This is a genomic window from Streptomyces sp. NPDC051907 (assembly GCF_040681075.1).
Classification (GTDB): Bacteria; Actinomycetota; Actinomycetes; order Streptomycetales; family Streptomycetaceae; genus Streptomyces.
In genome coordinates, this window is sequence record NZ_JBFAYB010000068.1 from 1 (window position 1) to 48,884 (window position 48,884).

Below are 48,884 nucleotides of genomic sequence, written 5' to 3' on the forward strand. Positions count from 1 at the left end.
ACCTTGCCGCCGATCAGCACATCGGTCGCCCGGTTGATCCCGTCCACCAGCGAGTGCCGGCAGCCGTACTTGTTGTCGAACTTCGACTTCGTCACGGCGTCGTTCACATTGATCGCCGGGAACAGCAGCGTCCCCTCACGCTGCATCTCGTACAGACGGTGCACACCCGTCGTCGTCTCCTCGGTCACACCGCGGATCTCGGACGCCAGCTGGGTCCACTTCTGCGGGCTCTCGCCGAGGGTGCGGTTGAGCAGGCGCAGGATGTAGCCGTACTCCTCGCTGTCCGCGGTCTCGGGGTCCGGGGCGGCGCCGGCCTTCTCGAACTCCACGCCCTTGTGGACGAGGAGGGTGGCGTCGCCACCGTCGTCGAGGATCATGTTCGGGCCGCCGGTGGGGGTGTTCGGCCAGGTCAGCGCCTGCTCCGTGCACCACCAGTACTCCTCCAGCGTCTCGCCCTTCCAGGCGAAGACCGGGATGCCCTGGGGGTTGTCCGGCGTGCCGTTCGGGCCGACCGCGATGGCGGCGGCCGCGTGGTCCTGGGTGGAGAAGATGTTGCAGGACGCCCAGCGGACCTCGGCGCCGAGGGCGGCGAGCGTCTCGATCAGGACGGCGGTCTGCACGGTCATGTGCAGCGAGCCGGTGATACGCGCGCCGGCCAGCGGCTGGGCCTCGGCGTACTCCTTGCGGATCGACATCAGGCCGGGCATCTCGTGCTCGGCGAGGGTGATCTCCTTGCGCCCGAAGGCGGCGAGGGAGAGGTCGGCGACCTTGAAGTCCTGACCGGTGGCGACAGTCGACATGCGAACTGCTCCTCGTGGTGTGGGTCGAGGGTGGTTACGGCTGACTCTGCGGCGGTCGAGGGCATACGAATGCCCGGGCGTTCGCAGTGCAGTCCGTCGGAGGCCCTCTCTCCCTCGGTCGGTCCACAGGCGCGGACCGCCCGACCGCCATCAGCAGCGACGTCTGGCTCTGGTCACGAATCTACACCGATCGGCGCAGTGGACCCCAGCCCGTCTGCGGCCCGGTTCCGGCCGAAAGCCGGGTTGGGAGGTATGGAACGGTCTGCCTCCTGGGGCTTTTGGCGTCGTCGAGGCGTGATGCACGATGCTGCTGGATCGCGAACATGTGCACGGCGATCTGCGCCACGAAGCGTTAGGAGAACCACGTGACCAGTCCGGGAACTGGGCAGCGGAAGTTGAGGCTGCTCGCGGTGACGGCTTGTCCGACCGGCATCGCCCACACCTATATGGCGGCGGAGAAGCTGGCGCAGGCGGCAGAGGCGCTCGGCGTCGAGATCAAGGTGGAGACTCAAGGCTCCATAGGCGCCGAGAACGTACTCTCTGACAACGATGTCAATGACGCGGACGGCGTCATCATCGCCGCCGACAAGGACGTCGACCGCAGTCGGTTCGTCGGGAAGAGGGTGCTGGTCGCCGGTGTCGCCGAGGGCGTGCACCAACCGGAGCGGCTGATCGAGCTGGTGCAGAGCGCGCCGGTGCAGGAGGCGGGCGGCGCGGGCGGTTCGGCGGGCGGCCTCGGCGCGAGCGGCGGCGGAGGCGGAGGCGGGGCCGGAGCAGGCGGCGGGGGCGGAGCAGGCGGCAAGGAGCGCAGCGTCGCGTACAAGGCGCTGATGAACGGGGTCTCGTACATGATTCCGTTCGTCGTGGTCGGCGGGCTGCTGATCGCGATATCGCTGGCGCTCGGCGGCCACACCACGCCCGAGGGGCTGGTCATCCCGAAGGACTCCTTCTGGATGGACGTCAACAACATCGGCGTCATCGGCTTCACGCTGATGGTGCCGATCCTCTCCGGCTATATCGCCTACGCGATCGGCGACCGGCCCGCGCTGGTGCCCGGCATGATCGGCGGCTGGATCGCCAACACCGGAGCGCTGTACGACTCCGAGGCGGGCGCGGGCTTCATCGGGGCGATCGTGACCGGGTTCCTCGCCGGGTATCTGGTGCTGTGGATCAAGAGGGTCAAGGTCCCGAAGTTCGTACAGCCGATCATGCCGATCATCGTGATCCCGATCGTCGCGACGACGGCTCTGGGGCTCTTCTTCATCTACGTCATCGGCAAGCCGATCGCCTGGGTCTTCACGCACCTCACCGACTGGCTCGGCGGGATGACCGGGACCAGCGCGATTCTGTTGGGCGCAATTCTGGGGCTGATGATCGCGTTCGACATGGGCGGGCCGGTGAACAAGACGGCGTTCCTGTTCGGCGCGGGGCTCATCGCGACCGGGAACCTGACCGTCATGGGCATGTGCGCCGCCGCGATTCCCGTCATGCCGCTCGGGCAGGGGCTCGCGACGCTGATCCGGCGACGGCTCTACTCGGAGCAGGAGCGGGAGACCGGCATGGCCTCGCTGTTCATGGGGATGTTCGGGATCTCGGAGGGCGCGATTCCGTTCGCGGCGGCCCGGCCCGCGCAGGTCATTCCGGCGAACATGCTCGGCGGCGCGGTCGCCGGCGCCGTAGCGGGCATGGCGGGCGTCGAGGACGCGGTGCCGCACGGCGGGCCGATCGTGGCGGTGCTCGGCGCGGTCGGCGGTGTGCCGATGTTCTTCCTGGCGGTCGCGATCGGCACGGTCGTCACCGCGGTCGCCACCAACGCACTCATCGACCTCAAGGAGCGGAAGAACCGGGGAGCGGCGGCTCCGGGCGGCGGCGCCGGGGTCGGCGCGTTGACGCCGGCACCGGTGCTCGCGGGGGTCGGGGCGGGGGCCGGGGGCGTTCCCGTTCAGGCCGGGGAGAGGGCGCAGGCGGCGCCGGAGAGGACGCAGGCGGTCGTGAGCGAGGCCGTGGCCGCTTCCGCGCCGACGGCTGCCGAGGCGAACGCGGAACCAGAGGCGGCAGCGGAGGCGGAGGCCGCGCCAGCAGCGACGGCGACAGCGACAGCCACGGTGGAAACGGAGGCCGAAGCCGACGGCGAGGTGCTGTCCGGGTATCTGACCGCGCAGACCGTCAAGGTCCAGCTCGCCGCCGACGACAAGGACGCCGCCATCCGCGAGATGGCCTCGATGCTCGCCGCCACCGGCAAGGTCGCCGATCCGGAGGGGCTCGTGGCGGCCGCGTTCGCCCGCGAGGAGCAGGGGACCACCGGGCTCGGCGAGGAGATCGCCGTACCGCACGCCAAGACCGATGCGGTGACCTCGCCGATCGTCGGGTTCGCGCGGTCGGCGGAGGGCGTGGAGTGGGGGTCGCTGGACGGTACGAAGGCCAGGCTGATCTTCATGATCACGGTGCCGGAGGCGGCCGCGGGCGACGAGCATCTGCGGATTCTGGCGCTCCTGTCCCGCAAGCTCATGGACGCCGGCTTCCGGGAGCGGCTGTCGGCCGCGCCCGACGAGAGCGCGATCCTCGAGGCGCTCCGCGAGATCCGCTGACCGGAGGCCGGAAGCCCGAAGCCGCTCAGCAGCACCCGGCACCCGGCAGTAAGCGAGCATGCGGAAGGCCCCCCGCCCAGCGGCGGGGGGCCTTCCGCATCACGTCCACGTCGTACGCGACGTAGTGCTCGACGACGTACTACGCGACGACGACGTACGACCCGTCAGTGAGCCGGGGTCGGGGTCGGGCCGCCGGGCGACTTGGCCGGGTTCACGCCCGACTCCGCCGCCGCCTCGCTGTAGATGTCCGGCTCCAGGTAGATCACACGCGCGATCGGGACGGCCGCGCGGATGCGGTCCTCGGCGGCGTTGATCGCGTTGGCGACCTCGGTCGCCGTCTCGTCGTGCTGGACCGCGATCTTGGCGGCCACCAGCAGCTCCTCCGGGCCGAGGTGGAGCGTGCGCATGTGGATGACGCGGGTGACCGTCTCGCCGTCCACCATCGCAGCCTTGATCTTCTCGACGTCCTCCGTGCCCGCCGCCTCGCCGAGGAGCAGGGACTTCGTCTCGGCCGCGAGCACCACGGCGATCAGGATGAGCAGCACGCCGATGCAGAGGGTGCCGATGCCGTCCCAGACGCCGTTGCCGGTGGCCAGCGCCAGACCAACGCCGCCGAGCGCCAGGAACAGACCGACCAGGGCGCCGAGGTCCTCCAGGAGGACGACCGGGAGCTCGGGGGCCTTGGCGCGGCGGACGAACTGCGTCCAGGTGAGGTTGCCGCGGATCTCGTTCGACTCCTTGATCGCGGTACGGAAGGAGAAGGTCTCGGCGATGATCGCGAAGACGAGGACGCCGATCGGCCAGTACCAGGCCTCGATCTCGTGCGGGTCCTTGATCTTCTCGTAGCCCTCGTAGACGGCGAACATGCCGCCGACCGAGAAGAGCACGATGGAGACGAGGAAGGCGTAGATATAGCGCTCGCGCCCGTAGCCGAAGGGGTGCTGCGGGGTCGCCTCGCGCTGGGCCTTCTTGCCGCCGAGGAGCAGCAGGCCCTGGTTGCCCGAGTCCGCCAGCGAGTGGACGCTCTCGGCGAGCATCGACGACGAGCCGCTGAACAGGAACGCGACGAACTTCGCCACCGCGATTGCGAGGTTGGCGGCGAGTGCCGCCACGATCGCCTTGGTTCCGCCTGACGCGCTCATGTGTGCCGGGTGTCCCTTCGTACGGACGGTGCTGTCGGTCGCCGCCGGGCTTTGCCCGGTCTTTGCGGTGCGCCATTGTTGCAGCACCCGCAGGGGGCTCTGCGTCAGACCACCACAGTGGCGCGGAAGAGCGTTCCGGAACCTCCGTCGGCGCCCGAGATCTCCGCCTTGTCGCCTGCCGGGACGAACGCCGACTCCCCCGGAGCCAGGGTCAGATCGCCGACCGCGACGCCGCCCGCCGTGCAGAGCAGGATCTGCGGGGTGGCGGCGGTGAGGTCGCGCGGCGCGGCGCCCGGGGCCAGGACATGGCGGGAGAGCCGGAATTCGTCGATGGGGGTGTCGTAGACCTCCTCGCCCGAGGGCGACGCCTCGGGGCGCAGCACGCCCGGGTCGGTCGCCTCGAAGCGGACGACGCGCAGGAGTTCGGGGACGTCGACGTGCTTGGGGGTGAGTCCGCAGCGCAGCACGTTGTCGGAGTTGGCCATGATCTCGACGGCGAGGCCGTTGAGATACGCGTGCGGGACGCCGGCGCCGAGGAACAGGGCTTCGCCGGGCTGCAGTTGGACGTAGTTGAGCAGCATCGCGGCGATGACGCCCGGGTCGCCGGGGAAGTGGTGGGCGATCGAGGCGTACGGGGCGTACGCGCCGCCCAGATGCTCGGCGGCGGCCGCGGTCTCGGCGACGGTGGCCGCCATCTCCTCGGGGTCCGCGCTGAGCACCGCGGTCAGGACCTCGCGCAGCGCGGCCTCTTCGGGGTGCGCGTGCAGCAGGTCGACGTACGGCTTGAGCGAGTCGACGTTCAGGCCGGCGATGAAGTCGGCCGCCTCGACGGGCGGGCGGAAGCCGCACAGGCCGTCGAAGGGCGTGAGCGCGCAGACCAGTTCGGGCTTGTGGTTGGCGTCCTTGTAGTTGCGGTGCGGGGCGTCGATCGGGACGCCCGCGCTCTCCTCGGCCGCGAAGCCCTCCTTCGCCTGCGCGAGGTCCGGGTGGACCTGGAGGGAGAGGGGCGCGCCGGCGGCGAGCAGCTTGAGGAGGAAGGGCAGGCGCGGGCCGAACTTCTCGGCTGCGGCGGCGCCCAGCTCCCGTACGGGATCGGCGTCGATGACGCGGTTGAGCGGGCCGCGCCCGGTGACCGAGGGGGCTCCGGGGTGGGCGCCCATCCACATCTCCGCCTGCGGCTCGCCGGACGGGGCGACGCCCAGCAGCTCCGGGATGGCGGTCGTGGAGCCCCAGGCGTAGGGGCGCACGGTGTTGGCGAGGCGATCCATGGTGTCGTTCCTTGCGAGCGGGGGCACTGGCTTCGGGCGAGTGCGGAGTGCGGTGTGTGACGTGCGGACGGCTCAGCCAAGTGCGGTCGGGTGACGAGCGGGAGGCTTCCGGGTTACGGGTGAGGGGCGTCCGAGCCCGCCAGCGCCAGGTACACGGCCGCGAAGTCGGTGACGGCGAGCAGCTCGGCGATCGACTCCAGATCGCCGCCCTCCGCCGGTTCGAGCTCGCTGATGGGGGTGTCGTGGCTCAGCGCCAGCTCGCGCGCGGCGGGCGCGGCGGTCAGGCCGCCGGCCGGGCGGTCGCGTAGCAGGACGACACGGGCGCGCAGCGCCTGCTGCTCCTCGACCCGGTCGCGGAAGAAGTCCTCGGGGTCGGCTCCGGCCGCGAAGTCGCCCACCAGGAGCACGCCGTGCGCGGGCAGCGCCTCGGGGAGCTCGGCGGCCAGGGCGGGGCGGCCGGCCAGCTCGGCGAGCACGGCGGCGAAGCGACGGCCGACCGGGCCGGCGCCCGCGCCCTCCGTCCAGATCAGCGGGAGGCTGTCGGCGAGCTCGGCGGCGAGCGTCTTGGCCGGGTTGCTGTACGTGGCGATGGCCGGGCCGCAGCGCTCGGCGGTGGCGTCGAGGCGGTCGGCGACCTGGGCGAGGGTCTCCGGCGGGGCCTCGAGCAGGCCGACCCGGTCCAGGAGGGCGACGAGCGGCGTGAACAGCGCCCATAGCGCGCCGGGGCTGGCGGCCTGCGTCTCCTCCTCGTACGTCTCGTGCGGGGCGGCGGCCATCGGGACGACCATGCCGTGGGCGCCGTCGACGGCCTCGGAGAGCGGGGAGCGCTGCGGGGCCACGGCGACGACGGTGCAGCCCCGGCGGTACGCCTGCTCGGCGAGGAGGGCGAGGCCGGGCTCGGTGCCGTCGGTGGTGGCGATGAGCAGGAGGTCCACGGAGCCCGCCCAGCCGGGCAGCGCCCAGCGCAGGGCGCCTGCGGCGGGGGCGACTCCGGTGGGATGCAGTCGGGTGACCGGGGCGGCGGCGCCGGCGAGCGCGGTGATCAAGTCGGCGACCCCGGTCGCGGCATGGCCCGGTCCGGCGACGAGGACGGCGCGGGGGCGGCCCTCGGGCTTGAGCTCGGCGATGCCCGCCTCGGAGGCGTGTCGAGCCGCGGTGCGTACGCGCGCCCCTGCCTCTGCGGCGCCTCGGAGGAGTCCTCGCCGATCGGCACGGGCCAAGGCGTCCGGATCGTCGAGGAGCGACTCGTCCAGCATGGGGGTGGGCCTCCGATCGCCGTACGCGTGCGGGTGCGTGGTGCCTGATGCCTGATGCCTGGTGCCGGTGTTCGGTTGTGAGGTGGTGCGGGTGGTGCGGGTGCGGGTGGTGCGTGTGCGGGTGGTGCGCGGTTCTCGTTCCCGTTTCCGTTCCGGGTCTCGTTCCCGTTCCCGTACGGCTTAGGCGGGGCGGCGTGCCTCGTCGACGAGCAGGACGGGAATCGAGTCCCGTACCGGGTAGGCCAGGCCGCAGTCCTCGCCGGTGCAGATCAGCTCGGGGGTCTCGGCTGCCGTGCGGTCCTCGAGCGGTGCGCGGCAGGCGGGGCAGGCGAGGATCTGCAGAAGGCCGGCTTCGAGCGGCATATGGGAACGTCCCTTCAAACACGTGCGGTATAGAGCCACGTCAGCCTACCGCCGAGGGATGGTGTGCGGCTCGTTCTGGGCGGGGTGCGAGGGCGGGTGTACGGGTGGCGTGTGGGCTGGGAGGCGTCTATGGGAGACGCGCACCCCAGCCCCACCCCCTCAGGGCGCCTCAGGGCGCCTCAGAACGACGGCAGGTACGCCGTCAGGACGCGCGCACCAGCGTCAGCACCTCGTCGCGGACCTTGGCCATCGTCGCCTCGTCCCGCGCCTCCACGTTCAGGCGCAGCAGCGGCTCGGTGTTCGAGGCGCGCAGGTTGAACCACCAGTCGGCCGCCGTCACCGTCAGGCCGTCCAGCTCGTCGACGGCGAGGTCGTCGTGGGAGCCGTACGCCGCCTTCACCGCAGCCATGCGGGCCGTCTGGTCGTCGACGGTGGAGTTGATCTCGCCGGAGCCGGCGTACCGGTCGTACTGCGCGACCAGCTCGGACAGCGGCCCGTCCTGGCCGCCGAGCGCGGCGAGGACGTGCAGGGCGGCCAGCATGCCCGTGTCGGCGTTCCAGAAGTCGCGGAAGTAGTAGTGCGCGGAGTGCTCGCCGCCGAAGATCGCTCCGGTGGTGGCCATCTCCTCCTTGATGAAGGAGTGCCCGACGCGGGTGCGGACCGCCGTGCCGCCGTTCTCGCGCACGACCTCCGGCACCGACCAGGAGGTGATCAGGTTGTGGATCACCGTGCCGCCGGGGTGCTTGGCCAGCTCGCGGGCGGCGACCAGCGCGGTGATCGCCGACGGCGAGATGCCCTGGCCGCGCTCGTCGACGACGAAGCAGCGGTCGGCGTCGCCGTCGAAGGCGAGGCCGAGGTCGGCCCCCTCGGCGCGGACGCGCTCCTGGAGGTCGACGATGTTCGCCGGGTCCAGCGGGTTCGCCTCGTGATTGGGGAAGGTGCCGTCGAGCTCGAAGTACATCGGCACGAGGGTGACCGGCAGGGATGCGAAGACGGTGGGGACCGTGTGGCCTCCCATGCCGTTGCCGGCGTCCACGACGACCTTCAGCGGACGCAGCGCGGAGAGGTCGACCAGCGACAGCAGATGCGCGGCGTACTCCTCCAGGGTGTCCCGCTCGCTGATCGTGCCGGGCGTGGCGGCCGGCGCCGGCGCGCCGGAGGCCGACCACTGCTCGACGAGCGCGCGGATGTCGGACAGGCCCGTGTCCTGGCCGACCGGCGCGGCGCCCGCGCGGCACATCTTGATGCCGTTGTACTGGGCCGGGTTGTGCGAGGCGGTGAACATCGCGCCCGGCAGCCCCAGGCTCCCCGAGGCGAAGTACAGCTGGTCCGTCGAGCAGAGCCCGATGAGCGTGACGTCGGCGCCGCGGGCCGCCGCGCCGCGCGCGAACGCCCCGGACAGTCCGGGCGACGAAGGCCGCATGTCATGGCCGACGACGATCGCCGAAGCATCCGTCACCTGGACGAAGGCGGCGCCGAACAGCTCCGCCAGCGCCTCGTCCCACTGATCCGGCACTACCCCGCGTACGTCGTACGCCTTCACGATCTGCGACAGATCAGCAGCCACGGCCCATCCCTCCGAAGTCTCCACAAGGCTCTGCAAGCCTCTGCGGTCACCTCAAACTACCCGCCGACGCCAGAGCGGCATCCAGCCCACTCGCGCGGTGCTCTGTGGCGTCGTGGCCGCTTCGGGCCGCGGAGGTCACGGGATCGGTCAACGCGGGGGCAGAGGTGGAGAGTTGGGCGGGCGCGCGGTCAGCCGCGGGGGCGGGGCGGCTCGGGGGCGTGTGTCGGGGGTCTGACGTCGGGCGTCGGACTCGGGCGTCGAGGGTGACGTCGGGCGTTGGGACGTTTTCAGGAGTCCGGTGAGCGCAGGACCCGCAGATGGCCGCGGCGCGCGACCTCCATGGGGTCCGCCGTCCGGCGGCTGCCCGGCGCCCCGGCCTCGGCCGTACGACCCTGGGGCCGTGCGGCCTCGCGCACCGCGTTGGCGAGCGCTTCGAGATCGTCGCCGCTGGGGCGGGCGGGGGCGGAGCCGTCGGTCAGCCGCACGACCTCCCAGCCGCGTGGCGCGGTCAGGCGCTCGCTGTGCTCGGCGCACAGGTCGTAGCAGTGGGGCTCGGCGTAGGTGGCGAGCGGGCCGAGGACCGCAGTCGAGTCGGCATAGACGTACGTCAGTGTCGCGACGGCAGGGCGGCCGCACGCGGTGCGCGAACAGCGACGTACAGGGCTCACGACGTTGGACGGTACCGCACTCTTGAGCGGGCTGCGACGACTCTCCACCAGGTCACTCCCCCGTGTCGTGGTGTGACGTCCGACATAGGGGCTCTTGGAGCAACTGCCCTGACCTGCACGGGAAGAGAAGCGCGCTGGTGGCGACCTCCCGTGATCCGGTCATGACTTGGGGTAAATAAGGTCAATCGCTATGAGATCGGCGATCACAGGGGGTTGCCCAATCGGGCCGAACCTTGGCTGGAATGTTCAACTAACGACAGCCGTGGCGCCCTGTGCGCGCACCGGATCGTCGTGCGCCGGGGAGGGTCCCGGGAGAGTTACGCTGCGTCAGTGATGGACAGTCCTGTACCGCCGCGCCCGTCCGAGCCGCGGCCCCGCCGACGCGACCGCCACGGCCGCGGCATGCGGGGGCCGGTCGCCCCGCCTCAGGTTCCGCTGGCCGCCAGCCGCGCCGAGTCCTTCCGCGACCTGGTGCAGGACTCCGTGGAGCGGCTGGAACGGCGCTGGCCGCAGCTGGCGGAGGTCGACTTCCTCGTACTGGACGTGCCGGGCTCGCCGGACGAGTCGGTGCCACTGGGCAGCTCGGCGCCGGCCAGCAAGGAGCGGCCCGCGCGGATCGTCATCTATAGGCGCCCCGTCGAGATCCGGACGAAGAATCGCGACGAGCGGGCACTGCTGGTGCACGAGGTCGTCGTGGAACAGGTCGCGGAGCTGCTGGGGCTCTCGCCGGAGTCGGTGGACCCGCGGTACGGGCAGGATTGATCGACAGATTCTGAAATCTGTCGTCTGCGGGTCGATGGGTGACTGGTGAGGGGTGGGGGATGACAGGGAGCGATCGGGCGCCTGGTGGGGTGCGGGTGCTTGCGGGGCTCCGCCCCGGGCCCCGCGCCTCAATCGCCGGCGGGGCTGAAATTAAGGCCCTCCATCCTCGAGGAGGAGGGGCGGGGGCGTGGCGGCCGTGAGGGTGCGGAGGGTGCGGGAGCCTGCGGGGCGCTGCCCCGGACCGCGCGCCTCAATCGCCGGCGGGGCTGAAATTGGCCCGCGCCTCAAACTCCCCCAGACTCCGTCCGGGGGGGGACCCCCACGAGGCTGAAGATGGGCCCCGCGCCTCGCACGTCGGCAGGGCTGAAGTAGGCCCGCGCCTCAAGCGCCCGCGAGGCTGTTCTTGCTAGAGGTCGCTCAGGTTGCGCGTGTAGGTCGTGCCGGGCTGGTCGTCCAGCGTTGCCTCGCCGGTTGGGGCGAAACCCGTGCGTGCCAGCACCCCGCGCGAGCCCGCGTTGGACAGTGCGGCCGACGCGCGGAGGGTCGTCAGGCCGTATTCGGTGGCGGCGAGCTTGAGGGCCTCTCGGACCGCGGCCGTGGCGAGGCCCTTGCCGGTTGCCTTCTCGGCGATGCGGAAGCCGATCTCCGCGGCGCTGTCCGCCACGTCGACCAGGTTGACGCGGCCCAGCACCTCGCCGTCGTCGCCCACCAGCAGGTGGAAGAAGCACGTCCCGGCGGCCTGCTCCTCTAGCAGGGCGCTGTGCCGGGCGTCGAAGTCGGCGAAGTAGGCGTCGCCCCGGTCGGGGACCGACGCGGCGAAGTAGGCCCGGTTCTCCTGCTCGAAGGCGAGCAGGGCCGGGGCGTGGTCGGGGCGCAGGAGCTGGAGTCCAGGCATGGACGAACCCTATGCACCCCTTCAGAGGCCCGTTCGGGTGCCCTGGCGGGCTCTCGCGGCGGTCAGTCGTCGAGCACGGACAGGTCCTGCTCGGCCTGAGGCACCGCGACCGTTCCCCGGTCGTCCGGCAGCGTCTGGACCGTGAACATCGGAATGCCGTCCTCCGGCAGCTCCAGGGTCCGCGAGGCGTGCACCGGGCCGCCCGACTCGGTCTCGACGGTGAGGGCGTACGAGCCCTTCAGCCCGTCCGGCACGGGCGGGGGGACCGCCAGCGTCGTGCCCGCCTTGACCGTGAACGTCTTGACGGTCTGCGCGCCGCCTTCCGTGCCCGCCGACGCGGTGACCTTGACCTGGGCGGCGGCGCCCGGCGCGGTCAGCGAGAGGACCGAGCCCTTGGCGCGGTTGTCGGCGGCGGTGGCGCGCGCCCCCACCGGCGCGGTCGCCGGGATGAACGCGACCTCCTTGTCGTCGCCCTTGCCGCGCACCACGCGCAGCCCCGCCACGACCGGGGTCGCGCGGCCCGCCTGAGACGGGCTGAGGATCAGGGACCCGGCCTCGCCCTTGGTGACGTCCGCGAGGTCGACGCTCGCGGTCATGCCGGACTTGACGTGCAGCGTCTCGTGCCCGGCAGGGGTGATCCGGCCGCCCGGGCCCGCGAGTTGGATCTTCAGGTCGGCGTCGGCCTCGCCGGGCGCGAAGGCGACCAGCTGCACCGATGTGGCGTCCGCCGGGATGCCGGGGAGCACGGCGGTGCCCGCGGGGTCGGCGGAGGCGGCGATCCAGTCGCTGCCGACGGCGTCGTCGGCGGCGCGGACGACCGCGCCCACGCGGCCGGAGCGGGTGGTGACGTGCACGGTGACGTCGGCGGCGCGCTCGGAGGTCAGCGTGGAGAGCAGGACGGGGACGCTCGATCCGGCGGGCACCGGGATGCCGTCGTTGAGCGTGGTCTTGAGGGCGCCGTCCTTGCCGTACAGCTCGATGTCGGCGACGGCCGCGGTGTCGTCCGGGTTGGTGAGGTGGACGTAGTCCTGGCGCTCCTTGGCCAGGGACGCGCCGGGGAACCAGAAGTCCGTGCCGGGCGCGGTGCAGCTGACGCCGAGCAGCCCGCGTGCGCCGCCCGCGGTGACCTTGGTGGTCTGCTGGGCGGTCCAGCCGGGCGCGAGCCGGCCGGTGGCGGCGCCGACGAGGGCGGGGGCGTCCGCGCCGGACTCCTTGGCCGCGACGGGCTTGCCGGGCTCCTTGAGGGCGAGCAGCGGCTTGCCCGGGTCCGGCTTCTTGGCGGTCTTGGAGGTCTTCGTGTCGGTCTTCTTGCCGTCGGTCTTCTTCGGGTCGGCCAAGGCGGCGGCGGACGCCGTCAGTTCGGCGCTCCCCTCCTTGGCCTCGCCCGCGGCGCCCGCTGGGGTGAAGGAGGTGTAGTCGGTCTCGGCGAGCTCGGAGCTGCTGGGCGCGGGGCAGACCAGGCTTGAGCGTTCGACGGGCATCCGCTCCGGGGCCTTGGCCTCGGTCTTCGTCGGTGCCTCGGGCGCGGTGACGGAGGCGACCCCGGTGACCGCCGCGAGGGCGGCGGCGACCGCGATCAGGGAGATGGTCGTGCGCTTCACTCTGACTCGCCTCGCGTCGTGTCGCCGGGGTGGTTCGGCCGCTGGTGGGGCTGCTGCGGTTGCTGCGACTGCTGCTGCTCGGTCTCGCCGCCGTAGCCGTAGCCGTAGGGGTCGTACTGCCCCTCCTGGTACTGGCCCTCCTGGTACTGACCCTCCGCGTAGGGCGCGGCCTGGTACTGGTCGGCCTGGTACCGGTCCGCCTGATACGGGTCCGCCTGGTACGGATCGGCCTGGTAGGGCTGCTGCTGGTACTGGTCGCCGCCGCCGTACTGCTGCCCGCCCTGGTACTGCTCGCCCTGGTACTGCTCGCTGCCGTACGCGGCCGGCGCCGTGTACCCCGCGTCCGCGTACGCCTGCGCGTCCCACTCGCCGTACTGCTGCTGCTGGGGCACGGAGGCGTACGACGACGGCTGCTGCTGGTCGGCGGGGGGCTGGGCGTACGGATCGGGGTAGCCCGCGGCCGCCTGGGCCGTCGGCTCGCCCTCGGCGGGCGTCTCGGCCTCCGCCTCCGCCTCCGCCTGGGCGCGGAGCCGGCGGGCCCTGCGGCCCTCGCCCTCGACCGGCTGGGCCGGGACGGGGGCCTCCTCCTCGGGCAGGTCGTCGTCGATCTCGCGCCTGCGGCCCGGGAGCGCGAGGACGAGCAGGACGAGCGCGAGCACGCCCTGCGTCCAGACCCAGGCGGTGTGCGTGGCCGGGTCCTCGAAGACGAGGTCCAGCCTGCCGCCCTCGGCGGGGAGCTCGAAGCCCTGGGCCCAGCCGTCGACGGTGGTCTTCTTCAGCTCCCGGCCGTCGAGCGTGGCCCGCCAGCCCTCGTCGGCGCGGTCGGCGATGCGCAGCACGCGTCCGGCCTCGCCGGCCGGGATCTTGGCGTGCGCCTCGACGGCTTCGGCCGCGACCGGCAGCGGGTCGCCCTTGCCGGTGACGATGGTCGCCCGAGCGACCTGGCGGTCGACGCTCCACAGCGCGCTGCCGTCGAGCTGGCTGAGCCGGCTCAGACCGGGGGTGGCGTCCAGGACGCGGCTGGTCTGGCGGGGCGCTCCGTCGCGTACGAGGACGTAGCGGATGGCGAAGCCGCTGAGCTGGCTGGTCTGGTCGGCGCCGGAGCCCGCGACCAGATTCGCGACGATCTTGTCGAGGCGGGGGTCGGCGCCGCCCGCCTCGGAGAGCTCGGCGTCGCCGAGGCGGCTGCCGGAGCCGCGGACGAGGGTGTACGACACCTTGGCGGCGGACGTGCCCCCGAGGACGAGGGTGCGCGGCTGGTCGCGGGTGTCGCTCTCCTCGGCGACGAAGGCCGGCACCTGGACGGGGTCGCGTCGCTTGAGCGGGTCGGCCGCGCCGCTGATCATCCAGTTGGCCGCGGCGAGCACGGGGGCCAGGCCGGCGGCGAGGGCGATGAGGACGGCGAGGGGCTGCCGCCAGCCGAAGTTCTGGGCGGCGACGCGGGTGCGGCCGCCTTCCGCGCCGAGGACCGCGGCGGCGAGGAGGGCGATGCCGTAGACGAGGGTGGCGGGGCCGGCCCAGCCGGAGCCGTTGGCCAGGACCGCGAAGACCAGCCCGACGAGGGCGACGGACCAGGCGGTGCGGACGGCGAACTGCCGCTCTTCGCGCAGCAGGGCCGCGAGCGCGGCGAGCACGACGCCGATGAGCAGGATCCCGCCGGCGGCCTTGGGGCCGCCGGGGCTCATGCCGAGCAGGTCGAGGGCGGACGCGGTGCCGTTGCCGTAGTCGAGTCCCGCCTCCCGGAAGAAGGCGGACGGGCTGCTCAGCAGCGACAGCGACCAGGGGGCGAGCACCAGCAGCGGGGTGCCGACGGCGGCGAGGAAGCGCAGCGCGTAGGCCGTGATGTCGTCGCGCCGCAACGCGAGGACGCCGATGCCGAGGACGACCGCGATGGGCCACACGATGGGCGTGAAGGCCATGGCGAGGGTGAGCAGCAGCGCGTACGCCCAGGTGCCGCGCCAGCTCCCGCGGCCGCCGCCGCGCAGGCCGTGGGCGGCGACGGCCGCGCGGGCGATGAGGGGCAGCAGGACGGCGAGCACGGCGGTGCCGAGCCGGCCGGCCGCCAGTGCGCCGGTGGCCGCGGGCAGGAAGGCGTACGCGACGCTCGCCCACGCCCGCAGCAGCCGGGACTCGACGATGGGGCGGGAGGCGAAGTACGCGGTGAGTCCGGCCAGCGGCACCGAGCAGACCAGCAGCACGGTGAGCGCGAAGCCGGTGGAGCCGAGGAACAGGGCGGACAGAGCCGCCAGGACGGCCAGGTAGGGCGGCGCGGTCTGGGTGCCGCCGACGCCGAGGGGGTGCCAGCTGTCGGCGTAGCGCGACCAGAGGTCGGAGACGTCGGCGGGGGCGGGCAGCAGGGCGCCGCCGGCCAGGGCGCCGCCGCCGAAGAGGCTGCGGCAGGCGACGACGGAGACGAGGAGCAGTACGGCGAAGAGCACGGGCGCCGGCTTGCGGGCGATCTTCTTCAGCCGGGCGAACTGCTCGATCTCGAGGAAGTCGGCGTCGTCTCCGCCGGGTCCCGACTCGACCGCGCCGTGCCGTGAGCCGCCGGTGTCGGCTTCGGCGCCGCTGCCGAGGCTGGCCGCGATCTGCTCGGCGGTGGCCCGGACGGTGGCGCCGGGGGGCGGGAAGAGCGGGCGCAGCTCGCTCGCCTCGACCGCCCGCTGGGATCTTCTGCGGCGGCCGGCGAAGATCCGCTCGGGCCGCAGGAGGGTGCCGAAGAGTCCCATGACCTCGTCGACGGCCTGGCCGGGCGCCTTGCCGAGGAGGTAGGCGAGGGTGCGCAGCAGGGTGCCGAGGACGATGCGCGCGAAGACGTACGGGAGGGCGACGCCGCGTGCGTTGACGAGCAGCGTGTAGACGGCGCCGGCCTTGTCGACGCGGTGCGGGTTGGCGACGGAGCGGCCGGCGCAGTCGACGGTGCGGCGCTCGCGGGCGGCGGCCTCGGCGTGCCGCAGGACGGCGTCGGGGGCGACGACGACGCGGTGGCCGGCGGCGTGGGCGCGCCAGCACAGGTCGACGTCGTCGCGCATCAGGGGCAGCCGGCGGTCGAAGCCGCCGAGCTGGTCGAAGACGTCGCGGCGGACGAGCATGCCGGCGGAGGAGACGGACAGGACGGTGCGGGTCTGGTCGTGCTGGCCCTGGTCCTGCTCGCGGCGGTCGAGCCCGGTCCAGCGGCGGCCGCTGTTGGCGATGGAGACGCCGACCTCGAGGAGCTGCTTGCGGTCGTACCAGCCGCGCAGCTTGGGGCCGATGATCGCCGCGTGCTCGTCGGAGTCGGCGACGCGCAGCAGCTCGGCGAGGGCGCCGGGCTCGGGCGCGCTGTCGTCGTGGAGGAGCCACAGCCACTGCACGGGCTCGCCGTGGGGCAGCTCGGGCAGGTCGTACGCGTCGTCGCGCCAGGTCCTGCTGACCGGGTCCCAGCCGCTGGGCCGCTTCAGATACGGCAGGTCGTCGGGGGTGAGGACGCCCGCGGTGCGGGCTGCCTCGTCGACGGCGGCGCCGAATCCGGTGCGGCGGGCGAGGTGCAGTACGCGGTCGTCGCCGAGCGCCTGGGCGACCAGCCGGGCGGAGTCGTCGGCGCTGCCGGTGTCGGCGGCGACGATGTTCTGCGCGGGGCGCTCCTGGCCGAGCAGCCCGGCGAGGACGTCGGGGAGCCAGCGTGCGCCGTCGTGGGAGACGAGCACGGCGGTGACGACGTGCCGCGGGAACTCCGGCTGCTGTGCGGGAACAAACGCGGCTGTGGTGGCGGACATTGAGGTACGGGCCCTCCGGCCGGGGGGTCGCCCCGTAGGGGCGTTGGAGCGTCTCGGACGGGGCCCCACCCTAACGGTAGGGAAAAGGGGTGTGGCGCGAAGTCTCGCGGGCGGGGGCGCGCGGGGGGCTCGCGCGGCGCGGGGGCGGGGCGAGGGGGCGACCCGGCGGCGGGAGCATGAACAGGCGCCGGCGGCGACGGGGACATCGGCGGGGAACGACAACGGTCCGCCGCTGCGTTCAGGTCGCAGGCGACGGACCGTGTTTCACGTACGGGACGTATGGACTTGTGGTGCTGGTGGCACTGCTGGCTCTGGTGGTGCTGGCGCCAGTGGTGGCGGTGGTGGTCTTGAGGACCGTCCGGGCCGGCTGCGCTCCCGGTATCAGCTGGGCTATCCGGTCGGCGTTCAGACGGCGGCCTTCTTCAGCCGGCGACGCTCTCGCTCGGACAAGCCGCCCCAGATGCCGAATCGCTCGTCGTTCGCGAGGGCGTACTCAAGACATTCGGACCGGACTTCGCAGGCGAGGCAGACCTTCTTGGCCTCGCGGGTGGAACCGCCCTTCTCGGGGAAGAAGGACTCGGGATCGGTCTGGGCGCACAACGCGCGCTCCTGCCAGCCGAGTTCCTCGTCCGCGTCCTCGACCAGCAGTTGTTCGAACAGCTCGGTCATGTGCGCCCCTCGTCTGTCTTTTTGCGTCCCCGTGATGTTGCCGTCATCGATCTCGGCCGAACGACACGAGTGAAATTACAAGTGTGTGGATCCGGGCCAGTCAAGCCGAGATCTGCTATTGAGCCCCGTATTCACTCTGCGGAACCAAGGCTATGCGGAAAGTGTTCAAATCACCAAAAACCTGACACATGCCAGAGGCCTGCTCCGCGCCCCCCTCGCCAGAGAAGACGTCGCAGAGTTCGATCTTGTTGCGATCGAGCCAGTGAAGCGATCCGGATCACAGTCCGATCACGAGACCGCGACTGCGTTTACGGGCGCGGTTGCTGCGCCATGTCTCCGCGGTCAGCGCTGCACAAACCTTTCTCCGGACGCAGTAACCGGATGAGGTGAAACATTGCCGCCAAATCGGGCATTGGGTTGACAGCGGGCGCCTCTTCCCTTCACCTTTGATTTCATGCCAGCGACCTCAGCGCTCTTCGCGACACCCCTCCGTGGGTTCCGCAGCGCTGTCCAGGCGCGCTGTTGCTGTTCCAGCTGTTGATGCCGTAGCGCTCCAGCTTCTCCCCGCATGTAGCTCAGCCAGCTCAGCCGCATTCCGGGGGACCCCCAGCGACACCCCAGCACTGCACTCATCTGTTTGCCGAGGAACCACCGCACCCATGAACAGCGACAGCGACCTCCAGATCGCCGGCGACATCCTCGCCGTACAGCACCTCCTCCAGCCCGCCCCCGAGCACCCGGCCACCGTCGCCGACTTCGTCGGGCTGGCCCGCTCCCTCGCCGAGGACCGCGCGCAGTGGGCGCACGTCGTCCAGTACGACGCCGCCTCCCGCTGGTACCACCGGCTGCGCACCGGCCCCGGATACGAGGTGTGGCTGCTGTCCTGGGTCCCCGGGCAGGGCAGCGGGCTGCACGACCACGGGCTCTCCTCCGGTGTGCTCACCGTTCTGGAAGGCGAGTTGACCGAGCGCACCGCCGACACGTCGCGCGCGCTGACCGCCGGCGCGCAGCGGGTGTTCGCGCCCGGCTATGTGCACGAAGTGGTCAACGACTCGCTCGAGCCGGCCGTCAGCCTGCACGTCTACTACCCGGGCCTGACCGAGATGCCGATGCATCACGCACAGTGCTCCCCGGCACGACGGGATGTCGTAAGCGCCTGACACTCCCGCCCGTCGCCCGACCACCGCCCCTCAACGATCAGGCTGCGCCTGACAGCCCCGCCCGTCGCCCGACCACCGCCCCTCAACGATCAGGCTGCGCCTGACAGACTGTCTTTATGCGCATTGTGGTTCTGGCCGGTGGCATCGGCGGCGCCCGTTTCCTCCGCGGTCTCAAGCAGGCCGCGCCCGAAGCGGACGTCACGGTGATCGGCAACACGGGTGACGACATCCATCTGTTCGGGCTGAAGGTCTGCCCCGACCTCGACACCGTGATGTACACCCTCGGCGGTGGCATCAACGAGGAGCAGGGCTGGGGGCGTACGGACGAGACGTTCCAGGTCAAGGGCGAACTGGCGGCGTACGGCGTGGGACCGGAGTGGTTCGGCCTCGGCGACCGGGACTTCGCCACCCACATCGTCCGCACCCAGATGCTCGCCGCGGGCTATCCGCTCAGCGCCGTCACCGAGGCGCTCTGCGCCCGCTGGAATCCCGGCGTGCGGCTGCTGCCGATGTCCGACGACCGGGTGGAGACGCATGTCGCCGTCGAGACGGACGGCGAGCGGAAGGTCATCCACTTCCAGGAGTACTGGGTGAAGCTGCGGGCCTCCGTGGCCGCGGAGGCCGTCGTGCCGGTCGGCGCGGACCAGGCCAAGCCGGCGCCCGGAGTACTGGAGGCGATCGCCTCCGCCGACGTGATCCTCTTCCCGCCGTCCAACCCCGTCGTCAGCGTCGGCACGATCCTGGCGGTGCCCGGGATCCGCGAGGCCATCGCCGACGCGGGCGTCCCGGTCGTCGGCCTCTCCCCCATCGTCGGGGACGCGCCCGTGCGGGGCATGGCCGACAAGGTGCTGGCGGCGGTGGGCGTGGAGGCGACCGCCGCGGCCGTCGCCCGGCACTACGGCTCGGGGCTGCTGGACGGCTGGCTCGTCGACACGGTCGACGCGGGCGCGGTGGCGGACGTCGAGGCGGCGGGCATCCGCTGCCGGGCGGTGCCGCTGATGATGACGGACGTGGACGCGACGGCGGAGATGGCGCGACAGGCGCTGGACCTGGCGGCCGAGGTACGGGCGTGAGCGGGGCGGCGGGGGCGGATGGGGCTTCGGAGGCGGATGCCGGAGCCGGTGCGGCCACGGGTGCGGGTGCAGCCTCGGGGGCGGGTGCAGCCTCGGGGGCGGGTGCCGGTGCGGCTACGGGTGCCGGTGCTGGTGTCGGTACGCCGTCGTACCGGGTGTGGGCGCTGGCCGGGATCGGGGAGGTCCGGGACGGGGACGACGTCGCCAAGCTGATCGCCGCCACCGAGCCGGGCCTCGCCGACGGCGACGTACTGCTCGTCACGTCCAAGATCGTGAGCAAGGCGGAGGGACGCATCGTCGCCGCCGACGACCGTGAGGCCGCCATAGACGCGGAGACCGTCCGCGTGGTCGCGCGGCGCGGTCCGCTGCGCATCGTCGAGAACCGGCAGGGTCTGGTGATGGCCGCCGCCGGCGTCGACGCCTCCAACACCCCCGCCGGGACAGTGCTGTTGCTGCCCGTCGACCCCGACGCCTCGGCGCGGGCGATCCGCGAGGGCCTGCGTCAGACGCTCGGCGTGGACGTCGGCGTGATCGTCACCGACACCTTCGGGCGGCCCTGGCGCAACGGCCTGACCGACGTCGCGATCGGCGCGGCGGGCGTACGGGTGCTGGACGATCTGCGCGGCGGATCCGACGCGCACGGCAATCCGCTGAGCGCGACGGTCGTCGCGACGGCGGACGAGCTGGCGGCGGCCGGCGACCTGGTGAAGGGCAAGGCCCAGGGGCTTCCGGTCGCGGTCGTACGCGGTCTGCCGCATGTGGTGGCGGACGTCGACGAGGGCGCGCGGGCGATCGTGCGGGTCGGGGCGGACGACATGTTCCGGCTCGGGACGTCGGAGGCGATCCGGGAGGCGGTCGCCCAGCGCCGTACGGTCCGGGAGTTCACGGACGAGCCGGTGGACGGCGGCGCGGTGCGGCGGGCGGTGGCGGCGGCTGTGACGGCCCCGGCGCCCCATCACACCACGCCGTGGCGGTTCGTACTGCTCGAATCGGCGTCGGCGCGCGCCGAGTTGCTGGACGCGATGCGCGACGCGTGGATCGCGGACCTCAGGCGGGACGGCAAGTCGGAGGAGTCCATCGCCAAGCGGGTCAGACGCGGCGAGGTGCTGCGGCGGGCCCCGTATCTGGTCGTGCCCTGCCTGGTCATGGACGGCGCGCACCACTACGGCGACGAGCGGCGCGACGCGGCCGAGCGCGAGATGTTCGTGGTCGCGGCGGGCGCGGGCGTGCAGAACTTCCTGGTGGCCCTGGCGGGCGAGCGGCTGGGCTCGGCGTGGGTGTCGTCGACGATGTTCTGCCGCGATGTCGTACGGGACGTGCTGGGCCTGCCCGAGGGGTGGGACCCGATGGGGGCGATCGCGGTGGGGCACGCGGCGGCGGAGCCGAAGGAGAGGCCGGAGCGGGAGGCGTCGGCGTTCATCGAGGTGCGCTGAGGCGCGTCGTTCCGGCTCCGGCTCCGGCTCCGGCTCTTGCTCCCGTCAGAGCTTGCCGATGTCGTGGCGGGGCATCTTCGGCTTGCGGCGGGGTGGGGTGCGGCCGCTGAGGAGGATCAGCCGGGCGGCTCGATGACGCTGTCCTGCGTACGGGGCGAGGAGTTCGAGCATCGCCGCGTCGTCGGCGTCGCGGTCGCCGGCGAGGGCGTAGCCGACGATGCCGGGGAGATGGACGTCTCCGACGGTGACGGCGTCGGGCGCCCCGTTGCTGCGCTGGATGGTCTCGGCGGAGGTCCACGGGCCGATGCCAGGGATCAACTCAAGTCGCTCCTGGGCCTGTTGGGGCTCCATCGCGGCGGCCTCCTCCATACGCCGGGCGACGCGGACGGCGCGCAGGATGGTGGCGGCGCGCTTGTCGTCGACGCCGGCGCGGTGCCACTCCCAGGACGGGATGAGCGACCAGGCCCGGGCGTCGGGCATCACGCTCATACGGTCGGGGGCGGGGCCCGGGGCGGGCTCGCCGTACTTCCGCACGAGCAGCCGCCAGGCGCGGTAGGCCTCGTCCGTGGTGACCTTCTGCTCCAGGATCGAGGGGATCAGGGACTCCAGGACCAGCCCGGTACGGGTGAGCCGGAGCCCGGGCCGCCGGCGGTGGGACTCGGCGAGCAGGCGGTGGCGGGGGGTGAAGGCGGCGGGGTCGTCGCCGTCCCCGAGGAGCTCGGGCAGCCGGTCGAGCACCCACTCGGCGCCGGGGCCCCAGGCGTCGGCGCGCACGGCTCGGTCGGCGGCGTTGACGCGGACACGGAGGCTGGCGGGACCGGCCGGGGTACGGCTGGCGCGCCACACGGAGCCGTCGGGGCTCGTACGGAACGTGGGGTCGGCGGGGCCGCGGCGGAGGGGTCCGAGGACGAGACCGAGGTCGAGAGGCCCGGCGGGAGTCCACTCACGGCTGTGCGGTGCGGCGCCGCTCTGCCGGGGGACGGCGGCGGGCACACGTACTTCCCCGCCACGGACGGTGGTGCGGGTGGGGGCGGGGCGGTGGTGGAAGCGGCCTGCCACGGGGGTCCTCGGGGTCGGGGTTGCCTTATGAGGGTAGGCGCTGTCGCCTCCCCCACCCCGCCCCTCCCCGAAACGGGGGGGGAGGAAGTCGTGGGGGCTAACGCCCCCACACCCCCGCCGGGCGCCAGCTTCGCGGCGCGGGAACGCGCGCGCCAGTGGCGAGAAGGCACCACGCGGCGCAAGGCCGCGTCACCGGGGGACGCCCGCCGCCACCGAGCGCATACCCGCGGCACTGCGGCGCGCCCGTCCAGTCAAGGAGCGACGGCTCCCGCACCGGACCCCCGGAGGGAGGTGTCGTGGGGGCTGGCGCCCCCACACCCCGCCAAGCGCCAGCTTCGCGGCGCGACGGACGCGCCCCCATGGACCCGTGGGCGACCCGGGGGAAGTCGAGGGCTGATGCCCCCGCCCCCCTGCGCGCCAGCTTCGCGGCGCACGGCCGCGGCACCAGGGCACGCCACGCCACCACCGACCGCGCGCCGCGAGAAATCGTGTCCCCGGCTACTCGTCCGAGGAGAAGCGGATCGAGGACGGGGCGACCACCGCGTCGCACCACACCCTCGCGCCGGCGCGGAGTTCGTTGTCCGCGCCCACCGTCGCGCCGTCGCCCACCACCACGTCCGACAGGATCGTGCGGGCGCCCACGTGGGCGTTCTCGCCGATCAGGGAGGCGGAGAGGACCGCTCCCTCGTCCACTCGGGCGCCCGGGAGCACCGTCGTGGCGTCGATGCGGGCGCCCGGGCCAATCACCGCGCCCTCGCCGATCACCGTGCCGCCCGTCAGCTTGGCGTCGGGGGCCACCGTGGCCGTGGGGAGGATCAGGCGGTCGCCGCAGCGGCCGGGGACCGCCGGGGAGGGGGCGCGGCCCAGGACCAGGTCGGCGGAGCCGCGGACGAACGCCTGGGGCGTCCCGAGGTCCAGCCAGTACGTGGAGTCGACCATGCCCTGCAGGTGCGCCCCGGAGGCCAGCAGGTCGGGGAAGGTCTCGCGCTCCACCGAGACCGGGCGGCCCGCCGGGATCGCGTCGATGACCGAGCGGCGGAATACGTACGCCCCCGCGTTGATCTGGTCGGTGACGATCTCCTCAGGCGTCTGGGGCTTCTCCAGGAACGCCTGCACCCGCCCGTCCGCGTCCGTCGGGACCAGGCCGTACGCCCGCGGGTCCGCCACCCTCGTCAGGTGCAGCGAGACGTCCGCGCCGGACGTCTCGTGGACGGCGACCAGCGCCTTGATGTCGAGGCCCGTCAGGATGTCCCCGTTGAAGATCAGCACCGGGTCCTGCGGGCCTGACCGCAGCCGTGACGCCACATTGCGGATGGCGCCGCCCGTGCCGAGCGGCTCCTCCTCGGTGACGTACTCCAGGTGCAGGCCGAGCGCGGACCCGTCGCCGAAGTACGGTTCGAACACCTCGGCCAGATACGACGTCGCCAGCACGATGTGCTCCACGCCCGCCGCCCGTGCGCGCGCCAGCTGGTGGGTGAGGAAGGGGACACCCGCCGCCGGCACCATGGGCTTCGGCGTGTTGACCGTGAGGGGACGCAGCCGGGTGCCCTTGCCTCCGACCAGAAGGATCGCTTCTGTCACCTGTCGTCTCTGCTTCCTGCTGGGGCCGGCTTCAGTCATTCGTTCGAGACCGGCAGTGTATGCAGTGAGGTCCGGAGTGCTCTCTCGGTCAGCTCCGGCCCTGCAGCTTGGCCGCCGCCTTCCGAGCGGAGCCGAGCTTGCTGTAGAGGCGACCTCCCGGACATTCCGTGGCAAATCCATCCCGGTGCCCGGAGATGGCGTTGAGGGAGACCTTCTTCCCCTTGGCGTACTTGCCACTCCCCCCTGACGTCAGCACCGACTTGCCACGCGGGTTGACTCCGAACAGTCCGAGCTTCCACGCCGTCAGCTTGGCCACCGCCGTCACAGCGGCCTCGGGCGGGTTGGAGGAACTGTAGGTGCCGAGCACGGCGATGCCCATGCTGTTCGTGTTGAAACCAAGTGTGTGCGCGCCCAGCACGGCCTTGGTCACGCCTCCAGCCCGGCCTTCGTAGATGTTTCCGCACTTGTCGACGGCGAAGTTGTAGCCGAAGTCACGCCAGCCCATGCTCACGACGTGGTAGCGGTAGATACTGCGCAGGACGGAGTCCGCCTGCGCGCAGCTATAGCCGTTGCCGGTGACGCTGTGGTGCACGAACGCGGCTTTCACGGTGCTGGTGTAGACGAAGCCGCTCTCGCGCAGCGACTCGCTCGCGCCCCAGCCCTTGCGCGTGACGATGCGCGGCCGCGGTCCGATGTAGGGCTTCACGGCGAGGGGCTCGGGTACGGCGCGCAGACCCGCGGCCTCCGCTCCCCCCGCGTCCGCCGTCATCCCGGCGCCCGCATCCGCATCCGCACCCTCACCCGCGATCGCGTCCGCAGGCAGATCCGTCGGCAGCTCCGCCGGGAGCTCCGTCTGCGCGCCCGCCTCCGGCGCCTCGCCCTCGCCGGGGTCGACGAGCTCCAGGCGCAGGCCCTTGGGCAGCGCCGACTCGGCGCCGCCCTCCGCCCGCACCCGTGCCTCCACGCCGTCCGAATCGCCCACCCACAGCGGCGCGGTCGCGCCCCGCACCTTCGCGGACTCGCTCTCCGCGGTGCCCGGGTCGGCGGCGTGGTCGCTGTTGTGGGCCTCCACGTCCTGCCAGCCCGACCAGGTCCCAGTGCCCGCGGCGCGGGTGCGGACCTGGACGGTGCCGTGCAGCTCGGCGTCCGGGTCCTCCCAGACGACCCCGACGAGCGAGAAGCGTCTGACGTCCCGTTCGGCAAGGCCCCTCTCCTCGGCCGGGTCCATCGAGCGGGTGGAGGCCGTCGGCCCGACGTCCTGCAACGGCAGCGACTGGGTGGCCCCGGGCACGTCCGGCGGCTGCGCGTGCGAGCGCGCCTGCGGCGGCGCCGCGGCCGCGCCGGACGACAGCGAGAGCGGGAGTGCGAGCGCCGCCGAGCAGGCGACGCCGATCGAAGAAGCTAGGAATCCACGCATGGCCACGATCCTGAGGCGGTCGCGTCGACTCCGCTTCCCGGGGATTCGCCAGGAAGAGGAGCGGCCCGTCCGGCCGACCGGTGGACGCCTTCACCGGTACGGCGGCCCCCGGCCCGCCCCGCCGCGTACCCTTGCCCGGGTGAACGCCAGCGACCGCACCCCCGCCGACCTGCTGCGATCCGCGCTCGCCGCGGACCCGGCACGCCCCTTGGTCACTTTCTACGACGACGCCACCGGTGAGCGCGTGGAATTGTCCGTCGCCACCTTCGCCAATTGGGTGGCCAAGACGGCGAACCTGCTCCAGGGCGACCTCGCCGCCGAGCCCGGCGACCGTCTCGCGCTGCTGCTGCCCGCGCACTGGCAGAGCGCGGTCTGGCTGATCGCCTGCTCCTCTGTCGGAGTGACCGTCGCGGTGGACGGCGACCCGGCCGACGCGGACCTGGTCGTCAGCGGCCCGGACACGCTGGAGGCCGCGCTGGCCTGTTCCGGGGAGCGGATCGCGCTCGCGCTGCGGCCCCTGGGCGGGCGGTTCCCGCAGCCGCCGGCCGGATTCGCGGACTACGCCGTGGAGGCGCCCAGCCAGGGCGACCGCTTCGCCCCGTACGCACCGGTCGACGCGGACGCCCCCGCGCTCGTCGTCGGCGGCACGGAGCTGACGGGCGCCCAGCTCGTCGACCGCGCCCGCGCCGACGCGGCGGAGCTGGGCCTCGCGCCCGGGTCACGTCTGCTGTCGGGCCGTCCGTACGACACCTGGGAAGGCCTCTCGGCCGGGCTGTACGCGCCTCTCGCCTCCGGCGGGTCCGTCGTACTGTGCCGAAACCTGGACAAGCTGCCCCAAGAGAGCCTCGACAAGCGGGTGGAGAGCGAGCGGGTCACCAGCACCGCGGTATGACAAGCCCCGGGGTCCACTCATGTGGCGCACACTCGGGCCGAGCCCCCCAGCCTGAGCCTCAACTCCGGTGGATGATCGGCGATACGCGTGCTTCAACGCACAACCAAGCGCGAGGTTCAGCCGTCTAGTCCTGCGATCGGCGACCCAGCGCGCCGCCGACGGCATGAAGGATGGACGCACACGTGACGGACAGTGCTGGCACGCCCGCCGAACCGGACGACGACGGCCCGGCCGCCGAACCGGACGACGGCGGCGCGGCCGCGGGGGGCGGTCCGGACAAGACGCCACCCGAGTCCGGAGCCGAGACGGGGTCAGCAGCCAAGGCGGGGTCAGCAGCCGAGGCAGAGTCCAGAGCCAAGGCAGAGTCCGGCGCCGAGGCCGCGGCCGCGGCCGAGCCGAAGAGCACAGCCGGCACGGACGCCGGCACGGACAGCGACCCGGACGCCGACAGGGAAGACGGCCCCGACGCCGACGGCGCCGCCGCCGACTCCCCCAAGCGCAAGCGCCACTGGCTCCGTTGGACCGCCCTCGGCACCGCCGTCGTCGTGCTCGCCGCCGCCGGAGTCGGCTGGTGGTTCTACCGCAAGCTCGACGCCAACATCACCGCCGACACGACCGCCGCCGCCGAGCTGGAGACGTACGAGAAGGAGCGCCCCACGCCCGTCGCGACCGACGCGCAGAACATCCTGCTCCTCGGCTCCGACACCCGCTCCGGCGAGGGCAACAGCAAGTACGGCCGGGACGAGGGCGGCAGCCAGCGCTCCGACACCACGATCCTGCTGCACATCGCCGCCGACCGGCAGAGCGCGACCGCCATGTCCATCCCGCGCGATCTGATGGTGACGATCCCCAGCTGCCGCAAGACGGACGGCAAGCGGACCCGGGAGCAGTTCGCGCAGTTCAACTGGGCGTTCCAGTTCGGCGGCACGGCGTGCACGATCCGTACCGTCGAGCGGTTCACCGGCATCCGCATCGACCACCACATGGTCGTGGACTTCCGCGGCTTCAAGGACATGGTGGACGCGGTGCACGGGGTCGAGGTCTGCCTCAAGAAGCCGATCGACGACGCCGCCGCCCATCTGAAGCTGCCCGCGGGCAAGCAGAAGCTCAACGGCGAGCAGGCCCTCGGCTACGTACGCGCCCGCAAGACCCTCGGCAACGGCAGCGACACCGAACGGATGGACCGCCAGCAGCAATTCCTCGGCGCGCTCGTCAAGAAGGTGCAGAGCAACGGCGTGCTGCTCAATCCGACGCGGCTGTATCCCGTGCTGGACGCGGCCACCAAGGCCATCACCACGGACCCGGGCCTCGCCTCGCTGAAGGCGCTGTACGACTTGACCCGCTCACTCCGTAACGTACCCACCGAAAAGGTGCAGTTCCTTACGGTTCCCCGGCAGCCCTACGCAGCCAACCCGAACCGGGACGAACTGGTCGAGCCCGAGGCGGGCGAGCTCTTCAAGCGGCTGCGCGAGGACGCCCCGATCACCGTCGTCCCCGGAGACGGGAAGACCGACCCCCAATCCAAGAAGGAGGAAAAAGAAACAGAAGAGTCGCCGAACGACAGCGACGACAAGCCGGGCGACAGCGGACCGACCAGTCCAGGGCCGACTCCGACATTTCCCGGCACCAATGCCGCCAAGGGCATGTGCGAGTAAAGCGATGACCAAGGGCGACCCGACACTCCATGAGGATTGGGTGGATTGCCCACTTGTAAGGTGCGTGGAATTTGTCACGGACGTCGCTCAACGTTGAACTGGGCGGATAGTGTGACGCGATCCGGTGCTAGCGGCCGAGAGTCGTGCACTGCTGGATCGGAAAGACTGAGCGCCCTCGGGGGAGGCGCCTCGCGTGGCACCGACGGAGGACTCAAGCAACCGTGGATGCGCAAAGCCGTGGGCGGGCGGACGAGATCGACCCCGCCGACCAGTGGGTCCTCAACCCGCAGACCGGCAATTACGAACTGCGACTGGACCAATCCTCTCAGCAGTCGTCCGCCCGGAGAACCCCGTCGCCCAGATCCGCCACGCGCCGAAGGACCGCCCCCGGCACGGAGGTTCCCGGCCAGCGCTCGCGCCGCTCCGGCGGCGACCCCGCTCCGGGCTCCTCACGGGGTTCCGGCGGCCGGGGCTCGGGCGGCCGCGGGCCCGGCTCCGGATCCGGCTCCGGCGACGCCCCCGGCGGGCGCATGCCGTCCGCGGCGGGCCGCCGCAAGCGCAAGCAGCCCGCGTCGCGCAAGAAGAAGGCGCTGCTGTGGACGGGCGGCGTGATGGCGTTCGTCCTCGTCGGCGGCTCCGTCGCCGCGTACGCGATCTACCAGCACTTCGACGGGAACATCAACAGCATCGACGTAGGCGGCGCGGGCACCGGCGGCTTCAAGAAGGACCAGGCCGTCAACATCCTCGTCATCGGCACCGACAAGCGCAGCGGTGCGGGCAACGAGGGCTACGGCGACTCCGGCAGCGTCGGCCACGCCGACACCACGTTCCTCTTCCATGTCTCCAAGGACCGGACGAACGCGACCGCGCTGTCCATCCCGCGCGACCTCATCACGGACATTCCGGACTGCGAGACCAAGACCGAGGACGGCACCAAGGTCATCGGCGGGACGCCGAAGACGCGGTTCAACGAGAGCCTCGGCCAGGAGGGCCGCGACCCGGGCTGCACCATGCGCACGGTCAAGAAGCTGACCGGCGTGACCGTCGACCACTTCATGATGGCCGACTTCAACGCGGTCAAGACGATGACCTCGGCGGTCGGCGGGGTCGAGGTCTGCCTCGCCAAGGACATCAACGACAAGGACTCCAAGCTCAACCTCCCCGCGGGCAAGCACAACCTGGAGGGCGAGGAGGCGCTGGCCTTCGTACGGACCCGGCACTCGGTCGGCTTCGGCGGCGACCTGAGCCGGATCGAGATCCAGCAGCAGTTCCTCAGCTCGCTGATCCGCAAGATGAAGTCCAGCGACACCCTCTCGAGCCCCTCCAAGATGTGGGACCTGGCGGAGGCGGCCACCAAGGCCCTCACCGTCGACAGCGGCATAGGGAAGATCAGCAGGCTGCGCGATCTGGGCATGGAGCTGTCCAAGGTCAACCCGAAGAACATCACCTTCGCGACGGTGCCGGTGGTCGACAACACCGACAAGGCGACCGTGCTCCTCAACGAGGCCAAGGCCAAGCCGCTGTTCTCGATGATCCAGAACGACACCTCGCTCACCGAGGTGAAGCAGAAGGAGCAGGACGCCAAGAACCAGCAGCAGGCCCTGCTCAAGGGACCCAAGGCAGCCGCCTCCGACGTGCGGGTCGCCGTCTACAACGGCAGCGAGACCCAGGGAGCCGCACTGACCACGCTGCTGTGGCTGCAGAACGAGCAGGGAGTCCCGAAGTCGAGCAACGAGGGCAACGCGCCCGCGAAGCTCCCCAAGACGACGTTGCAGTACGCGCCGAACCAGGCCGATCAGGCCCGCAAGCTGGCGGAGATGATGGGCCTGCCGGCCACGGCTCTGAAGCCGGGCACGGAGGACGCCAAGGGGCTCGAGGCGATGACCCTCACCCTCGGCGCGGATTTCAAGGGCGCAGGGGTGCCCATCACCGGTCCGGCGAAGGCGCCGGAGGGTGTGCAGAAGGTAAACGCAGACAAACAGGTATGCGCCAAGTGATGCGGGAGCTACGCGTCATACGGCGAACCTGAACGACAGGGGGAATCCGGGTGGCACAGAACAGCGTGCGGGGGGAGGGGACGCGTGAGGGCGTTCCGCACGCCCGTGAACTGGGGTGGGACGACGGTCTGTACGGCGAGGGGGAGGCGGGTGCCTCCGCCGGCCGCACGACGTCGCCCGACGGCCAGGCACAGCAGGACGGCCCGAGCGCGCAGGACGGCCCCGGCCGGCAGGGCGGCGGCGAGCAGGACGACACCGAGCAGCAGACCGACGCGGACGCGGCGCCCGAGGGCAGCGGCGGCGGTCACCGCCGCGCCGGCGCACGGCGCCGTGGGAAGCGCGGGAAGCACCGGATACTCCGCTGGACGGCGATATCCCTGTCGGTGCTGATCCTCGGCACGGCCGGCGCCGGATACCTCTACTACGAGCACCTCAACGGCAATATCCGCAAGGGAAAGCGGACCTCGTCGGAGACCGGCGCCCAGAAGAGCAAGCCCAACGCCGCCGGCCAGACCCCGCTGAACGTGCTGCTGATCGGCTCCGACAGCCGCAACACGGCGGAGAACCTGGAGCTCGGCGGCCACAAGGCGAGCGTCGGCGCGCCGCCCCTCGCGGACGTGCAGATGCTGCTCCACGTCTCGGCCGACCGCAAGAACGCCTCGGTGGTCTCCATACCCCGCGACACCCGGGTGGACATCCCCGCGTGCGAGGACCCCAAGTCCAAGGAGAAGTACCGGGCGAAGCGAGGGCTCATCAACGAGACCCTGCAGCGCGGCGGCCCCGGCTGCACGCTCGCCACCTGGGAGCTGCTCACCGACGTCTACATCGACCACTGGATGATGGTCGACTTCGCTGGCGTGGTGGACATCGCCGACGCCGTCGGCGGCGCCGAGGTCTGCGTGCGGGACAACGTCTGGGACCGCGATCTGCGCACGGGCAAGGGCGGCTCGGGTCTGAAGCTGACCGAGGGCACTCACGAGGTGCAGGGCGTGGACGCGCTGAAGTGGCTGCGCACCCGCAAGGCCTTCGGCAGCGACTTCGGCCGGTCCAAGGCCCAGCACATGTACATGAACTCCGTCATCCGCAATCTCAAGAGCCAGAACGCCTTCACCGACACGGGCCGGCTGATGGACCTCGCCGAGAAGTCGACCAAGGCGCTCCAGGTCTCCGAGGAGATCGGCACGGTCAAGAAGCTGTACGACCTGAGCATGCAGCTCGCGGACGTGCCGACGGACCGGATCGCCATGCTCACCATGCCCCGCATCGACGACCCGTCGGACAAGGACCGGGTGCTGCCGATGCCGGGCGAGGCCGACAAGCTGTGGAAGCTGCTCCGCGAGGACACACCGGTGGACGGCAAGGCGCCGACCTCCAAGCCGAAGGCGCCGACGGCGCCCAAGGACCCGGCGGCGGCGCCCGCCGAGATCGGCGTCATGGTGCGCAACGGCACCGGCGCCGGCGGCCAGGCACCCACGCCGAAGCGGGCCTCGACGGTCGCGGGCCTGCTCGTGGACAAGGGCTTCACCGGGGCGAAGTCCGACACCACGCAGCAGTCTCAGGAGCGTACGCAGATCCTGTACCCGAGCGCCGACCTGGAGGGCGACGCGTACGCGGTCGCCAAGGCCCTGGGCGTGCCGGCGAGCGCCCTGAAGAAGTCGACGGGCGTCTCGGGCGTCACCCTGGTGGTCGGGGCGGACTGGCGGACCGGGGACGCGTTCCCGAAGGCCCCGCCGGTGAAGGCGCCGTCGAAGGAAGTCACGGACACGGTGATGGGCGACGACAAGGGAGCCTGCATGGACATCTACAAGCCGTACCGCTTCTGAGCCCGAGGACGAGTCAGCCAGTACGCGAACGCCGGTCCGCCCGCATCGTCATGATGCGGGCGGACCGGCGTTCGTACAGGCGCAGGTCGTGCGGGCGCAGGTCGTACGGGTCGTACGAGGTCAGGCGGTGGGCGCCGGCACCGAGGGGCGGCGGCTCGCGATGACCTTCCTGGCCAGCGCGCGCGGGCTGGTGAGGAATCCGTACCCCCACGACATGTGCATCGTGGCCAGCGCGACGGGGATCTGGAGCCGGGCCTTGAGCGACAGGCCCTTGCCCGCGGGGACGGACCCGGCGGCGATGGCGGCCAGATAGCCGGCCGGCACGACGAAGCCCCAGGGGGTGAGCGCCGCGCCTGCCACGGTGCCCGCCGCGATCAGGCAGACGGCGATCGGCGGGGCGAGGTAGCGCAGGTTGATCGAGCCCTGGTGGTAACGGGCCACGACATGGCGCCAGCGGCCGTAGTCCTTGTACTGCTTGGCGAGCGCCCGCACGGAGGGCCGCGGCCGGTACTGGACCTTGAGCTCCGGCGAGAACCAGATCAGCCCGCCGGCCTCGCGGATGCGGAAGTTCAGCTCCCAGTCCTGGGCGCGGATGAACTCCTCGTTGTAGCCGCCCTGCTGCTCCAGCGCCTCGCGGCGGAAGACGCCCAGGTACACGGTCTCCGCGCGGCCCGCCGCGCCGCCGGTGTGGAAGGCGGCGTTGCCGACGCCGATCCTGGAGGTCATCGCGGCGGCGACGGCGTCCTCCCAGGCGTTCTCGCCCTCGGCGTGCATGATGCCGCCGACGTTCTGCGCGCCGGTCTCCTCCAGCAGCCGGACCGCGGTGGCGATGTAGTTCGCCGACAGCATGCCGTGACCGTCGACCCGTACCACGATCGGATGACGCGATGCCTTGATGGCGGCGTTCAGCGCGGCCGGGGTGCGGCCCGTGGGGTTCGGCACCGTGTGGACACGGGCTCGGTCGTTGGACGCGGTCTCGCGGACGAGCTCCGCGGCGATCTCGTCGGTGCGGTCGGTGGAGGGCCCCAGAGCGATCACCACCTCCATCTCGCCGTCGTACTCCTGCTGGAGGATGTGGCGTACGGAGTTGCGCAGATGCCGTTCCTCGTTGAGGACCGGCATGATCACGGAGACGGCGGGCGCGGCGGCGGGCGTGGCGTTCATCGCCCGACACGTTACCGCGAATGGGGGACACGGACGCGCGGCGGCCGCTGGCTGCGCACTGTCGCTGATCGTATGGGCCTACGGTGCTCAAGATCCCCTCTCCTCTCCCCGTCGCCTCCAGCCCCTCTCCTACCCCTTAGCCCCCTTCACTCCCTCTTGTCTCGTCCATCCCCTTCCGTCTCCTCTGTACCGCCAGCCCCGTCGCCCGCGTCGCCCGCGGAGGTGTCCCCCCTGTGCCCACGCCGCCCCGCTCGAGCCGTCCACGCCCGACCGCGCAGCGCAGCAGCAGGAGCACGGTCCCGAACACGAGCGCGAGCGTGAACGCGCGTACGGGCACGGGCAGACGGCCGGCGGCGAGACGGCCCGCCCCGCGTCCGCCGGCGCCGCGGACGCGGTGGGGAGTGCGGATGGCGACGACGCTGTCGGTGCTGGTGCTGGGGGTCGGCGGGATCGGGCACGCGGTGGTGACCAGCCTGGACACGGGGATCACGCGGATCGACCCGTTCAAGGACATGAAGAACCGGCCCGAGGCCGGGCATGGGATGAACCTGCTGATCGTCGGCACGGACGGCCGCGAGAAGGTCACACGGGAGGCCCGCGGCAAGTACCGGCTGGGCGGCGCCCCCTGCCGCTGCACCGACACGATCATGATCGTGCACATCTCGGCGGACCGGACGCGGGCGAGCGTGGTGAGCCTGCCGAGGGACAGCTACGCGGAGATCCCGGCGCACACGGACGCGACGACCGGCAAGCGCCATGACCCGCACCCGGTGAAGATCAACGCCGCGTACGCGGAGGGCGGTCCCGCGCTGACGGTGCGGACCGTCGAGCACATGACCAAGGTGAAGATCGACCACTACCTGGAGATCGACTTCACCAGCTTCATGACGACCGTGGACGCGGTGGGCGGGGTGGAGATCTGCACGGCCCGGCCGATGAAGGACGGCTACACCGGCCTCGACCTGGCGGCGGGCACGCACAAGCTGAACGGCGGGCAGGCGCTGCAGTACGTCCGCTCGCGCCATATCGACGGCGCGGCGGACCTGGGGCGGATGCAGCGCCAGCAGCGCTTCCTGGCGGGGCTGATCCAGCAGGCGACGAGCGGCGGGGTGCTGCTCAACCCGGTGCGCTTCCAGGACGTCGCCGCCACGATGCTGCGGTCGGTGCGGGCGGACGAGGGCTTCCGCACGGAGCAGCTGCTCGCGCTCGGCGAGGCGATGCGGGGCTTCACTCCGGCGTCGTCGGAGTTCACGACGGTGCCGGTGAGCAGCCCCAGCCATCAGGTGAAGGGCGTCGGCTCCACGGTGAAGTGGGACGCCGCGAAGTCGCGGCGGCTCTTCTCGATGCTGCGCGAGGACAAGCCGCTCGCGCCGCTGAGTCCTGGGCCCCGCGGCCCGAAGGCGACGCCGGTGGAGGTCGCGCCGCAGCGGATCCGGGTGCAGGTCTACAACGGGACGCGTACGGACGGGCTGGGCGCGCGGGTCGACGCGGCGCTGCGGGCGACGGGCTTCGACACGACGCGCACGCCGCTGAACGGGGCGGGGGCGCGGGAGGCGGACCGTACGTTCGTGACGTACGACCCTCGCTGGGACCGCTCGGCGAGGAGCCTGGCGACGGCGCTCCCCGGCAGCGAACTCCGCGTGGCGAAGGGCCACGGGCCGACGCTGCGGGTGACGGCGGGCAAGGACTTCAAGAAGGTGACGAGGGTGCGGGCGGAGGAGGTGCAGGTGGGGGAGTTCGGGGCGATGAGAGGGGATCAGGTGGTGTGTCCGTAGGGCGGCGGAGGGCGACGGCCCGCCTGTCGGGGCGGCGGCCCGAACCCCGCGCCTCAACCTCCCCCAGACTCCGTCCGGGGGGACCCCCACGGGGCTGAGATGTCCGGGCCTTGACCTCGTGAGGCCCGAGGCGGCACGCCCTGCGGGCAGGCCGTCGGCGAGGCTGAATTTCCCGCCCCCGAGGCTGGAATCTGCGTTCGCTACGCCCGCGGGCGGCCCATCGCTCGGTAGACCCAGCCCGCCTCGCGCCACTTCGTCGCGTCCAGCGCGTTGCGGCCATCCAGGATGACGCGGTCCGTGACCGCCTCGCCCAGTGCCGCCGGGTCCAGGTCGCGGAATTCGCGCCACTCCGTCAGGTGGAGCACCACGTCCGCCCCGCGGACCGCCTCCAACGCGGAGTCCGCGTAGGCGAGGGTCGGGAAGAGGCGGCGGGCGTTCGCCATGCCCTTCGGGTCGTAGACGGTGACCTGGCCGCCCTGGAGGTGGATCTGGCCCGCCACGTTCAGCGCGGGCGAGTCGCGTACGTCGTCGGAGTCCGGCTTGAACGTCGCGCCGAGGACCGCGACCCGCTTGCCCAGGAAGCCGCCGCCGCCCAGTGCCTCGCGGGCCAGCTCGACCATGTGCCCGCGGCGGCGCATGTTGATCGAGTCGACCTCGCGCAGGAAGGTCAGCGCCTGGTCCGCGCCCAGCTCGCCGGCCCGCGCCATGAACGCGCGGATGTCCTTGGGCAGGCAGCCGCCGCCGAAGCCGATTCCGGCGCGCAGGAACTTCTTGCCGATGCGGTCGTCGTAGCCGATCGCCTCCGCCAGCTTCACGACGTCGCCGCCGGCCGCCTCGCAGACCTCGGCCATCGCGTTGATGAAGGAGATCTTGGTCGCGAGGAAGGAGTTGGCGGAGGTCTTCACCAGCTCCGCCGTCGGGAAGTCGGTCACCACGAACGGCGACCCCTCGGCGACGGGCGTCGCGTAGACCTCGCGCAGCAGCTTCTCGGCGCGCTCGCTCTCCACGCCCACCACGATCCGGTCGGGGTGCAGCGTGTCCTGCACGGCGAAGCCCTCCCGCAGGAACTCGGGGTTCCACGCCAGCTCCGCGTCCGCCCCGGCCGGCGCGAGCTCCGCCAGCCGCGCGGCGAGCCGCGCCGCGCTGCCCACCGGCACGGTGGACTTGCCGACGACGAGAGCCGCTCGCTTCAGCTGCGGCGCGAGGGATTCGAATGCGGAGTCGACGTACGACATGTCACAGGCGTACTCGCCGTGCTTCTGCGGCGTATTCACGCACACGAAATGGACGTCGCCGAATTCCCCGATCTCCTCCCAGGAGGTCGTGAAGCGCAGCCGCCCGCTCGAGCCCTCGAAGCCGGCGACGTGCCGCCGCAGGAGGTCCTCGAGGCCGGGCTCGTACATGGGGACCCGGCCGTCCGCCAGCATCTCGATCTTCTCGGGCACGACGTCGAGGCCGAGCACCTCGAAGCCCAGTTCCGCCATGGCCGCGGCGTGCGTGGCGCCGAGGTATCCGGTGCCGATCACGGTGATCTTGAGGGCCATGCGGTGCTCCAGGTTGGTGCGGGGCTCGGAGTGCGTGCCCGAGCATAGTCGGGCCCCTGGCGGGCACGTTTCCCGCTGTCCGGAACCTTGCACGGCCGCCACAGGAGCTGTCAGCAAGCTCACGTATGCCTTTGTGCAGACTGGCCCCTAAAATTGAGTTACTTAACGGTAGTTAGCGTTCCTTGGGGAGTGAGAGACCTTGGCCGGATCGGCTGATTTCGACCTGTACCGCCCGTCCGAAGAGCACGACATGCTCCGCGACGCCATCCGCTCGCTGTCCGAGGCCAAGATCGCTCCGTTCGCCGCCGAGGTGGACGAGGAGGCCCGCTTCCCGCAGGAGGCGCTGGACGCTCTCGTCTCCGCCGACCTGCACGCCGTGCACGTGCCCGAGGAGTACGGCGGCGCGGGCGCGGACGCGCTCGCCACCGTGATCGTGATCGAGGAGGTGGCGCGGGTCTGCGCCTCGTCCTCCCTGATCCCGGCGGTCAACAAGCTGGGCTCGCTCCCGGTGATCCTGTCCGGCTCCGAGGAGCTGAAGAAGCAGTACATGACCCCGCTCGCCAAGGGCGACGGGATGTTCTCCTACTGTCTCTCCGAGCCGGACGCGGGCTCGGACGCCGCGGGCATGAAGACCAAGGCGGTCCGCGACGGCGACCACTACGTCCTCAACGGCGTGAAGCGCTGGATCACCAACGCGGGCGTCTCCGAGTACTACACGGTGATGGCGGTCACCGACCCGACCAAGCGCTCCAAGGGCATCTCGGCGTTCGTCGTCGAGAAGGGCGACGAGGGCGTCTCCTTCGGCGCTCCGGAGAAGAAGCTCGGCATCAAGGGCTCCCCGACCCGCGAGGTCTACCTCGACAACGTCCGCATCCCCGCGGACCGCATGATCGGCGAGGAGGGCACGGGCTTCGCCACCGCGATGAAGACCCTGGACCACACCCGCATCACGATCGCGGCGCAGGCGCTGGGCATCGCCCAGGGCGCCCTCGACTACGCCAAGGGCTACGTCCAGGAGCGCAAGCAGTTCGGCAAGCCGATCGCCGACTTCCAGGGCATCCAGTTCATGCTCGCCGACATGGCGATGAAGATCGAGGCCGCGCGCCAGCTGACGTACGCGGCGGCGGCGAAGTCGCAGCGCGGCGACGCGGACCTGACCTTCCAGGGCGCGGCGGCCAAGTGCTTCGCCTCGGACGTCGCGATGGAGGTCACCACGGACGCGGTGCAGCTCCTCGGCGGCTACGGCTACACCCGTGACTACCCGGTGGAGCGCATGATGCGCGACGCCAAGATCACGCAGATCTACGAGGGCACGAACCAGGTCCAGCGGATCGTGATGGCGCGCAACCTGCCGTAAGACGGTCCCTCAGGCTGACATCGGCTCGCTCTGAGAACGGTCCCCGCGTCGCATGTACGCGGGGACCGTTCGTCGTTGCGGCGATCAGCGACCGCGCCAGCGCACAGCGAAGGGCCCCCGCCGGAGCGTCCAGCGGGGGCCCTTCGCCGTGCGGGTCAGCGGTCCGAGGTGACCGTGACCTTCTCGTCGTTCTTGAGCTGCTCCACCAGCTGCTTCACCTTGTCCTTGTCCCAGGTCAGGTTGCCGCCGCGGGTGCCGGAGATCGGGATGTTCATGGACTTGCCCTCGCCTCCGGTGACGCCCTTCATGGCGAAGAACATCTGGCCCAGGGAGTACAGCGACATGTCCTTGTCCACGATCAGCGTGTCCAGGCCCGCGCCCATCGTCGGGTAGAGCTTGAACGGGTTGAGGATCGTGCCCGGCGTCGCCGTCTGGTTCGCCAGCGCCGCGAGGAACTTCTGCTGGTTCTTCGTACGGTCCAGGTCGCTGCCCGCGAAGGCGTACCGGGTCCGGACGAACGCCAGCGACTGCTCGCCGTCCAGCGTCTGCTTGCCCGCCTGGAAGTCCGCGCCCGACTTCTTGTCCTTGAACGCCTTCGGGATGTCGATCTCCACCCCGCCGATCGAGTCCACGATGTTCGCGAAGCCGGCGAAGCCGATCTCGACGTAGTGGTCGATGCGCAGGCCGGTGTTGTGCTCGACGGTGCGCACGAGCAGCTCCGGACCGTCCTCGGCGTACGCGGCGTTCAGCTTCACGCGGCGGCCCTCCGCCGGGAAGAGCTTGCCGGACTCCGAGCCCTTGAAGGACGGGATCTCGACGTCCGAGTCGCGCGGCAGCGAGATCAGGGTCGGGCCGTTGGAGCCGTCGTGCAGGATCATCATCGAGTCGGTCCGCTTGCCGTCGGCCGAGCCCGTGTGGAGCTTCTTCTTCTCCTCGTCGGACATGCCCTCACGGCTGTCCGAGCCGACGATCAGGTAGTTGGTGCCCTCGCCCCCGCCGGGGCGCTCGATGACCTTGGAGAGGTCGACCTCGCGCTTGAGCTTGGAGTCGGCCCAGAAGTACGTGCCGATGGAGACCGCGAGCAGCACGACGACCAGCGTGAGCGAGCCGATCTTGATCCTGCGCCGCCAGTTGGGAGCGGCCCGGCCTGCGGGCGGCGGACCGCTGAAGCCGCCGCGGCCGCCCTGGCCGTCGCCCTGGCCGGGGCCGCCGCCCTGGGGGGCGCCGTAGACCTGGCCCGTGTTGTAGCCGCTGTCGTACGGGGCGTCGTAGCCCTCGTACCCCTGCGACTGCTGCGGAGGGACCGCGGGGCGCTGCGGCGCGGCAGGGCGCTGCACATGGCGCATCACTCGAGCGCCCTCGGGCTGCGAGCCCTGGCTGCCTCGTCCGTATCCTTCGGGCCAATCATTCATGCGGAACAGTGTGCAGGCATGGGCGGGGGGCGAGACAGGCCGGGTGGGAAATCGCACCAGGGCTGTTGCGAAGCTGATGCAATATGGCCCGGCATAAGGTGGAGCGCATGACAGATCAGGCCCTGCGCCCGGAGGCTGAAATCCCGGGCAAGCCCACCGCGGCGTCCCGCACCACCCTCAGCCACATCATGACCAACAGTGACACTAATCTCCTCGGCACTGTGCACGGCGGCGTGATCATGAAGCTGGTGGACGACGCGGCGGGCGCGGTGGCCGGCAGGCACTCCGGCGGACCCGCCGTGACCGCCTCCATGGACGAGATGGTCTTCCTCGAGCCGGTCCGCGTCGGCGACTTGGTGCATGTGAAGGCCCAGGTCAACTGGACGGGCCGGTCCTCGATGGAGGTCGGCGTGCGCGTCTTGGCCGAGCGCTGGAACGAGTCGACGCCGGCGACGCAGGTGGGCAGCGCGTACCTGGTCTTCGCGGCGGTGGACGGGGACGGCAAGCCGCGTCCCGTGCCGCCGGTGATCCCGGAGACCGAGCGGGACCAACGCCGCTACCAGGAGGCGCAGATCAGGCGCACGCACCGGCTGGCCCGACGCCGGGCGATCAAGGAGCTGCGGGAGCGGCGCGCGGCCGAGGGGATGGACGACTAGAGGCTCGGAGGAGGGGCGGGGGGGGTGGGCGACGCCCCCCTCCAGGAGTCCGGGCCCCTCCGAGCGTCAGAGACTCTCCGGGCGTCAGGGCGCGCCGCGTCCCAGGATTCAGGGTGCGCCCGACTTCTCAGATCGTGCCGCGTCCCAGGCGTCAGGGCGCGCCGCGCCAAGGACTCAGAGCACGTCGAGTCCCAGGACTCAGAGCGCGTCGCGTCCCGGAAGTCAGGGTGCCCTGCGTCCCAGGACTCAAGGCGTGCCGCGCCCAGAAGTCACGGCGCGCTGCGGCGTGCCCGGTATGTCCGCATCTTCGCCCGCGCCCCGCATACCGCCATCGAGCACCACCGGCTCCGGCCCGCCGGGCTGCGGTCGTAGTACGCCCAGTGGCAGTCCTCCGCCTCGCACGCCTTGAGGCGCGACCAGGTGCCGTCCGCAGCCGCCGCGGCCAGAGCCGCCGCCACGCGCGAGGCCAGCGTGTGGGGCGCCGCCGGGCGCAGCGCCGCCGAGCCGTCCGGCCGGACCGTGACCAGCAGGGGCGCCTCCGACAGGAGATCGTCGAGCGCCGTCGGCGAGTGGCCGGGGAGGGTGTGGCCCGCGTGGGCCAGGCATGCCGCGCGCAGCGCCTCGCGCAGCTCGCGGGCCGCGGGGACCTCCGCCTCGGCGAGGCCGAAGCCCGCCCGGCCGTCCGTCGTGTCCAGCGCGTCCGCGCCCGTCTCGACGTTCAACGTGTTCACCAGGGCCTCGACCAGCGCGAGGCCGCCCGGCGCCGCGGCTCTGTCATTCATGGTTGCGAGGTTACCGCCAATGCGGGACCATGCAGTAACCGTTACCGGTGGAGGCCGCATAGAGGTAACCACCGTCGAGGAGGAGCCATGCCTGTCGCCACGCTGGGCACTGTCGTGCTGGACTGTCCCGACCCCGTCGCCCTCGGTCGTTTCTACGCCTCCGTGCTCGGCGGCGAGATCGAGGACGACGGCGAGGGCTGGGTCGACCTGAAGGGCGCGCAGGGCGGCGTCGCGCTCTCCTTCCAGGGCGCGCCCGGGTACGTACCGCCGAAGTGGCCCGCGCCGGACGCCTCGCAGCAGTTCCATCTGGACCTGACCGTCGAGGACCTCGACGCCGCCGAGAAGGATGTGCTGGCCCTGGGCGCGCGGGTGCTGGACGCCGACGACCGGGCGCGGAGCTGGCGCGTGTACGCCGACCCGGCCGGGCACCCCTTCTGCCTCTGCGCCTGCTGAGACGGACGGGGGGTACGGACCCTCGGTCCGTACCCCCCCGCGCTCACGCGTCCGAGCCCCGCGGGCTCACGCGTCCAGCTGCTCCCTCGTCGCGTCGAGTTGCTCCCGCGTCGCGTTCGACGGGCCTCGCGTGGACTGAAGGTCCCGCGCCACGTCCTCCGCGTCCCGCAGCGCCCGCACCGCGTTCTGCCAGGTCAGCTTCGCCAGGTCGGAGTCCGACCAGCCGCGCCGCAGCAGCTCCGCCACCAGGTTCGGGTAGCCCGCCACGTCGTCCAGGCCCGCCGGGGTGAACGCCGTGCCGTCGAAGTCGCCGCCGATGCCGATGTGGTCGATCCCGGCGACCTCGCGCATATGGTCGAGGTGGCCCGCGACCGTCGCCACGGTCGCCACCGGACGCGGACGCCTCGCCTCGAACTCCGCGTGGATCCGCATCGCCTCGGGCGTGATGTCCAGCGCGTGCAGCCCGTGCGCGCGCATGTTCTCGTCCGCCTCGGCCGTCCAGGACACCGCCTCGGGCAGGATGAACTTCGGCACGAACGTGGCCATCGCCACTCCCCCGTTGCCCGGCAGCAGCGCCAGCACGTCGTCGGGGACGTTGCGCGGATGGTCGCAGACCGCCCGCGCGGAGGAGTGGGAGAAGATCACCGGCGCGCGAGACGTCGAGAGCGCGTCGCGCATCGTCGTCGCCGCCACATGCGAGAGGTCGACGAGCATGCCGACGCGGTTCATCTCCCGTACGACCTCGTGGCCGAAGGGCGAGAGCCCGCCGACGCCCGGCTCGTCGGTCGCCGAGTCCGCCCACGGGACGTTGTCGTTGTGGGTGAGCGTCATATAGCGGACGCCCAGGGCGTGCAGCGCCCGCAGCGTGGCCAGCGAGCTGTTGATGGAGTGCCCGCCCTCCGCGCCCATGAGGGAGGCGATCCGGCCCTCGGCGCGCGCCTTCTCCATGTCGTCGGCGGTCAGGGCCCGGACCAGCTCCGTCGGATAGCGCTCCAGCAGCTGCGCGACGCCGTCGATCTGCTCCAGCGTCGCGCTGACCGCCTCGTCGCCGGCCAGGCCGCTGCGGACGTACACGGACCAGAACTGCGCCCCGACCCCGCCGGCCCGCAGCCGGGGGATGTCGGTATGCAGCCGCCCGCTCTGGTCGCCCGCGAGGTCCAGGCGGTCCAGGTCGTAGCGGACCTGCTCGCGCAGCGCCCAGGGCAGATCGTTGTGGCCGTCGACTACGGGGTGCTCGGCGAGGAGTTCGCGAGCTCGGCTGAGGTGGTCCGTGGGGGAGTCCATCCGCTGTTACTTCCCGAAACCGAAGGACTCCGCACCTGCGACCTTGGAACGGAGTCGCTTGCCCTTCTCGGTCGCCTGGTCGTTCAGCTCCTGCTGGAACTCGCGCATGCGGGCGAGGAGTTCGCCGTCCTGCGTCGCCAGGATGCGGGCCGCCAGCAGGCCCGCGTTGCGCGCGCCGGCGACCGAGACCGTCGCCACGGGCACGCCCGCCGGCATCTGCACGATGGACAGCAGGGAGTCCATGCCGTCGAGGTACTTCAGCGGGACGGGTACGCCGATCACCGGGAGGGGGGTCACGGAGGCGAGCATGCCCGGCAGATGGGCCGCTCCCCCGGCGCCCGCGATGATCGCCTTGAGGCCGCGGGCGTCGGCCTGCTCCCCGTACGCGATCATCTCGCGCGGCATGCGGTGCGCGGAGACGACGTCGACCTCGTAGCCGATCTCGAACTCGTCGAGCGCCTGCGCGGCCGCCTCCATGACGGGCCAGTCGGAGTCGGATCCCATGACGATGCCGACGGCGGGGCCGGTGGTGCTGCTCATTCGACGATCGTTCCTCTGAGGTAGCCGGCTGCGTGACGAGCGCGCTCCAGCACGTCGTCCAGGTCGTCGCCGTAGGTGTTGACGTGCCCCACCTTGCGGCCGGGCTTCACGTCCTTGCCGTACATATGGATCTTGAGCTGCGGGTCGCGGGCCATGCAGTGCAGATAGGCCGCGTACATGTCGGGGTAGTCGCCGCCGAGGACGTTCGCCATGACCGTCCACGGGGCGCGCGGACGCGGATCGCCCAGCGGGAGGTCCAGGACGGCCCGCACATGGTTGGCGAACTGCGAGGTGATCGCGCCGTCCTGGGTCCAGTGGCCGGAGTTGTGCGGACGCATGGCCAGCTCGTTGACGAGGATCCGGCCGTCGGCCGTCTCGAACAGCTCGACCGCCAGATGCCCGACGACGTCGAGCTCCTTCGCGATCCGCAGGGCGAGCTCCTGGGCCTGGCCGGCGAGCTCCTCGGAGAGGTTCGGCGCGGGCGCGATCACCGTGTCGCAGACGCCGTCGACCTGCTGGGACTCGACGACCGGGTAGGCGACGGCCTGGCCGTGCGGGGAGCGCACGATGTTCGCCGCGAGCTCGCGGACGAAGTCGACCTTCTCCTCGGCGAGGACGGGGACGCCCGCCTTGAAGGGCGCCTCGGCGTCCTCCTGAGAACGGACGAACCAGACGCCCTTGCCGTCGTAGCCGCCGCGCACGGTCTTGAGGATGACGGGGAAGCCGTCTCCCTCCGCCGCGAACGCCGACACGTCGGCGGGGTCGGCCACGATGCGGTGGCGCGGGCAGGGCACGCCGAGCTCGTCGAGCCGGGCGCGCATCACGCCCTTGTCCTGGGCGTGCACCAGAGCGTCGGGGCCGGGACGGACGGGGATGCCGTCCGCCTCCAGGGCCCGCAGGTGCTCGATCGGGACGTGCTCGTGATCGAAGGTGATCACGTCGCAGCCGCGCGCGAACTCACGCAGCGTGTCCAGGTCGCGGTAGTCGCCGATGACGACATCGCCGACGACCTGGGCCGCGGAGTCCTGTGGAGTGTCAGAGAGGAGCTTGAATCTAAGGCCGAGGGGGATGCCCGCCTCGTGGGTCATACGGGCGAGCTGACCGCCGCCGACCATGCCGACTACCGGGAACGTCACCCTCACAGGGTATCCGCCGCACTCCGGGCCCCTGCCGCGCCCGGTCCCGGGGCCGGCCGCGGCCCGTCCCGGAACCCTTGCGGGGACTGACCCGTCACAGCCTCGCTACACGTTTCCGGCGGCCCGGAGGCGTGAGCGGAAGCCGCTGGTTAGCATGACTGCGTTGACGGACACCGACCCGGACGGGGCTGAGCGATCACCATGAGTGAACGAAGCGCACTGCGCGTGCGGCTGGAGCAGCTCGCGCGCGAGTTCGCGAAGTTCGGGGCGGTCGGCGGCGTGGGTCTCTTGGTCGACCTCGGCGTCTTCAATCTCGTACGCCATTTCACGGACATCCCCGTCGTGCGCGCCAGCATCGTGGCGACGGTGGTCGCGATCGGCTTCAACTATCTGGGGTTCCGCTACTTCACCTACCGGGACCGCGACAAGAGCCGCCGGACCAAGGAGATGTCGCTGTTCTTCGTGTTCAGCGTGGTCGGGCTGGTGATCCAGAGCGGGGTGCTGTACGCGGCGACGTACGGGTTCGGCTGGGACACCCCGCTGCAGAGCAACATCTTCAAGTTCCTCGGCATCGGCATCGCGACGCTGTTCCGCTTCTGGTCGTACCGCACCTGGGTGTTCCGCGCGCTGCCGGCGCGCGAGGCGGTGCAGACGGCGGAATCGTTCCTGGGGCAGGGCGCGCAGCAGCCGCGGCCTCAGCCCGACAAGGTCGGCTGACCGCCTTCGGCTGACCGGGGCGTACGGCTTCAGTGGCTGCTGCTGTGTACGGGCTGCTGCTCGTGCTGCTGCTCAGCGGACCGTGGGCTCCGGGTCGTCCTTGGGGCGGCGCTGCACCCGGCTGAGGAAGAGCGCGAAGACCGGCGGGTGCTGCTGGAGCAGCTCCAGCCGTCCGCCGTCCGCCTCCGCCAGGTCGCGGGCGACGGCCAGTCCGATGCCGGTGGAGTTGCGCCCGCTGATGGTCCGCTCGAAGATCCGCGCGCCCAGGTCGGCGGGGACGCCCGGCCCCTCGTCGGTGACCTCGATCACGGCCTGGTTGCCGGTGACGCGCGTGCGTACGGCGACGGTGCCGCCGCCGTGCATCAGGGAGTTCTCGATCAGCGCGGCGAGCACCTGGGCGACGGCCCCCGGGGTGCCGACCGCCCGCATGCCCTGGCGGCCCGAGCAGACGATCGCCCGGCCCATGCTCCGGTAGACCGGCTTCCACTCCTCCAGCTGCTGCTTGACCACCTCGTCCAGGTCGAAGGCGACGGCCGAGCCGATGCGGGGGTCGCGGGAATTCGTCAGCAGCCGCTCGACGACGTCGGTGAGCCGCTCCACCTGGGTGAGCGCGATGCTCGCCTCCTCCTTCACCGTGTCGAGGTCCTCGGCGACGGTGATCTCCTCCAGCCGCATGGAGAGCGCGGTGAGGGGCGTGCGGAGCTGGTGCGAGGCGTCCGCGGCGAGCCGGCGCTCGGCGGTGAGCATCCGCGCGATCCGCTCGGCGGACGCGTCGAGGACGTCGGCGACGCGGTCGAGCTCGGGGACGGAGTACCGCTTGTGGCGGGGGCGCGGATCGCCGGAGCCGAGGCGTTCGGCGGTCTCCGCGAGGTCGGTGAGGGGGGAGGCGAGCCGATTGGCCTGGCGTACGGCGAGGAGTACGGCGGCGATGACGGCGAGCAGGGCGACCGCGCCGATGATCAGGAGGGTGCGGCCGACCTCGCGGGTGACGGAGGAGCGCGACTCCTCGACGGTGACGGTCTCGTCGCGCTCGCCCTCGGCGACGCCTCGGATGACGCTGCCGGTGGGCCGCTCGCCGATCTCGATCGAGGGGCGGCCGGGGATCTCGATGAGGGCGTACCGCTTGGCGCCGCTCTGCTCGGCGAGGATGTCGGGGTTGACGGGCTCGCCGCCGATGAGCCGGCTGTCGACGATGCTGACGAGGCGCAGGGCCTCGGAGTCCACGCTCTCCTGCGCGCTGCTGCTGATCGTGCGGGTCTCGACGAGGACGAGGGAGACCCCGAAGACGGCGATGACGACGAGCACGACGGCGAGGGTGGAGTTGATCAATCGTCGACGCAAGGGTGCGGCCCTCCGGCAGCTCGGGGTGTGGGGGTCTGCCCGCCTTCGAGGGTAGGCCGCGCGATTCGGCAGAGCGTCACTGTGTGGACGCGCAGGGGGTGGACCTGGGCGGGCGGGCTGGACCTGGGTGGGCGGGGGCTGTGGTCGTAGCTGCCGCGAGTGGGGCGGCGTGGGCTCTCGCGGCTACGGGCCCGCGGTGAACGGACTCGCGCGGGCGCGGGCTGCCGTGCGGAGCCGCACAGTGCTGGACGTGCGCGGGCGCTGGCCGGCACGGGCGCAGACCGCCGCGAGTACCTGTGCGGGTGGCCCGCGGGGCTCTGCCCCGGACCCCGCGCCTCAAACTCCCCCAGACTTCGTCCGGGGGGACCCCCATGGGGCTGATTTGGGCCGGCACGCTGTGGACCTGCGCGGGCGCAGGCCCGTGCCGTACGAGCCGCGCGGTGCGCACCCAGGGAACCCTGCCGCGCGTACCCGCACACCGTGGACCCGCACAGGCCCGGACCCCGCTGCCCGTGCAGACCCGGGGAACCCTCCGCCGCGCCCAAGAGCCTCTAGCGCAGGCGCGAGCCAGCTGCCCGCCCCCGGCCTCAGCTCTTCTCGAAGCGGAAACCGACGCCTCGTACCGTCGCGATGTACCTCGGGTTCGCCGCGTCGTCGCCGAGCTTCTTGCGCAGCCACGAGATGTGCATGTCCAGCGTCTTGGTCGACGACCACCAGGTCGTGTCCCACACCTCGCGCATCAGCTGGTCCCGCGTCACCACCCGTCCCGCGTCCCGGACCAGCACCCGCAGCAGGTCGAACTCCTTCGCCGTCAGCTGGAGCTCCTCCTCGCCCATCCACGCGCGGTGCGACTCGACGTCGATGCGCACGCCGTGCGTCGAGGGCGCCGGGACGGGCTCCGCGGAGCCGCGGCGGAGCAGCGCCCGTACCCGCGCCAGCAGTTCGGCCAGGCGGAACGGCTTGGTGACGTAGTCGTCGGCGCCGGCGTCCAGGCCGACCACCGTGTCCACCTCGTCCGCACGGGCCGTCAGCACCAGGATCGGGATCGTGTGGCCCTCGGAGCGGAGGCGTCGGGCGACCTCCAGGCCGTCCATCCCCGGGAGCCCCAGGTCCAGTACGACCAGGTCGACTCCACCGGCGAGCCCTGCGTCCAACGCGCTCGGGCCGTCCTCGCGCACCTCGACGTCGTAGCCCTCCCGGCGCAGTGCGCGAGCCAGCGGCTCCGAGATGGATGCGTCGTCCTCGGCGAGCAGTACACGGGTCATGGGGTGATGGTAGTCCGCGCGGGGTACACCCTGGAGCGTGATCGACAAGCCCTGCGACTTGGCGATGAGATCCTGTCTACGACCTTCGATTCAGGGCAGACGGTTCCCTGAACACCTATGATCCATTTCACAAGTCCTTCCATATGCCGCACTGTCGTGGCGTATGGTGTCGAGGCGCCTGTAGTGCTACACGCGACCTTTGGCCCGTTTTGACGAGCCAAGGGTCTCTTTTCTGCGCAAGACTGGCTCGCCAGTCTTGGTGATCGTGAACGACCTATAGGCCGGGCCCCGCACGCGACGCCGCGGGCGGGGCGTGGATCCCGGTGCGGTCCTGTCCTCGCCTCCGGCTCATACGGAGGAGCCCCTCAGGGTGGGGTCGTGGGGCAGAGCACGCCGGTGTCGGCTACCCCCACCGGGCGCGTACCGCTCACAAGGCGCCGCGTCCCGAGCGAGCAAGGATCGACCATGGCGTCCAGCCTGACGAAGGACTCGGCCAGCACTGCTGGTTCGGAGAAGACCTTCCTCGGCCACCCCCGCGGTATGGCCACCCTCTTCATGACGGAGATGTGGGAGCGCTTCTCCTGGTACGGGATGCGCGCCATCCTCACGCTGTACCTGGTGGCCGCCGTCCTCGACGGACCGCTCGAGGACCGCAAGGTTCTCGCCGCCTCGATCTACGGCGTCTACAACGCCGTCGTCTACATGGCCGCCATGCCCGGCGGCTGGGTCGCGGACCGCCTCTGGGGCGCCCGCAAGGCAGTTCTCGTCGGCGGCGTCATCATCGCGCTCGGCCACTACACGCTGGCGATCCCGAGCAACGCCGCCTTCTTCGTCGGCCTCGCGCTGATCGCCGTCGGCACGGGTCTGCTGAAGCCGAACGTCTCCGTGATGGTCGGCGGCCTCTACGACGGCCAGCCCAGCGCCCGCCGCGACGCCGGCTTCACGCTCTTCTACATGGCGATCAACATCGGCGCCATGTTCGCGCCGCTGATCGTCGGCTTCCTCGGCGAGAACGTCAACTGGCACCTCGGCTTCGCCGCCGCCGGCGTCGGCATGACGATGGCCGTCGTCCAGTACGTCCTCGGCGGCCGCCACCTCGGCGACGTCGGCAAGGAGCCGGCCAAGCCCGCCTCGGCCGAGGAGAAGCGCTCGGTCCTGCGCAAGGTCCTGCTGTGGGCCGGCATCGCCGTCGCCGCGCTGGCGATCGACATCGCCGCGGGCACCTACGACATAGAGCACATCGTCAACCTGCTCGCCGTCCTCGGCGTGGTCGTGCCGATCGTCTACTTCGTCGCGATCTTCCGCAACCCGGCGCTCAGCGCCGAGGACCGGCCGAAGATCAAGGCGTACGTGTGGTTCTTCGTGACCGCCGTGCTCTTCTGGATGATCTACGACCAGTCCGGCTCGCTGCTGACGCTCTTCGCCGACGAGAAGACCGACCGCATGATCGGCGGCTGGGAGTTCCCGGCCTCCTGGTACCAGTCGGTCAACCCGATGATGGTCATCGTCCTGGCGCCGATCTTCGCCACGCTGTGGGTCTGGCTGGCCAAGCGCAACCGCGAGCCCAGCACCCCGATGAAGTTCGCCCTGGCGATGCTCCTCATCGGCGGCTCCTTCGCCATCATGGGCCTCGCCGGCGCCGCGGCCGCGAACAGCGAGACCGGCAAGGTCACCGTCTTCTGGCTGCTGAGCGTCTACCTCGTCCAGACCATCGGCGAGATGTGCCTGTCGCCGGTGGGCCTGTCCCTGTCGACGAAGCTGGCCCCCAAGCTGTTCGTCGGCCAGATCATGGGCCTGTGGTTCCTCGCCAGCGCGACCGGCAACGCCCTGAACGGGTGGACCACCAAGCTCAACGCCCCGCTGGGCGACGCCGTGTACTACACGATGTGGGCGGTCGTCGCCGTCGCGGCCGGCTTCGCCTTCATGACCGCGGGCAAGCAGATCCGCGCGCTCATGGGCGGCGTGAAGTAACTCCCGCGCGCCGTCCGGCGCGCGAACGGCGGAGGGCCGGCACGAAGAGATCTCTTCGTGCCG

The 48,884-nt window shown here is 71.7% G+C and carries 38 protein-coding genes; 15 read left to right on the forward strand and 23 right to left on the reverse strand.

Annotated features, from left to right (window positions below; genetic code table 11):
• On the reverse strand, nt 1-800 hold an 800-nt coding region (locus AB0M39_RS28725; protein ID WP_365368851.1), incomplete at its 3' end, for an adenosylhomocysteinase.
• 365 nt (nt 801-1,165) lie between these two features.
• Here AB0M39_RS28725 and AB0M39_RS28730 point away from each other — a divergent pair.
• Nucleotides 1,166-3,388 carry a fructose-specific PTS transporter subunit EIIC gene (locus AB0M39_RS28730; protein WP_365368852.1) on the forward strand — a complete coding sequence of 741 codons (2,223 nt, stop codon included), beginning with the start codon at nt 1,166-1,168 and terminating at the stop codon, nt 3,386-3,388.
• A gap of 164 nt (nt 3,389-3,552) precedes the next feature.
• On the opposite strand, the gene AB0M39_RS28735 is transcribed toward AB0M39_RS28730, so the two are convergent.
• The 6 genes from AB0M39_RS28735 to AB0M39_RS28760 form a co-directional block, all read right to left on the reverse strand.
• Nucleotides 3,553-4,530, reverse strand: coding sequence for a cation diffusion facilitator family transporter (locus AB0M39_RS28735; protein WP_365368853.1), 978 nt, complete (start codon nt 4,528-4,530; stop codon nt 3,553-3,555).
• Nucleotides 4,531-4,634: 104 nt separating this feature from the next.
• Nucleotides 4,635-5,798: a mannose-6-phosphate isomerase, class I gene (manA, locus tag AB0M39_RS28740; RefSeq protein WP_365368854.1), complete on the reverse strand. Its 1,164-nt coding sequence runs from the start codon at nt 5,796-5,798 to the stop codon at nt 4,635-4,637.
• A gap of 113 nt (nt 5,799-5,911) precedes the next feature.
• The gene (locus AB0M39_RS28745) at nt 5,912-7,054 is read right to left on the reverse strand and encodes an SIS domain-containing protein (RefSeq protein ID WP_365368855.1); all 1,143 of its coding nucleotides are present in this window, start codon (nt 7,052-7,054) and stop codon (nt 5,912-5,914) included.
• Nucleotides 7,055-7,234: 180 nt separating this feature from the next.
• Entirely contained in the window at nt 7,235-7,417 is a 183-nt protein-coding gene (locus tag AB0M39_RS28750; protein ID WP_365368856.1) for a Trm112 family protein, read from the reverse strand.
• A gap of 202 nt (nt 7,418-7,619) precedes the next feature.
• Nucleotides 7,620-8,984, reverse strand: coding sequence for a phosphomannomutase/phosphoglucomutase (locus AB0M39_RS28755; RefSeq protein WP_365368857.1), 1,365 nt, complete (start codon nt 8,982-8,984; stop codon nt 7,620-7,622).
• Nucleotides 8,985-9,271: 287 nt separating this feature from the next.
• Nucleotides 9,272-9,700 (reverse strand): DUF3499 domain-containing protein, encoded by a 429-nt coding sequence (locus tag AB0M39_RS28760; RefSeq protein ID WP_365368858.1) that lies wholly within the window; start codon nt 9,698-9,700, stop codon nt 9,272-9,274.
• A 285-nt stretch (nt 9,701-9,985) separates the two neighbouring features.
• Here AB0M39_RS28760 and AB0M39_RS28765 point away from each other — a divergent pair, with 285 nt between their 5' ends.
• Nucleotides 9,986-10,414 carry a metallopeptidase family protein gene (locus tag AB0M39_RS28765; RefSeq protein ID WP_365368859.1) on the forward strand — a complete coding sequence of 143 codons (429 nt, stop codon included), beginning with the start codon at nt 9,986-9,988 and terminating at the stop codon, nt 10,412-10,414.
• A 406-nt stretch (nt 10,415-10,820) separates the two neighbouring features.
• Here the strand turns inward: AB0M39_RS28765 and AB0M39_RS28770 are convergent, their stop codons facing one another.
• From AB0M39_RS28770 to AB0M39_RS28785, 4 genes are all read right to left on the reverse strand, one after another.
• Nucleotides 10,821-11,309 (reverse strand): GNAT family N-acetyltransferase, encoded by a 489-nt coding sequence (locus AB0M39_RS28770; RefSeq protein WP_365368860.1) that lies wholly within the window; start codon nt 11,307-11,309, stop codon nt 10,821-10,823.
• Between the two features lie 62 nt (nt 11,310-11,371).
• On the reverse strand, nt 11,372-12,910 hold the full coding sequence (locus tag AB0M39_RS28775) for a DUF5719 family protein (RefSeq protein ID WP_365368861.1): 1,539 nt from the start codon (nt 12,908-12,910) through the stop codon (nt 11,372-11,374).
• Nucleotides 12,907-16,665 carry a glycosyltransferase family 2 protein gene (locus AB0M39_RS28780; protein WP_365368862.1) on the reverse strand — a complete coding sequence of 1,253 codons (3,759 nt, stop codon included), beginning with the start codon at nt 16,663-16,665 and terminating at the stop codon, nt 12,907-12,909. Before AB0M39_RS28780 ends, AB0M39_RS28775 begins: the two co-directional genes overlap by 4 nt.
• A 405-nt stretch (nt 16,666-17,070) precedes the next feature.
• Nucleotides 17,071-17,334, reverse strand: coding sequence for a WhiB family transcriptional regulator (locus AB0M39_RS28785; protein WP_023541320.1), 264 nt, complete (start codon nt 17,332-17,334; stop codon nt 17,071-17,073).
• A gap of 659 nt (nt 17,335-17,993) precedes the next feature.
• Here AB0M39_RS28785 and AB0M39_RS28790 point away from each other — a divergent pair.
• The 3 genes from AB0M39_RS28790 to AB0M39_RS28800 all read left to right on the forward strand — a co-directional run bounded on the left by AB0M39_RS28790 (nt 17,994) and on the right by AB0M39_RS28800 (nt 21,000).
• Nucleotides 17,994-18,494, forward strand: coding sequence for a cysteine dioxygenase family protein (locus AB0M39_RS28790; protein ID WP_365368863.1), 501 nt, complete (start codon nt 17,994-17,996; stop codon nt 18,492-18,494).
• A 116-nt stretch (nt 18,495-18,610) separates the two neighbouring features.
• Nucleotides 18,611-19,567: a 2-phospho-L-lactate transferase gene (cofD, locus tag AB0M39_RS28795; protein ID WP_365368864.1), complete on the forward strand. Its 957-nt coding sequence runs from the start codon at nt 18,611-18,613 to the stop codon at nt 19,565-19,567.
• A 155-nt stretch (nt 19,568-19,722) separates the two neighbouring features.
• Nucleotides 19,723-21,000, forward strand: a complete 1,278-nt coding sequence (locus tag AB0M39_RS28800; protein ID WP_365368865.1) for a coenzyme F420-0:L-glutamate ligase — start codon at nt 19,723-19,725, stop codon at nt 20,998-21,000.
• A 45-nt stretch (nt 21,001-21,045) separates the two neighbouring features.
• Here the strand turns inward: AB0M39_RS28800 and AB0M39_RS28805 are convergent, their stop codons facing one another.
• From AB0M39_RS28805 to AB0M39_RS28815, 3 genes are all read right to left on the reverse strand, one after another.
• Nucleotides 21,046-22,059 (reverse strand): DNA-3-methyladenine glycosylase 2 family protein, encoded by a 1,014-nt coding sequence (locus AB0M39_RS28805; protein WP_365368866.1) that lies wholly within the window; start codon nt 22,057-22,059, stop codon nt 21,046-21,048.
• 498 nt (nt 22,060-22,557) lie between these two features.
• A complete protein-coding gene (locus tag AB0M39_RS28810) occupies nt 22,558-23,640 on the reverse strand; it encodes an NDP-sugar synthase (protein ID WP_365368867.1) in 1,083 nt (360 codons plus the stop codon).
• 88 nt (nt 23,641-23,728) lie between these two features.
• On the reverse strand, nt 23,729-25,057 hold the full coding sequence (locus AB0M39_RS28815; protein ID WP_365368868.1) for a peptidoglycan recognition protein: 1,329 nt from the start codon (nt 25,055-25,057) through the stop codon (nt 23,729-23,731).
• Between the two features lie 139 nt (nt 25,058-25,196).
• Between AB0M39_RS28815 and AB0M39_RS28820 the strand changes: the two genes are divergently transcribed.
• The 4 genes from AB0M39_RS28820 (at nt 25,197) to AB0M39_RS28835 (ending at nt 31,424) form a co-directional block, all read left to right on the forward strand.
• Nucleotides 25,197-25,949: a TIGR03089 family protein gene (locus tag AB0M39_RS28820; RefSeq protein ID WP_365368869.1), complete on the forward strand. Its 753-nt coding sequence runs from the start codon at nt 25,197-25,199 to the stop codon at nt 25,947-25,949.
• Between the two features lie 170 nt (nt 25,950-26,119).
• A complete protein-coding gene (locus tag AB0M39_RS28825) occupies nt 26,120-27,604 on the forward strand; it encodes an LCP family protein (RefSeq protein WP_365368870.1) in 1,485 nt (494 codons plus the stop codon).
• 221 nt (nt 27,605-27,825) lie between these two features.
• Nucleotides 27,826-29,601 (forward strand): LCP family protein, encoded by a 1,776-nt coding sequence (locus AB0M39_RS28830; RefSeq protein WP_365368872.1) that lies wholly within the window; start codon nt 27,826-27,828, stop codon nt 29,599-29,601.
• Nucleotides 29,602-29,651: 50 nt separating this feature from the next.
• Nucleotides 29,652-31,424, forward strand: a complete 1,773-nt coding sequence (locus tag AB0M39_RS28835) for an LCP family protein (protein WP_365368873.1) — start codon at nt 29,652-29,654, stop codon at nt 31,422-31,424.
• A gap of 120 nt (nt 31,425-31,544) precedes the next feature.
• Here AB0M39_RS28835 and AB0M39_RS28840 read toward each other — a convergent pair whose 3' ends face one another.
• Nucleotides 31,545-32,588 carry a glycosyltransferase family 2 protein gene (locus AB0M39_RS28840; protein ID WP_365368874.1) on the reverse strand — a complete coding sequence of 348 codons (1,044 nt, stop codon included), beginning with the start codon at nt 32,586-32,588 and terminating at the stop codon, nt 31,545-31,547.
• Nucleotides 32,589-32,989: 401 nt separating this feature from the next.
• On the opposite strand from AB0M39_RS28840, the gene AB0M39_RS28845 reads away from it, so the two are divergent.
• On the forward strand, nt 32,990-34,363 hold the full coding sequence (locus tag AB0M39_RS28845; protein WP_365368888.1) for an LCP family protein: 1,374 nt from the start codon (nt 32,990-32,992) through the stop codon (nt 34,361-34,363).
• Nucleotides 34,364-34,563: 200 nt separating this feature from the next.
• Here the strand turns inward: AB0M39_RS28845 and AB0M39_RS28850 are convergent, their stop codons facing one another.
• Nucleotides 34,564-35,907, reverse strand: coding sequence for a UDP-glucose/GDP-mannose dehydrogenase family protein (locus AB0M39_RS28850; protein WP_365368875.1), 1,344 nt, complete (start codon nt 35,905-35,907; stop codon nt 34,564-34,566).
• A 199-nt stretch (nt 35,908-36,106) separates the two neighbouring features.
• Between AB0M39_RS28850 and AB0M39_RS28855 the strand changes: the two genes are divergently transcribed.
• On the forward strand, nt 36,107-37,264 hold the full coding sequence (locus tag AB0M39_RS28855) for an acyl-CoA dehydrogenase (protein ID WP_365368876.1): 1,158 nt from the start codon (nt 36,107-36,109) through the stop codon (nt 37,262-37,264).
• A gap of 155 nt (nt 37,265-37,419) precedes the next feature.
• Here the strand turns inward: AB0M39_RS28855 and AB0M39_RS28860 are convergent, their stop codons facing one another.
• On the reverse strand, nt 37,420-38,676 hold the full coding sequence (locus AB0M39_RS28860) for an LCP family protein (protein ID WP_365368877.1): 1,257 nt from the start codon (nt 38,674-38,676) through the stop codon (nt 37,420-37,422).
• A gap of 107 nt (nt 38,677-38,783) precedes the next feature.
• On the opposite strand from AB0M39_RS28860, the gene AB0M39_RS28865 reads away from it, so the two are divergent.
• A complete protein-coding gene (locus AB0M39_RS28865; RefSeq protein ID WP_365368878.1) occupies nt 38,784-39,332 on the forward strand; it encodes an acyl-CoA thioesterase in 549 nt (182 codons plus the stop codon).
• Between the two features lie 269 nt (nt 39,333-39,601).
• Here AB0M39_RS28865 and AB0M39_RS28870 read toward each other — a convergent pair whose 3' ends face one another.
• Entirely contained in the window at nt 39,602-40,114 is a 513-nt protein-coding gene (locus tag AB0M39_RS28870) for a CGNR zinc finger domain-containing protein (RefSeq protein WP_365368879.1), read from the reverse strand.
• Nucleotides 40,115-40,201: 87 nt separating this feature from the next.
• Between AB0M39_RS28870 and AB0M39_RS28875 the strand changes: the two genes are divergently transcribed.
• Nucleotides 40,202-40,567 (forward strand): VOC family protein, encoded by a 366-nt coding sequence (locus AB0M39_RS28875; RefSeq protein ID WP_365368880.1) that lies wholly within the window; start codon nt 40,202-40,204, stop codon nt 40,565-40,567.
• Nucleotides 40,568-40,633: 66 nt separating this feature from the next.
• Here the strand turns inward: AB0M39_RS28875 and AB0M39_RS28880 are convergent, their stop codons facing one another.
• The 3 genes from AB0M39_RS28880 to AB0M39_RS28890 are packed head-to-tail and all read right to left on the reverse strand — an operon-like array spanning nt 40,634 to nt 43,533.
• Nucleotides 40,634-41,851, reverse strand: coding sequence for a dipeptidase (locus AB0M39_RS28880; RefSeq protein ID WP_365368881.1), 1,218 nt, complete (start codon nt 41,849-41,851; stop codon nt 40,634-40,636).
• Nucleotides 41,852-41,857: 6 nt separating this feature from the next.
• Nucleotides 41,858-42,391 carry a 5-(carboxyamino)imidazole ribonucleotide mutase gene (gene purE, locus AB0M39_RS28885; RefSeq protein ID WP_365368882.1) on the reverse strand — a complete coding sequence of 178 codons (534 nt, stop codon included), beginning with the start codon at nt 42,389-42,391 and terminating at the stop codon, nt 41,858-41,860.
• A complete protein-coding gene (locus AB0M39_RS28890; RefSeq protein WP_365368883.1) occupies nt 42,388-43,533 on the reverse strand; it encodes a 5-(carboxyamino)imidazole ribonucleotide synthase in 1,146 nt (381 codons plus the stop codon). The genes purE and AB0M39_RS28890 overlap by 4 nt, the downstream gene beginning before the upstream one ends.
• Nucleotides 43,534-43,728: 195 nt before the next feature.
• Between AB0M39_RS28890 and AB0M39_RS28895 the strand changes: the two genes are divergently transcribed.
• Nucleotides 43,729-44,244: a GtrA family protein gene (locus tag AB0M39_RS28895; RefSeq protein ID WP_365368884.1), complete on the forward strand. Its 516-nt coding sequence runs from the start codon at nt 43,729-43,731 to the stop codon at nt 44,242-44,244.
• Nucleotides 44,245-44,316: 72 nt separating this feature from the next.
• Here the strand turns inward: AB0M39_RS28895 and AB0M39_RS28900 are convergent, their stop codons facing one another.
• Nucleotides 44,317-45,585, reverse strand: coding sequence for an ATP-binding protein (locus AB0M39_RS28900; RefSeq protein WP_365368885.1), 1,269 nt, complete (start codon nt 45,583-45,585; stop codon nt 44,317-44,319).
• Nucleotides 45,586-46,172: 587 nt separating this feature from the next.
• Nucleotides 46,173-46,850 (reverse strand): response regulator transcription factor, encoded by a 678-nt coding sequence (locus AB0M39_RS28905; protein WP_365368886.1) that lies wholly within the window; start codon nt 46,848-46,850, stop codon nt 46,173-46,175.
• A gap of 465 nt (nt 46,851-47,315) precedes the next feature.
• On the opposite strand from AB0M39_RS28905, the gene AB0M39_RS28910 reads away from it, so the two are divergent.
• On the forward strand, nt 47,316-48,821 hold the full coding sequence (locus tag AB0M39_RS28910) for a peptide MFS transporter (RefSeq protein ID WP_365368887.1): 1,506 nt from the start codon (nt 47,316-47,318) through the stop codon (nt 48,819-48,821).
• The last annotated feature ends 63 nt before the right edge of the window (nt 48,822-48,884 follow it).

Bases quoted from the DNA above. Each gene is read 5' to 3' on its own strand.
- AB0M39_RS28735 (WP_365368853.1), bottom strand. From the start codon at position 4,530: ATGAGCGCGTCAGGCGGAACCAAGGCGATCGTGGCGGCACTCGCCGCC.
- manA (WP_365368854.1), bottom strand. From the start codon at position 5,798: ATGGATCGCCTCGCCAACACCGTGCGCCCCTACGCCTGGGGCTCCACG.
- AB0M39_RS28745 (WP_365368855.1), bottom strand. From the start codon at position 7,054: ATGCTGGACGAGTCGCTCCTCGACGATCCGGACGCCTTGGCCCGTGCC.
- AB0M39_RS28750 (WP_365368856.1), bottom strand. From the start codon at position 7,417: ATGCCGCTCGAAGCCGGCCTTCTGCAGATCCTCGCCTGCCCCGCCTGC.
- AB0M39_RS28765 (WP_365368859.1), top strand. From the start codon at position 9,986: ATGGACAGTCCTGTACCGCCGCGCCCGTCCGAGCCGCGGCCCCGCCGA.
- AB0M39_RS28770 (WP_365368860.1), bottom strand. From the start codon at position 11,309: ATGCCTGGACTCCAGCTCCTGCGCCCCGACCACGCCCCGGCCCTGCTC.
- AB0M39_RS28780 (WP_365368862.1), bottom strand. From the start codon at position 16,665: ATGTCCGCCACCACAGCCGCGTTTGTTCCCGCACAGCAGCCGGAGTTC.
- AB0M39_RS28785 (WP_023541320.1), bottom strand. From the start codon at position 17,334: ATGACCGAGCTGTTCGAACAACTGCTGGTCGAGGACGCGGACGAGGAA.
- AB0M39_RS28790 (WP_365368863.1), top strand. From the start codon at position 17,994: ATGAACAGCGACAGCGACCTCCAGATCGCCGGCGACATCCTCGCCGTA.
- cofD (WP_365368864.1), top strand. From the start codon at position 18,611: ATGCGCATTGTGGTTCTGGCCGGTGGCATCGGCGGCGCCCGTTTCCTC.
- AB0M39_RS28815 (WP_365368868.1), bottom strand. From the start codon at position 25,057: ATGCGTGGATTCCTAGCTTCTTCGATCGGCGTCGCCTGCTCGGCGGCG.
- AB0M39_RS28825 (WP_365368870.1), top strand. From the start codon at position 26,120: ATGGACGCACACGTGACGGACAGTGCTGGCACGCCCGCCGAACCGGAC.
- AB0M39_RS28840 (WP_365368874.1), bottom strand. From the start codon at position 32,588: ATGAACGCCACGCCCGCCGCCGCGCCCGCCGTCTCCGTGATCATGCCG.
- AB0M39_RS28850 (WP_365368875.1), bottom strand. From the start codon at position 35,907: ATGGCCCTCAAGATCACCGTGATCGGCACCGGATACCTCGGCGCCACG.
- AB0M39_RS28860 (WP_365368877.1), bottom strand. From the start codon at position 38,676: ATGAATGATTGGCCCGAAGGATACGGACGAGGCAGCCAGGGCTCGCAG.
- AB0M39_RS28865 (WP_365368878.1), top strand. From the start codon at position 38,784: ATGACAGATCAGGCCCTGCGCCCGGAGGCTGAAATCCCGGGCAAGCCC.
- AB0M39_RS28870 (WP_365368879.1), bottom strand. From the start codon at position 40,114: ATGAATGACAGAGCCGCGGCGCCGGGCGGCCTCGCGCTGGTCGAGGCC.
- AB0M39_RS28875 (WP_365368880.1), top strand. From the start codon at position 40,202: ATGCCTGTCGCCACGCTGGGCACTGTCGTGCTGGACTGTCCCGACCCC.
- AB0M39_RS28880 (WP_365368881.1), bottom strand. From the start codon at position 41,851: ATGGACTCCCCCACGGACCACCTCAGCCGAGCTCGCGAACTCCTCGCC.
- purE (WP_365368882.1), bottom strand. From the start codon at position 42,391: ATGAGCAGCACCACCGGCCCCGCCGTCGGCATCGTCATGGGATCCGAC.
- AB0M39_RS28895 (WP_365368884.1), top strand. From the start codon at position 43,729: ATGAGTGAACGAAGCGCACTGCGCGTGCGGCTGGAGCAGCTCGCGCGC.
- AB0M39_RS28905 (WP_365368886.1), bottom strand. From the start codon at position 46,850: ATGACCCGTGTACTGCTCGCCGAGGACGACGCATCCATCTCGGAGCCG.
- AB0M39_RS28910 (WP_365368887.1), top strand. From the start codon at position 47,316: ATGGCGTCCAGCCTGACGAAGGACTCGGCCAGCACTGCTGGTTCGGAG.